A 57,671-nucleotide genomic window follows, 5' to 3' on the forward strand; every position below is an offset into this window, starting at 1 on the left:
TTGAACTCCCAGCCTTCAGCAGAGGGAGCTGTCGGAGCGGTCGCCAGCTTGCCCTTGTCAACACTTTGGTCAGCAATCTGGTCACCATGACCGCCCATATCAAAACTCACGGTATTACTCTTTTTCTCCCACTTCGCGTACACGATCACATCAGCATTGATAGGTGCCGTGAAATCAAACGGGGTAGCGAAGGTATCATCCGTAAACCAACCTTTGAACTCCCAGCCTTCAGCAGAGGGAGCTGTCGGAGCGGTCGCCAGCTTGCCCTTGTCAACACTTTGGTCAGCAATATAGTCACCATGACCGCCCATATCAAAACTCACGGTATAACGCTCGTTAATTTTCAGGGTAACTAACATCTGGGTGAACTCAGTGGGTAACTTATCTGGGTCATTCGCGTGAACCCCAGCGAAGCTACTCTGGTAAGAATAGGTCACTGTATCGACGCCCTCATTAACCTTCAACCGGCCATTAACGATAGCAGCGCCTTTTAGGTCGATCACCTTACCCGCATCAAAACCAGCCGACAACTGATTCACAGGCACCAGTCGAGACCCCCCAGGAAGAATCACCGTCCGTTTCTGCCCACCATACGTTTTATCGCCTAAACTGGGCATATCAAGCAAGGTGTTGGCTGACAAGTCAATAGCCGTCAACTGATTATTGTATAAATCAAGATCCTGCAGTTCGGTGTTGGCTGACAAGTCAATAGCCGTCAACTGATTATCGTCTAAATTAAGAGTCCGCAGGGCGGGGTTGCCCGACAAATCGATAGACGTCAACTGATTTTTTTCTAACTGAAGAATCCGCAGCGCAGTGCTCGCGGGCAAATCAAGAGACGACAACCCACTATCTGTTAACCAAAGCTCTTCCAGTGCAGTGTTCGCGGACAAATCAAGAGACGACAACTGATTAAAAGCTAAATCAAGATACCGTAGTTTGAGATTCTTCGACAAATCTACATGCGACAACCGACCTCTCCCTACAGAAAGAGATTTCAGGTTGGCGAAGTACTCCACGCCTTGCAAGCTCTTGACTTCGGGTAAAGAAAACGATGAACTCCACGGCTGCACTGCGATTTCTTCGACGGCATCTAGCTCATCCTGTTGTAAGGCGCCATCTTCATTAGTGTCAAACTCGTAAGCTACGTAAGAACGAAAAGTAGCGTCTGGGAAGTTAGTAGCGTCGATATCCACATCAGCGGCATAGGCGGAGGTAGGGAACTGGAACGCCAGCGCCAGCCCAGCTAAAACAGCCACTATCCCCCCAAAAAATCGGCGTCCCACGGTAGACATCACCATCATCCTCTCATCACAGTTAAGCTAAAAACGTCCCCAGCGAACTCAAAACGCCAGAAACAGGACAATCACATTGTTTCATGTCCGGGGGAGGGCATCCAGGGGTATATTAAAACTAAGACTAAACAACTAAAATCGCAGTTAAAACCAGAAAATAGCTTTTAAATGCCTAGAGCCGGTTCCACGCGCTCCCTCCTGCGCTTATGTGGAACCGACTCCAGGTTTATCGTTTAGGGGTTATCTTGACACACGTTCCCCTAAAGTAGCCGGAGCGACCGGCCTCCCTAAGTATAACAAAAAGATGGAAGAAACCTAATCTTTTTTATGTGTCACAGATCATATTTTCCTACAGACTGCAGCTTTAGCCGTCTGGTAGGTTACGAAATTTTAAGAACTCTAGGCGCGTGACAAGCTAGAATAGCTTTCGAGATTACTTTACTTTCAGGAAGTCGCGATGGAAATTTTTTCTCCTTTTTATTATTTGCCGATAGCTGACTCCTCGGCAGATGTCTCTACATTGCTTTCTGCGCTAGCTAAACAAATGGGAGATTTACAAGATTTACCACCAAATCTTCGTCGTTCCCCTCTGAACAAACGACAGGTGCTTTTTCCCTTTCCTAAGAGTGCTGGCCACCCCACTGGTCTCGATGACTACGAAACCCGACGCCGGAAGCTCCCGGAATCAGCTGTCCTGGCCTTGTCAGCTCCGGGGGGCGGCGCAGTTATTTGTTACTCGCTGCTCAGCATCAAAACTATGGCAGAAGCAGTCAATTCGGCGGTGGGACGGCCGGGACGCTGGATCCTTACTGCTCCTGTCACCGGGATTGATGGGATTATGACTCTGGCCCGGGCAATCGCGGTCAATATTCCTCCGATAATTGCCGCCAAAACTCGGCCCGCCAACGCTGTCGATATCGTGCGGGCCGTGGAACGCGCGAAAGACCGCAGCGAAAAAGATCAGGCCCCTATCTATATGCAGATTTCTAAGGAGCAGCTTGCGCAGTTACTAGAGATTCCTCCTTCGCAGCGGACTGCTTTGCAGGCGGTTTCGGTACTGATAGTAACCGGGCTAACCGCTCACGATCATCTGGGACGGGCAGCTAAAGAAGCAGGAATGGAGATCATTCAAGGCTACGGGATTCCCGAATCGTGCGGACTGTGCGTTTTGGATGGGAAACCGGTTGCCGGCGTTCATGTAGCCACTATCGGGGATCGGATTTGGCTCTCTGGAATCTGTATGATGGTCGGTTATCTGGGCAAACCCGGAACGGTAGAGTTTATCTCTCGCGGACGCAGGCGCTGGATGCGAGCTAAAGATGCTGGTCATATGCGCGGGCCGCGTCTGATAGTAGATGGGAAAGCCCGGGACGTGATAGCTACCGCGGGAGTCCATATCCAAGCCTCCCTGGTAGAGCGAGTTATCCGGGATTTGCCGCAGGTGGAACAAGTAGTAGTGGTGGGAGTACCCGATCCCAAGTGGGGATCCCTGGTGACCGCGGTAATTAAACCGGCCTCCGATGTTGCCGAGGAACTGCTCAATCCCCAGCATAATTTGGAAGTAAAACCCGAAGTTCAATCCGCGGTTTCGCAGCTTCCCGCCCTGAAAGTTGATTCTCAGAAAGTACGCAAAATGGCCGGGCTTCCTCCCACGGAGGAAGAGGATACCTCTGCCCAGCTAACTCCTTTGGAGGCCGCGATGGCCGCGATGGCCGCCAAAATTCGGGGAGCTGATGTAGATGTGGTTGCGGCCGCAGAAACCGGGGAACTGCCGGCGGGAATTTATGAGGTGGCGCGGGGAACCGCTAACCCCAACGCGGAGGGGGAAATCGTCTTCCCCGCCCCGGATACTCCGCCTTTACCTGCGGTGGGATTGCCAGAAGACCTGGACGGAGATCTAGAAGAGATGGAAATCGCGGCTACGGAGATTCCGGTGCGGCGCAACCGTTTGGACGGTGGCGACCAGTACCACAAATCTACTGTTCCCACCGAGGATGAATCTGAGCCATCGACGGATTTGGCGATGTTGGTACGTTCCCTGGTGACCGGGCAACTGGATCGGGCGCACGCCCCCCGCGCCCTCGTCCTGGTAGATAAAATCCCAACTGACCTGCAAGGTAACTTTGATAGAGCGGCCTGCCGAGAGTTGGCTGCGCGCCGGATAGCAGCCGGAGAAGCCTGGATTCGTTAAGTTATCGCCAAAATAGGCGCCGCCGAGCAGTTAGTAAACGCATTAATAAGAAGCAAAGCAACACTTAGCAAAAAGGGGGCTGGTGTCGTAATGGCAACTGGTTCGCAGTGGATCGAAGCTGCCCGCCCTAAAACTTTACCCGCGTCCCTGGCGCCGGTGATTATGGGGATTGGCGGGGCGATTGGACTGGGACAAGCATCAGCAGGAAAGTCAGCATTGGCACTGTTGGTCGCCTTATTCTTCCAGGTAGGAGTGAATTTTTCTAATGATTATTCCGACGGGATTCGGGGCACCGATGCCCAAGGAAAACGGGTAGGTCCCCAGCGCCTGACCGGCGCAGGTTTGGCGGCTCCCCGCACAGTGCTAGTGGCCGCGCTCAGCTGTTATGCGTTTGCGGGAATCTGCGGAATCGCCCTATGCATCTGGGCAGGTAGCTACGGTCTGATCGGCTTGGGAGTACTGGCCGCCTTGGCAGCCTGGTTTTATACCGGAGGCAAGCATCCTTACGGCTATCTGCCGGGAGTATCCGAAGTGATGGTGTTTGCCTTCTTCGGCCTGTTGGCAGTACAGGGAACGATTTGGGTACAGGCCCATATGTTGCCTTGGCGCACCTGGACCGCCGCCAGCGGTATCGGATTGCTGTCGTGTGCCTTGCTGCTGATCAACAATTTGCGCGATATTCCCGGCGATGAGCAGAGTGGCAAAAATACGCTAGCGGTGAAGTTAGGGGATAAGGGCTCGCGTTACCTGTTTGCCTGCTATCTATATGCCGCCTTAGTACTGGGGGTACTTTCCTTTAGTGTTCGTTGGGAAGCTCTGGTGTTTGGGCTGGCTGTGGCATTTTGGGCGAGCTTTCCGATGATGAAAGTATTGCAGGGAGCGCGCGGAAAAGAGCTAATAAAAACCTTGAAGCAGGTGGGGCAAATCACCTTGGGATACGGCCTCGCCATCGCCGTAGAGTGGGCTTTGCAGGGTTTATAGACAGGCCGAAAAGTCGATAGTTGCTAGGCTGGAAACATGGTCGCGGTAGGTATTGCTCTGATACAGATTCTGTTAGCGGTATATGCGCTAGTAGATTGCTTGCGCACGGATAAATCGGATTTACCCGGGCGTCTGCCCCGTGCCTTTTGGCTCTTGATCATTATCGTGTTGCCGGTTTTTGGCCCCTTAGCCTGGATCGTGATTTCCTGGGCGAGCAAAGCCGAAAGTCCTGATGGTCGGGTAGAGATTCCTCGCAATCCGCTAGAGATTTTACGAGGAAGCAGCCCCAGTCCCCAGCGGAAGGAAGCGGAGATACCGCAGGCTCCCGACGATAATCCCGATTTCTTGTTCTCGTTAGAGGCAAAGATGCGACGGGAGCGGCTGGCGCGGGAGGCAGAGGAAGAAGCCAAGCGGCGCGCCGCTAAGAACCAGGAAAATGCTAGCGGGGAAGATGCCGCGAGAGAAGACCAAAACAACTCCGGAGGGGACGCCGGCGAGGGCGAAGCAAATCCGGACGCGAACCCTCCGGAAAACCCTGCTTCTCAAAGCTAAAGCGCTTTAGCTTGTGTGAGTCAAGCTAAGCGCCCTGATGGGAGCGTTCTCAGGTAAAAATCTTTAGCGTTTCAGCTAGCAGGGCTATTAGTGCCCTTGATTTAAGGCGGCGGCGGAAGTGCCCGGCACCATATCGGAAGCCTGCGCTAGGAGCGGGGCGGCCGGTTCGCAATAATCCAAACTAATCAGGGTGTTACCCAAGAAAGTTAGGGAAGTCAGCGAAGCTAGGGCGCACTGCCGCCGAGTAGGAATATGCGCCAGCGGGCGACCTTCCACAAATAGCCGGAAAGACCAGATCGGCAACTGGTGGGAAACTAACAAAATTTCGCGAATCGACGAGCCGTCAGTGGAGCGTCCCAGGCGGGAAGGATCTTGAATCGGCAGATGCAAAGCCGAACGCACCGCCTCGGTAACTCGGCTGGCTTGCACCGCATAGGGCTCGCACCAGGAAGGACGAAAAACGTTGCGGTAACGCGGCCAGTTGCGCGGGTGGAAAAGGGCGGCGCGGTTACCGTTGACCACTTCGCCCTCGAACATATTCATCGACTCTAAGAGGCGTTTGTCGGTGTGAATGGGCAAATCGAATAGCTCGGAGGCAGGAGTTGCCGACTCTACTGCGCGCTCTAGGGGAGAGGAAACTATAGCCTCTAAATGGGCGCCCTTTTCCAGTAGGTAGTCCGCACTCATCTGCGCCATTTGCTTACCCAGCTCGGTTAGGTGATAGCCGGGGAGGCGACCGTAGAGAACCCCGTCGGGATTATCTACTTCTCCGTGGCGCATCAAATGAATAGTGGTCAGTTTCTGCATATTCTCCACATTAACAAACCCGGTTTTGTCTCGGCCAGGTGCAAGCCCGGGCCTTAGCTAGGTAGGGTAGAGGCGTGAGCGGAAAACCGAAGGTAGCGGCCTTCTTTGATCTTGACGAAACCGTTATTCGGGGAGCTAGTTCCTGGATCTTGACCCGGGAACTTTTTCGGCACCGATTTTTTGGGATTCGCGACCTGTTCTTTGCCGCCCGCCAAGCATTCTTATATGTGGTGCTAGGAGAAGACCAAAAACGGGTTGAGCAGGTAAAAAACCGGGCCTTGCAGGTGATGGCGGGGCATTCTCGTCAGGAAATCATGGCAATTTCCCAACAGGTGTGTGACCTCCTAGAGAAGAAACTGTTTCCCCAGGCGCAGGGTCTAATCAAACGACATCAGGCAGCCGGTCACGATATTTGGTTGATTTCCGCCGCGCCCTCGGAACTTCCCCAGATGTTGGCCAAGCGCTTAGGACTAACCGGGGGTATTGGCACGGAAATCGCGGTGAAGGATGGAGTTTACGAGGCTCGATTAGCCTCTGAACTTATGCACGCTCAAGGTAAACGGAACCGCGTGGTGGCGCTGGCGGGAGAGCGTGGCTATGACCTCGCTTCCTGCTTCGCCTATTCGGATTCTGATAACGATATGCCCCTACTTACCCTGGTGGGCAAGCCTTCGGCAATCAATCCCGATATTTGGTTGCGGGTACGCGCCTTCCAGCGCGGATGGCCGGTGATCGATTTTCGGCGGCGCTCCCGGATCAGTAGGGCCCTGCAAAGGGCCAAGGCGAGGCGGCGCGGGTTTAACCTGGTTGGATTGGGGCGGAGTTTCTGAGTAACCTGACAGGTGCCCTAGTTTGAAGGAGCTATTTTGAGCGAAAATAATCCGCCGGCAGCTGCTGGTTTAGATAAGCAACCAGAAGAAGTTTCTGGGATGTTTGACCAGGTGGCAGCCCGTTATGACCTGACTAATGACGTAATGACTTTCGGACAGCACCGGATTTGGAGGCGTTGCCTGCAGCAGGTGGTCTCTCCCCGTCCCGGGCAAAAAATCCTGGATATTGCCGCTGGCACCGGTACTTCCTCGCTCGGTTTTTACCGGGCAGGAGCCGAGGTTACTTGCTGTGATTTCTCGGCAGGCATGGTTGCGGAAGGGCAGAAGCGTCACCGGGAATTGAACTTCGTTGTCGGTGACGCCCACGATTTACCCTTTGCTGATGAGGCTTTCGATACTGTCACCTGTTCGTTTGGGTTTAGAAACATGCACGATCCCGCTAAGGCACTGCGGGAACTCGCGCGGGTAACCAAGCCGGGGGGCAAGTTGGCGATTATGGAGTTCTCTACCCCGCCCTCCCCGCAGATCGCCCGGCTTTATGAACTTTATATGCGCAATGTTTTGCCCACCGCCGGTCGCCTGGTCTCTTCAGATTCGGATGCTTACACCTACCTGTTTGATTCCATTTTGGATTGGCCCGACCAAGAGACTTTGGGTCACCTAATCCAAGAAAATGGTTGGGGCGAGGTTTCCTATCGCAATCTCACCTTGGGAACAGTGGCGATTCACCGGGCCTTTAAAGAGGATGTTTAGGCGCTTCCGGTGACCAGAGTAGGTAGCTGGGGCCGGAAAGTTTCAGTGATTTTCTTAAAGCCATTTGGAATTAAGTAAGAAAAACCTTTCTTAATCGCTAAGCGATTTAGGTGGACTAAAGTCCCGAGATTCTGTGCCTGCCAGCATAAACCGCTGTGACTTTAGACAAGTATAAAAGCAAGTTAGCCTGAAACAGGCGCGAGGAAGGTGCCTAAAAAACCTCGTTTTACTTGCCGAGGTAGCGACTGTGGCAAGAACTAACGACCAGTAAGGGAGGGGCGTCCAGGCATGGCGGATCAGCTTGCAGACAATCACTGCCAAGTGCTGGTTGTGGGTGCCGGCCCTGCGGGCGCTGCTGCCGCCTATCACCTCGCTAAATCTGGCATAGACGTCCTGGTAATCGAAAAAGCAACTTTCCCCCGCGACAAAATCTGTGGAGACGGGTTAACCCCGGGGGCAGTTAAAGAAATCCTGGCGATGGGAATCAACCCCTTGGCAGAAGGTTGGCAAATAAACCACGGCTTGAGCGTTATCGGCGGGGGACACCGGATCACGCTGCCGTGGCCAAATCAAGGTGCTCTTCCTTCCTATGGACTTACCTGCCAACGTAAAAAACTAGACCAGCGTTTAATTCAGCAGGCAGTGGCGGCGGGTGCCCGGCTACAGGAAAACACCGTGGTACAGGACTTGCTCACCGATGGCGACGGCTATGCCCGGGGGGTTAGCGCCATCCAGCGCGACCGGGAAACCCGCCAAAAATCGCAGATTAGTTTTTACGCCCAGTACGTAGTGGACTGCACCGGGGCGAACGGGCGCTTAGCTTCTCGGCAAGGGCGTACCCCCCTCAAGAATCGCCCGCTGGCAGTGGCGGCGCGTGCCTATTTCCATTCTCCCCGTGGCAACGAAACCATGATGGAATCGCATCTAGAGCTGTGGGATGGCAAGCCCGGAAAATCAAATCTGCTTCCTGGTTACGGCTGGTTGTTCCCGATGGGCGAGGGAATTGTAAACGTGGGACTGGGATCAGTATCTTCGGGAGCCCAATCCACCAAGCTTCCCTATAAAGAAATATTCCACCGCTGGGTAGCGAATCTGCCGGAAGAATGGGGATTGTGCGAAGAAAATATGCTTGGCTCCCTGCGTTCTGCCCCCTTGCCGATGGCATTTAATCGCAAACCGGCTTACGAAAATGGGCTACTTTTGGTCGGAGACGCCGCCGGAATGGTATCTCCTTTTAATGGCGAAGGAATTGCCCCGGCAATGTTTGCGGGCAGGCGCGCCGCGGCTGCTTTGGTGCAGGCTCTGGGGCGTACCTCCAGCGCCCAAGCTGAACTCGCTTTGCGCGAATATCCCCGCGACCTGCAAGATCAATACGGTGGCTATTACAGTCTGGGGCGCGTTTTCGTGCGACTGATTGAAAATCCCAAAATTATGCATGCCTGCACCAAATACGGGTTGGATAAACCGGCGCTGATGCGATTTGTCCATAAAATGCTTTCTGATGGTTATGAACGCCGCGGCGGAGTAGCCTCCGATAAGGTGCTACAAATTCTGACTAAGGTGGTAGTACCGTCATGAAGTACATCGGTCAGAAAGAACAACCAAACCGGAAACAAACCGGAAACTACAGCAGTTGCTGCGCCATCGCTGGCGGAGCGGACAAAAAGGATGTGGAGGCCAAATGAGTCCATCGGCATCACTGTTAATTATGGGCGCGGTAGCGATTGTGCTGGCCGTAGGCGGTCTGGCGATGTCCGCAGCTCTCAGCCCGAATCGCAAGGGCCGCACCAAGCTGGCTACTTACGAATGCGGGGTGGCCCCCAATGTTCACGAGGACGCGCGCGGACGTTTCCCGATTAAGTACTACCTAATCGCGATGACGTTCATTGTGTTTGACGTAGAAATGGTGTTCCTTTATCCCTTCGCGGTCTCGATCGGTCACTTCGGTCGCGTGATGGCTATTCCGGTGTTGATCGACATCCTGCTGTTTATCGTGTTAGTGCTGGTGCCCTATATCTATGAGTGGCGCCGCGGCGGACTGGACTATTAAGAGAGAGGTAAAGCATGTCTTTTGATAATGAGCTGCCGGCAGGAGTAGCGCTCACCAGCCTAGACAAGTTTATGGGGCTAAACCGTAAAGCTAGTGTTTGGCCGGTAACTATGGGTCTGGCCTGCTGTGCTATCGAGATGATGGCTACCGGCACTCCGCGTTTTGATATTTCCCGTTTCGGTATGGAAGTATTCCGTGCCTCTCCCCGTCACGCCGATCTGATGATCGTGTCCGGGCGCGTTTCCTGGAAGATGGCGCCGATTATTCGTAACGCCTACGACGCTATGCCTGAACCCAAGTGGGTTATTTCTATGGGGGCTTGCGCGTCCTCGGGCGGGGTATTCAACAACTATGCGGTGGTGCAAGGCTGCGACCACGTGGTTCCGGTAGATGTCTATCTGCCTGGATGCCCCCCGCGGCCAGAAGCCCTGATACACGCGATTATGGTGCTGTGGGATCAGATTCATTACCGCACCCCCATCACTCAAAAACAACGGTTAGAGATCGCCCGTAAAGCCGAGAAAGCTGCTTTGGAAGCGACTCCTACCTCCCAGATGAAAGGACTGTTGGCGTGAGCGAAGACGACAAGACGGTAGTCCTCCATTCCGATGTTGAGGACGGGCCAGTAGCAGTAGAAGTAACCGCTCCTCGCGGTTTTACTGCCGGCTCTGATTTTGGTACCCGCCACGGTCTGTTCGGGGTACATGATGATGGCGACACCACCGGCTTTACGGAAATCCAGATTGAGCGGCAGATGCCCGGTGAAAGCGCCCGTCCTTACGGCTCCTGGTTTGACGAAGTCGTGGACATCCTGGAAGAACTGATTCAAAACGTCGACCTGGAAGTGGCACAGGTGATTGACCGGGTGGTGGTCGACAACGATGAACTAACCATTTTCATTGCCCGCGAGCATCTACCCCAGGTTGCTCGCTGGCTGCGTGACGACCAAGACCTGCGCTTTGAACTATGTATCGGGGTAAACGGGGTGCACTATCCGCATGATAAAGGTCGCGAACTGCACGCCGTGTATATGCTTTATTCGGCAACCCATAACCGGCAGCTGCGCCTAGAAGTCACCTGCCCGGAAGAAGATCCGCGTATTCCTTCGATAGTTTCCACTTATCCGGGAAATGACTGGTGGGAGCGGGAAACCTGGGATTTGATGGGGATTATCTTTACCGGTCACCCCGGACTGACTAGAACTGCTCTACCCGATGACTGGGTAGGACACCCTCAGCGGAAAGACTATCCGCTAGGCGGTATTCCGGTGCAATTTAAGGGCGCGACAGTCCCGCCCGCCGATTCGCGGAGGTCATACAGCTAAATGAAATACACTGACGAAAAAAACAGCCCGCTGGTTAGAGCCGCCGGTCCCGCCCTCGACAATCTAATTACCGAGGACACCCCGCAATATGATTTGCACGGCGGGGACTGGGAAGAAATGGCTTCCGAGGTCGAAAAGCTGGCGAACGAACGCATCGTGATGAATATCGGGCCCGTTCACCCTTCCACTCACGGGGTGTTGCGCCTGATCGCCGAACTCGACGGAGAATATATTCGCGATGTGCGGGTCGGTACCGGCTATCTGCATACCGGCATCGAAAAGAACATGGAGTATCGCACCTGGACACAGGGCGTTACCTACTGCACCCGCATGGACTACGTGGCTCCTTTCTTCCAAGAAGTCGCCTACTGCCTGGCAGTAGAAAAAGTCCTGAAGAAAACCGCTGAAATTCCGGAGCGGGCAAACCTGATTCGCATCCTAATGATGGAGCTAAACCGGATTACCTCGCATGTGGTGGCGATTGCTACCGGCGGTAACGAAATGGGCGCTACCACCATGATGACCATCGGGTTTAGAGGGCGCGAAGAAATCCTGCGGGTATTTGAACAAATAACCGGCTTGCGCATGAACCACGCCTATATCCGCCCCGGCGGGGTGGTACAAGATCTGCCGCCCGGGTGCACCGAATATATTCGCGACCAGTTACCCAAGATTCGCCGCGATATTAACGAGCTGCAAGACCTCACCTTGCAGAACCCGATCTTTAAGGCTCGTTTTTGTGACGTGGCGGTTTTGCCGCTATCTGGCCATATGGCGATGTCTATGACCGGCCCGTCAGTTAGAGCCGCGGGCTATCCCCTAGATATGCGGAAGATGCAGCCCTACTGCGGCTACGAAAACTTTGATTTCGATGTTCCCGTCACCGATCAATCCGACGCCTATAACCGTACGGTGGTTCGCTTCGATGAATGTTACGAGTCCATGAAGATCATCTACCAGGTGCTAGATCGTCTCGATGAGACCGAGGGCGAGCCGGTAATGATCTTAGACCCGCAGATTAAATGGCCGGCGCAGCTAAGCGTAGGTACCGATGGTCAGGGGAACTCCCCTGAACACATCAAAGAAATCATGGGGGACTCCATGGAATCCCTAATCCAGCACTTTAAGCTGGTAACCGAAGGTTTTAGGGCTCCGGTCGGCCAAGCAACGCAACTGGTCGAACATGCCAAAGGCATTATGGGAGTTCACGTAGTCTCCGATGGCGGTACTCGCCCCTATCGGGCGCACTTCCGTGACCCCAGCTTTGCTAACCTGCAATCCTTATCCCTGCTGGCGCAAGGCGGCACAATCTCTGACCTGATTGTGGCGCTGGCCAGCGTGGATCCCGTCCTGGGAGGTGTTGATCGCTAATGAGTTTCTACGATCCCGAGGTCGAGCAAAAATTCCGGGAAGAAGCAGCGGAAATCATTGCCCGCTACCCCGAGGGGCATGAACGCAGCGCCATGATTCCGCTGCTGCACCTGGCACAAAGCATCGACGGATATGTCACCGCTAATGGCATCGGACTAATCGCCGACATTCTTAACTGTCAGCGCGCCGAAGTTAGCGCGGTCGCCACCTTCTACACTCAGTTCAAACGCCACCCCAACGGTGAATATACCGTGGGAGTTTGTACTAACGCCCTGTGCGCGGTCCTCGGTGGAGATACCATCATGGAAACCCTAGAAAAAGAACTAGAGGTCGGAAATGATGAAACCACCCCCGATGGCAAGATCACGCTGGAAGCGCTGGAATGTAACGCTGGCTGCGATTATGCGCCGGTAGTCATGGTCAACTGGGAGTTCTTCGACAACCAGACTCCCGAATCTGCCGTGCAGTTAGTACGCGATATCAAAGCCGGAAAACCGGTACATCCCACGCGAGGATCCGATGCGGCACCTACCTTTAAGGAGGCCAGCCGGATTTTGGCCGGATTCCCCGATCCCGAGACTGCCAACCAGGGCGTGGCGGCTGGTCCCGCCAGTTTGTGGGGGCTAAAAGTCGCCGCAGAAAAAGGGATGGAAGCCCCCGATCCGAAGCAGTTTGAAAAATCTGAAGCTGCCCAGGCCAGTGAAGGGGAGTCGGGCGCGGATGCCAATCAGGCTGGAAAAGAGCCGGTAGGCAAGGAACACTCCTCTGCTGAGCACAAGGAGACGGACAAGTGAGCGAAAACAACAAGTCTGAAATCCGCCGGGTTCCGCTGACCCCGATTGTTACTAAACAGTATCGGGAACCGGAAAGTTGGACCCTAAAGGCCTACCAGAAGACTGGTGGCTACGCGGGGCTCGAAAAAGCCAAGCAAATGGAACCCGCGCAGATTCTCGATGCAGTCAAGCAAGCGGGAGTGCGCGGACGCGGCGGTGCCGGTTTCGGTACCGCTCTGAAATGGTCGTTCCTGCCCCCCGATGATGGCGGTCCGCGTTACCTGACCGTGAACTGCGATGAGTCTGAGCCGGGTACCTGTAAAGATATCCCGATGATTTTGGCCAATCCCCACGCGGTTATCGAAGGGGTGGCGATCACCTGCTTAGCTATCGGTTGCGATCATGCTTTTATCTATATTCGCGGCGAAGTTGTTCACGCCTATAACCGGCTATTAGTGGCGATTAAAGAGGCGGAGGACGCCGGGTTGCTGGGCGATCTGAAACTGATTGCCCACGCCGGAGCCGGTGCTTATATCTGCGGGGAAGAAACTGCGCTTTTGGATTCTTTGGAAGGCAAGCGGGGACACCCCCGTCTGAAACCGCCTTTCCCGGCGGTCAAGGGGCTCTATGCGCGTCCCACCGTAATCAATAACGCTGAAACCATTGCCCAAGTATCCACGGTGTTCCGCAATTCCGCGGAATGGTATGCCTCGATGGGTAAAGAAAAATCCCTAGGATACGGGATGTTTAATCTGTCTGGTCACGTTAAACACCCCGGTCTTTATGAAGCACCGTTTGGGATTACTATGCGGGAACTGCTGGAGTATTCCGGCGGGATTCGAGGCGGTCACGCCCTGAAGTTCTATACCCCCGGCGGGTCCTCTACTCCGCTATTCACCGAAGCCGACCTGGATGTTCCCTTCACCTACGAGGACGTAGCATCGGCCGGTTCCATGTTGGCTACTCGCGCCCTACAGGTATTCGATGAAACCACTTCCGTGGTGCGGGTGATTAGTCGTTGGAATGACTTTTACCAGCATGAATCTTGTGGTAAATGCACCCCCTGTCGTGAAGGCACCTATTGGATGAAGCAGATACTGCACCGCCTAGAGGCCGGCAAAGGTCAAGAGGGCGATGTGGATTTGCTTTGCGATATTGCCGGAAACATCGCCGGACGTAGCTTCTGCGCCCTCGGTGACGCGGCGGCCACCCCGGTGCGCAGCGGAATCGAAAAGTTCCGCGAAGAGTTCGAGGCCGGATATACGACTCCCTGGTGGGAGGCCTTCCCGCCCGCTGCCTCGGAGGTTTTTAATGAAGGAGGCGCCCTGTGAGTGAGCAAGTCCAAATCAATATTGACGGCCAGGATATCGAGGTTGCCAAGGGCACGCTGTTAATCCGCGCAGCCGAGAAACTGGGGATTCATATTCCGCGGTTCTGTGACCATCCGCTGCTAGATCCGGCAGGTGCTTGTCGCCAATGCCTGGTGGAGGTAGCGATGCCGGGGCGCGATGGCGTGGTGCGTCCGATGCCCAAACCCCAACCGGCCTGCACTATGACCGCGATGGCGGGGATGGAGATCAAAACTGCCGCGACTTCGGAGGTGGCAGAGAAAGCCCAACATGGAATCACCGAGTTCCTGCTGATTAACCACCCCTTGGATTGTCCGATTTGTGACAAAGGCGGGGAATGCCCGCTGCAAAACCAAGCCATGAGCCACGGCACCGTTCAGACTCGCTTTAACGATGAAAAGCGGCTGTGGCCCAAGCCGGTAGAGCTAACTAGCCAGATTCTGATTGACCGGGAACGCTGCGTGCTTTGTCAGCGTTGCGTACGGTTCGCTAACCAGATCGCCGGTGACTGTTTTATCGCCTTACAAGGGCGTGGCGGCGGTTCTTCTCCGCGCGACGACCACCATTTCATGGGTGAAAACGTAGGTGCATTTGATCAGGAAATCATGGGGATTTCCGATTCTGATGGTTCCCAGCCGACTCTTCGCCTCGGTCCCGATGCCCAGGCGCTTTCCGATTCCCACGGCAAACCTGCCCCGCTTTCTTCTCCGGCTGCCGTAGGCGCCGGTGCAGATGAGAAAGACCAGGCAGGCAGGCTGTTTAGCTCTTACTTCTCCGGGAACATTATTCAGATTTGCCCGGTGGGGGCGCTAACTTCTAAACGCTATCGCTTCCGGGCTCGTCCTTTCGATTTGGTTTCTAACCGGGGGGTCACCGAGCAGGATGCTTCCGGTTCGGCTCTGCGCACCGATATTCGCCGCGGGGTAGTTACCCGGCGTCTCGCGCAAAAAGATTTAGAAGTCAACGAAGAGTGGATCACCGATAAAGATCGTTTCGCTTATCAGTGGCAGTTCCAGCCCACGCGGATTAAAACTCCGTTGGTGCGTGAGGACGGCAAACTGGTTCCTACCTCCTGGTCGGATGCGTTTGACCGCGCTGCTAAAGGATTGGCGGCTGCCGGGAAAGGCAAAGTTGGCTTCTTGCCCGGAGGCAGGCTAACTTTTGAGGACGCCTACACCTGGTCCAAGTTCGCCCGAGTGGTTTGCGGAACTAACGATATCGACCAGCGCACGCGCGTGGCCGGTCGGGAAGAAGAAACATTCTTAGGTGCCTATTTTGCCGGTGCCGGAATGCCGGTCACCTACTCTGACCTTGAAAAAGCTGGTCAAATACTTTTGGTGGGCCTTGAGCCCGAGGACGAATGTGGCGCGGTGTTCCTGCGGCTACGTAAAGGGGTGCGCGGCGGAAACGTAAAGGTGGCCACCGTGGCTCCCTTCGCCTCGCCCTCCTCCCTGAAGACTGCAGCGACCGTGCTGGCAGCGGCGCCGGGTACCGAACCGGAAGTAGTAGCCAATGTTAAAGCGGATGCCGATGGAGATTTCGGAGCCGTTTTTGAGGGTCTACAGGGCGAGGGCGCAGTAATCGTAGTCGGTGAACGCGCCGGAACCGTGCCCGGACTGCTCAGCGTAGTTAATGATTTAGCGGCTCGCACCGGAGCGCGCTTGGCCTGGATTCCCCGCCGTAGCGGGGAACGTGGGGGAGTAGAAGCCGGTTTGTTGCCGGGACTGCTGCCCTTCGGACGGGACGCGCGCGACGCGGAAGCCCGCAGCGATCTAGCGGCTGCTTGGGGGGCGAAACTCCCGAATACGCCGGGGCGCGATGCCCACCAGATTTTGGAGGGAGCCTGCTCCGGGGAACTTTCTGCCCTGGTGCTTGGCGGCCTAGACCTGCGTGACCTGCCAGACCAGGAGCTAGCGCGCAAAGCCCTAGATGCGGCCTCCTTCGTAATCTCGCTCGAGGTCAACCTGACACCCGCTGCCCAGGCAGCCGACGTAGTCTTCCCGGTAGCCCCGGTTTCTGAAAAGCCGGGCACCTTTATTAACTGGGAAGGCCGCCTGCGCCCCTTTGGGCAAGCCTTGGTTTCTCAAGATATGCCCGATTGGGAAGTGCTGAACAAACTAGCTCAGGGAATGGGCTGCGAACTCGGGATTGATTCTCTAAAGGCGCTTTATGCGCAAGCTAATGAGCTACTTGATTGGGACGGTAAGCGGATAGCTTTTGAACCGGTTAACCCGGCAGAACTGCTTACTCCGGGAAGCGGCCAAGTGGTGCTTAGCTGCCATAAGACTCTGATTGATGAGGGACTCTTGCAAGTGGGTGCGCCCGATATGCAAGCATCCGGGCGTGCCTCTTTCGCCCGCATCAGCCCGGAAACGGCGAAAGAGTTTGGTATCAGTGCCGGTGGCGCGGTAAACCTGAAAACAGATCAGGGAAGCATCCAGCTCCCCGTGGTGCTGACCGATATGCCACAGCGCGTGGTTTGGGTTCCTGAATGTTCAACCCACTCTCACGTGCATGAATCTTTGGGCGTCACCAGTGGCGCCTTAGTCCAGTTGGAGCCCAATGCGGAGGTGCAGCAGTGAATACAGCAATCCTGCTAAGCGCAAATAGTACTGGCGCCGCTGATTTCAGCAATGACACCTGGTGGATAACCCTGATTAAGGCGGTATTCATCGTGGCGTGGCTGATTGTCAGCGTGATCATGGCCCTATGGGTTGAACGGCGCGGCCTGGGGCGGATTCAGACCCGACCGGGACCGAATGTTCACGGTCCGCTAGGCCTTTTCCAGGCGTTAGCTGATGCCGTTAAGCTCCTGACCAAAGAGGATATTTTCAAACGGCACGTAGATAAGGTGCTTTACCTGATGGCACCGATTATCACCGCCGCTTGTGCCTTCTGCATTTACGCGGTGATTCCTTTCGGTCCCGACTTGCATATCGGCAGCTTCTCCACCCCCTTGCAGCTGACCGACTCTAATGTGGCGGTGCTTTATATGCTGGCAGTTGCCGGTATGGGGGTCTACGGCATTATCTTGGGTGGCTGGGCCTCGAACGGGCACCTGCCGCTTTATGGTGCGACCCGATCCGCCGCCCAAGTGATCAGCTACGAACTGGCAATGGGGATGTCCCTCGTCTCCGTGTTCGTAGTTTCCGGTTCCATGAAAACCTCCGAGATTGTGGCTGCCCAAAGTCCCATGTGGTGGTGCGTCGCCCTCTTCCCGGCGTTCGTAATCTACGTAATCTCGATGATGGGCGAAGTTAACCGCTTGCCGTTCGACCTGCCCGAATGTGAAGGCGAGATCGTTGCGGGCCATATGACCGAGTACTCTTCGATGAAGTTCGCCTGGTTCTACCTCGCGGAATACATCAATATGTTTAACGTATCCGGTATCTGCGTAACCCTGTTCCTGGGAGGCTGGCGCTTCCCCGGTGGGGACGCAATCCTGGGAGGCGCGCTCAACAGTGGGCTGTGGCCGTTCCTATGGTTCGGAATCAAAGTCTGGGCAGTCATGTGGTTCATGATTTGGGTACGCGGTACTTTGCTGCGGGTGCGCTATGACCAGTTGATGATGCTGGGCTGGAAAGTGTTGTTGCCGGTATCAATCGCCTGGATGGTGATCGTGGTAGTCATGCGGGTAGTCAGTGTCTATGGAATCGGCAGTATTTCGCAAAGAATGATTGCGATTGCTGCAGTCTTTGTGGTCGCCCTGATTATTATTTGGATAACTGGCGGTAAGGCGGATCGAAAGGCCTTGGAGAAACAAGCACGAAAAGAAGCGGAAGCCAGTGAGCCTTTTGATGCGTTCAAAGGGGGATACCCGGTGCCGCCGCTGCCGGGACAAGTCTTGCCTCCCAGTCCACGCGCCCTAGTGCGTACGAGTGCCAGGGAAGATCACCTGGTAGTCAAAGAAGGGGAATCTAATGAGTAAACGCAATCCCACCCGGGAAGATATGAGCTTTGAGCCGGATGAAAAGGGTGCGCTGGGCGAGTTTTTTGCTCCCGTAGCCGGATTCGGGGTTACTTTTCGTTCTTTCTTCCGTCCCACGGTAACCGAGCAATACCCCTATGAGGCGCCGCATGTGCAGCCGCGTTTTCACGGACGCCACCAGCTGAACCACTATCCCGATGGTTTAGAAAAATGCATTGGATGCGAGCTGTGTGCTTGGGCATGTCCCGCGGACGCTATCTATGTAGAGGCCGCCGCCAATACTCCCGAGGCGCAGTATTCTCCGGGTGAACGTTATGGCAAGACCTATCAAATCAACTATTTGCGCTGCATCTTCTGTGGAATGTGCATTGAGGCTTGTCCTACCCGGGCGCTGACTATGAGTAACGATTTCGAGATGGCGGATTACCATCGCGAAACCATGATTTACGAAAAAGATCAGATCCTGGCTCCTCTCGAGGACGGGATGCTGGCAGCCCCGCATCCTATGGTGGAAGGAACCACCGATGGTGACTATTACCGAGGAAAGGTGACCGGAGTGACCCCAGCGCAACGCGATTGGGTCTCCGAACACCGTCCAGACGACCCGACCCTTAAGCAGTCGGGGGTTAAGGAGGTTCAGCAATGATATTGCTAGCCCAAGCCGCAGCGGCAGCCACAGATTTTAGTACGGGGCAAACCGTATTTTTCTGGGTCACCGCAGTAATTATGGTGGCGCTGGCGTTGGGCATACTATTTTGCCGGACTGCAGTACACTCTGCGGTCTGCATGGTGGGGGTAATGCTCTGCCTAGCAATGATGTATGCCTCGCAAGGAGCCTACTTTATCGGAGTCGTGCAGGTAGTGGTATATACCGGCGCCGTCATGACCTTGATATTGTTCATCATCATGATGGTGGGGGTTGCTGCCTCGGATAACTATTTGCGTACCCGGCGTTTCTTGCGTTGGAGCGCAATCTGCGCCGGCGCTTTTGGAGCTGCCTTAGTGGCTATAGCGCTGGTTAAATCCTATCTGCCCAAGTTTGGGCTGGTGCCGGAGATGCCTACCGCTGCTCCTCAAGGTTCTACCGACTCGAATCCGGTTAAGATTGCGATGAGCCTATTCACCGAGCATATTTACACTATGGAAGTTATTGGCTGCCTGCTGATTATCGCGGTAGTCGCGGCGGTTTCGCTCACACACGGCGACCGGCTTCACAAGCTGTTTAAGCAGCCGGAAACGGCGCAGGCGCGGATGGAAGATTATGCCAAGCGGGGAGTTCACCCCGGGCAACAACCAATCGCCGGTGTCTATCAGACCACCAACGCGGCTGATGCACCCAATATCTCCGGTGAGGATCAGCGTGCGATTACCGCCTCGGTTTCCCCGGCGCTGCGCGCCCGCAACGCTGATCGCTCCCTGGGCGAAGCCGCTCCGCACCTGGTGGAAAAGATTCGTGCTGATCTGGGTGGTAATCCCACGCAGGGCGTACATTCGACAGCGGCCTCGCAAGCGGTCGGTAAATCGGGAGCCTGGGGAATGGACGGCCAGGATGCTCCTAGCGGCTTGAACGCCCCCAAGACCCGGGTGATTACGCCCCAAATTGAGGGAGCTCCCCCTAACGAATCCTCGCTAGAGGCCAACCCGGATACCCCAGAAACGGAGGTCAGTGAATAATGTCTTTGACTTCATATCTTGTATTGGCAGTAATCCTCTTCTTTATTGGGGCAGTAATCGTATTGACCCGCCATTCAGCGGTAATCGCCCTGATGGGAGTGGAGCTGATGCTAAACTCCTGCAACTTGCTGCTGGTGACTTTCTCAAATATGCATCAAAACATTGAAGGGCAAGTGATGGCCTTCTTCGTTATGGTGGTAGCCGCTGCAGAAGTGGTGGTGGGCCTGGCGATCATCGTCTCGATATTTAGGACGCGGCGCTCGACCTCGGTCGATGAAGTGCGTTTGATGGGACGCTAGGGGGTATAAATAATGAACTCGTTCTTGTTAAGCGCCGAGACAGAGCAAATGGCTAATGTGGCGGCTACCGGACTGGCCTCCTACGCCTGGCTGATGGTAGCGATACCGCTGGCGGTGTCGGGGCTGCTGTTGGTATGTGGCCGCGTAACCGATAAATGGGGACACTGGTTGGCAGTTGCTGCCTCCTGGAGTTCTTTCCTGATCGGCTTTATTATTTTCTGCCAAATGATCGGGCAGGCACCAGCAGAAAGATCTATTCTAGCTCCGGTGTTTACCTGGTTTAAGGCCGGTAGCGAAAATGACGTGGTGGAGCTTTCCTGGAATCTTCTGCTAGATCCGCTTTCGATGACTTTCGTGCTGCTGGTGACCTTCGTCGGATCCCTAATCCACGTTTACTCGGTGGCCTACATGGAACACGATCCGGACCGGCGACGTTTCTTCGCCTACCTGAACTTCTTCGTGGCTTCGATGCTCACCTTGGTGCTCTCGGATTCCTATGTGGCTTTGTTCTTCGGTTGGGAAGGCGTCGGCCTGGCATCCTACCTCTTGATTGGTTTCTGGAACCACGAACTGCCCAATGCGGTAGCCGCCAAGAAAGCCTTCGTGATGAACCGGGTTGGCGACCTGGGACTGCTGCTCGCGATGATGGCCATGTACGCCCAGTTCTCGTCCATGAAGTTTGTGGAAGTGCTGGGAGCTTCACATTCCGGCGGAAAAATGAGCGCTGGATGGGCCACCGCTATCGGCCTATTCTTGCTGCTGGCGGCCTGTGGTAAATCCGCTCAGTTCCCGCTGCAAGCCTGGCTGGGAGACGCCATGGCCGGTCCTACTCCGGTGTCGGCGCTAATCCACGCGGCTACCATGGTTACCGCCGGTGTCTACTTGATTGTGCGTTCCGGTGATATCTTCGTGGCCTCCCCGACCGCACAACTATGCGTAGCCATCGTCGGGGCGATCACCTTACTGTTCGGAGCGATTGTCGGTTGCGCCAAGGACGATATGAAGAAGGTGCTGGCCGCCTCCACTATGTCCCAGATTGGGTACATGATGCTGGGCGCGGGTCTGGGTCCCATCGGTTGGACACTAGCCATTTTCCACCTGTTCGTACACGGCTTTTTTAAAGCCCAGTTGTTCCTGGGTGCCGGTTCGGTAATGCACGCCATGAACGAGCAGGTCGATATCCGCCGCTTCGGTGCCTTGCGAGGGGTAATGAAGATTTCCTGGATCTGCTTCGGGATTGCCTGGCTGGCTATCTTGGGGATTCCCCCGTTCTCGGGCTTCTTCTCCAAGGAACCTATTATCGCCGCTGCCTTTAACGAGATAGCCTTCGGGACCACGGGGGCTTGGATCTTTGGATTGGTCGCCATGATTGGCGCCGGAATCACCTCGTTCTATATGTCGCGACTGTTTTTCATGATTTTCCATGGACAAAAACGGTGGACCAGCGAACTTGATGGTGGCAGTGAGGTACATCCGCATGAAGCTTCTTGGCTGATGAACGGGCCGATCGTAGTGCTGTCAGTATTTTCGGTGGCTATGGGGATGGTGCTGGGATTCACCGATAAATTCAACGATTGGTTAGAACCGGTTACTGGTACTCAGGGGGCGATGATGGCATCCCATCACCCGATTATCTCGCACAATCTGATTTCAATAATCACCTTGGTCTTGGTACTTTGCGGTTTGGCCTTGGCATTCATCATGTACGTTCGCAGGCCGGTGCCGAAAGTTGCTCCCGCTTCTAACGCCCTGGTGGAAGCAGCTCGAGTTGATCTTTATCAGGACACCATTAATGAGTCGGTCGCCATGCTACCGGCGCAGTTGCTCACTGTCGGAGTGGGGGGCGCTGACCGAGGGGTTATTGACGGCATCGTTCGCGGTATCGCCTGGTGCGCTCAGGCCTTTGGCCGCGCGGTCAGTCATGTGCAAAACGGGTATATCCGGGCATACGCCAGCTACATTTTGGGCGGAGTGCTTTTAGCCCTGGTTCTAGTTGTCGGAAGCCAATTGGTTTAGGGGCAGGAGGAATAAATAAATGGGAATCACAATCCTGAACTCAACTTTCCCGGTGCTAACGCTGCTGGTAGTACTGCCGGCACTGGCAGCACTGGCTCTGTGGCTGATTAAGCCTACGCGGATTGCCGCGCGACAGATCGGACTAGCAGTATCGGCTTTGGTTCTGTTAGGCACCATCTATCTGGCGCTTAACTTTGACTACAGTCAAGCCGCCGCCTACCAGTTCGCGGAAACCCACAGCTGGATTCGCGCCTTGGGAGTTTCCTGGGCGCTGGGGGTCAACGGCCTGGGACTCGCGATGCTAGTGCTGTCCGCACTGCTCACTTTGATCGTGTTGATTGCTTCTGCACGTGACCTAGAGGGCGAGGAAAAGCCGTATGATGATGCCGGGTATGTGGGTCTGACCTTAGCCACCCTGGCATTTATGATGCTGATTTTTGCCGCTCGTGACGTCTTTGTCTTCTACCTGGCGTTTGAAGCCATGCTGGTGCCAATGTTCTTCCTGATTGGGCGCTACGGCAACGGCGCGAAACGTAAAGCCGCTGCTATGAAGTTCCTACTATATTCCTTGGTAGGCGGACTCGTAATGCTAATCGGAATCGTGGGAATCTACGTTTATTCTCCTTTCGCCGCGGCAGCTCACGAGCAGCACGCCAGCCTCTTCCTCCTAGAAAACTTGGCAGGAAAACTGCAAGCTAGTCCCGGGGTAGAGATGGCGCTAATGATTAGTTTCTTCATCGCCTTTGCGGTCAAAGCACCGATGGTGCCGGTGCATACATGGTTGGCAGATACCGCCGAAAATGCGCGTCCGGGCACCTCCGCCCTCCTGGTGGGAATCCTGGACAAGATCGGTACCTTCGGCATGATCACTTTGTGCCTAACTATCTTCCCGAATGCTTCCCGTCGTGCCGCTTTAACATTCATTATTCTGGCGGTGATCTCGGTAATCTGGGGTTCGCTGGCAGCTTTGGCGCAAAAGGACCTAATGCGTCTAATCTCCTTCACTTCGGTAGCCCACTTTGGGCTGATGGTGCTAGGTATCTATGTTGGTAACACGGTGGCTTTGGCTGGTGCCATGGTCTATATGGTGGCGCACGGGCTATCTATCGCCGGTATGTTCCTGATTGGCGGATTCCTCACCGAGAGGGGACACAGCCAAGAAATCGACGCCTACGGTGGTATGCAGCGGGTTACCCCGTTGATTGCCGGCACTTTCCTGATCTCTGGTTTGGCAGCCATCGCCCTGCCCGGTCTATCCGGTTTCGTACCGGAACTGATGGTACTGATCGGTACCTTCCGGGTCTATCAATGGGCGGCGGCGCTTTGCCTAGTGGGCGTAGTTGCGGGCGCGGTTTACGTACTCTTGCCCTACCAAAAGATTTTCACTGGCAAGGCTCCCGAACATCGTAAATCCATTAGCGATCTGGATAACCGGGAACGCTGGGGAGTTGTCGCTCCTTTGATTGTGCTGATGCTGGTGATTGGTTTGCATCCGCAACCGTTGGTTGATCCGATGTCACAGGTTGCCCAAGCGGTGAATGTCACCCAGGATGTGGCCTTACAAGTAGAAGGGACCGGAAAGTGAGCTTATTGAACGCTACCGTGATTAATGACTTCAGCGAGCTGGGTTTTAACTGGGCGCTGCTGGCTCCGGTACTGGTGGTGCTATTTGGGGCAGTCATCGGGATTCTGCTAGAGGCATTCGTGCCCGCAAAACAACGTTGGAGTGTGCAATGTGGCTGGTCAATCGCAGTAGTTGCGGTTGCCCTCTTGGCGTTCGCGCCCTCTTTCGGGGCCTTCGATCTGCAAAGCGGTCAGCGCTTAGTGCGCGGAGAACTAATCGTGGATGGATTCTCGATGTTCTCGCAGCTACTGATGCTGATTGTGGGACTGCTGGCGCTGCTGCCGATGGTTGATCGCACTGGCAGTCGCATTTCGGCATTCGCCGGACAACCCTCAGATATTCCCGGGTCTTTTCAAGAAGAACAGACAGAGAGGCACGGCTATCAGCGTAGTGAAGTGCTGCCACTGAGCTTATTCTCCCTGGGGGGAATGATGATCTTCCCCATGGCGAACTCGATGCTCACCTTGTTTGTGGCACTAGAGATCATTTCTCTGCCCCTGTATGCGATGAGTGCCATGGCCCGTTACCGCCGCCTGCTCAGCCAAGAGGCCGCCCTTAAGTATTTTGTGCTCGGGGCGTTTGCTTCCGGATTCATGCTGATGGGTATGTCCTTCCTTTACGGATACTCGGGGTCGCTACTGCTGGATCAACTGGCCTTGGCGATTCCTTACCGGGTTGCGTCCCCGGTATTCCTGATGGCTGGTGCTGCCTTGATGATGGTGGGGCTGCTCTTCAAGATCGGTGCGGCTCCCTTCCACGCTTGGACCCCGGATGTGTATCAAGGGGCGCCCACCCCGGTTACTGGCTTTATGGCTGCGGGAGTAAAAGCAGCGGCTTTCCTAGCGATGCTGCGTTTCTTCTCTACCGTGGTCGTGCAATTCGAAGCGAACTTTAAGCCCTTCTTGTGGACAGTAGCCATTTTGACGATGGCGGTCGGCACCTTCTTCGGTCTGGTGCAAGATAACATCAAACGGATGCTGGCCTACTCTTCGATAGCGCATGCCGGTTTCATTTTGATCGCCTTCACCAAAGGTGCGCTCAACGCTAATGGGGCAGTCCTGTTCTACCTGCTGACCTATGGGGTGGCCACCATTGGAGCGTTCGCGATTATCTACCTGGTGCGGGTAAGTGATGAGGACGGGATCGCTACGGCGGAGCAGCATTCGATGCCTGCCTGGGCTGGTTTCGGGAAAACTCATCCGGTACTGGCCGGCTGCATGATGCTGTTCTTGCTATCTTTCGCCGGGATCCCGCTAACTGCCGGGTTCGTGGGTAAATTCCTAGCCTTTAGCGCTGGTCTACAAGGGGGAGCAACCGCCCTGGTTATTTGTGCGGTGATTGCCTCGGCGATTACTGCCTTCTACTATTTCCGCTTGGGTAAGATTATGTTCCTGGATCCGGTGGCGGAAAATACTACGGTAGCTCCGCACGCCGAGATCACCTATGTAACGATCGGGATTTGCGCCCTCTTAACTGTGCTGCTGGGGCTTTTCCCGGGATCAGTGCTAACTATTTTGCAAAATACCGCTATTGTTATCCCGTGAGTAACTTGTCCCAGCAGCCCCTCGAACAGCTTGAAGATCGGATATCTGATGGCCTGATTCAGGTGGAAGACCGCCTGCGTCAGGTGTTATCAGATGACCGTGGCGTTCTTGACGATATTGTCGGACACTTGGCGAAAGCCGGTGGAAAAAGGATGCGTCCCGGTTTGGTGCTGCTTTGCTCGCACCTGGGTCAGCACCCCCTTACCGAGGAAGTGCTGCGCGCCTGTCTAGTGGTGGAGCTTACCCATCTGGCTACTTTGTACCATGATGACGTGATGGACTCGGCTCCCACTAGGCGCGGAGTGAACGCAGTCCAGCGCGTGTGGGGCAATAACCGGGCCGTATTGGCCGGGGATTTAGTTTTCGCGCGCGCTTCGCAAGTGGTTGCCTCTTTGGGGCCCCAGGCAGTTTTACAGCACGCGGTGACTTTTGATCGTCTGTGCCGGGGGCAGCTGAACGAAACCTTCGGGCCAGAAACGGGACAAGATCCGGTGGAGTTCTATATCCAGGTGCTGGCGGATAAGACCGGTTCGTTGGTGGCCCAGTCGGCACGCTTCGGGGCGGAACTGTCCGGGGCACCTGAGGAAGTTACCCAGGCAGTCGTGCAGTTCGGCGAAAAGATCGGAGTAGCCTTCCAGCTGGCTGACGATGTAATCGATTTGTCTTCAGACAGTGCAGATTCAGGGAAAACTCCGGGAACTGATTTGCGCGAGGGCGTAGACACCATGCCGATTCTGCTGCTGCGCCAGGATGCGGCCCAGGGCGTTCTCGATGAAGATGGCCAAAAGATTTTAGCCGAGCTCAGCCGGGGAACTTTGGTTAGCGAGGACGCGGCTCTCGAGCGGGTAGTAAAGATGTTACGGGCACACTCGGCGCTGGAACGTACCCGGAAACTGGCATTTTCCTGGTGCGAGGATGCGAAAGCGGCGATTTCCGTGTTGGAGGATAACGAAGTGAAGACCGCCCTAGAAAAGTTCGCCGATGCTTTGGTTGATCGCATCGCCTAGAGACGGTCAATAAATTCCGTAGCGACTTCTTCCGGTACGCCCTCTTCCCGCATTACGTCCCTAATTGCGTCCCAGCGCTCTAGACGTCCGGAGTCCCGCATCTGACGTAACTTATCCCGGTCGGCCTGCGAGGACGCCAATAAATTCTCAACACTGCCGATTTCTTGTTCAAAGTGGGTTTTGCGAGCCCGGTCGCGGGCATTCAAAGCTCCAACATTCCGGGCAACTAAGAACACCAGCCCGGCTCCGCAGAGGACAAAACCGATGGTTATTAAAATGCTCATGTGTTGATTCTCTCTGAGTCTCCTGAAGTAGTTCTGAATGCGACCTCAAAATTAGCTGTCGACAGAGGATTTAGGGATTAGCCCAACCATTGGGAATGCACCCCAGGTTTTCCCCGCCATCTGCGCTTTGCTGCTGCATGACAGGAGCGAGTCCCCCGGGCTGCGGACAAAATAGGTGTCCGTGTCCTAGCCAGTGCCCGGTTTCGTGGGAGACTTCGTAAATGCGGTAATCAGTCATGGTTTTACCTTTTTGGAACCACATCTTGGCGCCTCCTATCCAACGATGAGCGTTAAGCACCACATTGTCGCCGTTACGGCAGTTAGAAACGCTGTTGGTGGTTAAGGGGGCGCAAAGCCTATCGGTGAGGGAGGGACTGGCAATAACTATCCGAAAATCAGCTTGGCCATCGGTGCGGGTAAAAGAAATTGCCCCCTGTTTTCCGCCCCACCCGCGCGGATCATTCAAAATGGCGTGGATGCTTTTCGCGGCGGTTACGCCGTTAACTGGTAGCCCGTTTTCGACCTCTACCCGATAAAAATAGACTTTACCGGTGCCCCGTCCTTGCCAGGTGCCGGGTACTACCGAGGTGGTGCCGGAAGCTGATTGCGGGACATTAGTGGAAGTTTCTCCTCCCGCTAAATCTCCCTTAACCTCCAAAGGAATTGGCGGTTCTTTAACTTCCTGTTTGGGGTTAGTAACCGGAACCGCCGTCCAGCGAAGGGTGGGTGCTGTCTGCTCCGCCTGCGCGGACTGGGGGGCTCGCGGCATCGCAGAAATGATTAAAATGAAAGTAATAGTCAGTGCAATCGCGAGGGAGGAGGCGCGAATAAGCAAATTCCAGTCCGAGCGCCGGCGCGAGCGGCTGGCTCGGGATGGTAGGCGACGCCTCCTAGGGGGATACTCTGACACAGTCAATAGTCTAAGCGATTGTCAGGGACATCTGGACTGCCCCGCTGTTGAAAGCGCGATTGGTGAGGCATGAGAATCGGCCAGCCTGCGGTAACAGTAAAAATGTGTCGGCGGTCTCTACGGAAAATCTCAATTTGTCGTGGCGATTCCAAATCAGGGACTCAAGACCTAGGCTCTTATTCATACCTGTTAAGATTAGGAACGGAAGAATCGCTCTTGAGCGTAGTTGAAAATATAAATGGAGGCCATTAGCTTATGGCAAAGTATGTCTACACGTTTGCCGAAGGTAACAAGGATATGAAAGACCTGCTGGGCGGCAAGGGTGCCAACTTAGCGGAAATGACCAATCTGGGTTTGCCCGTTCCCCCCGGCTTTACGATCACCACCGACGCCTGCCGGGCATACCTCAAACGTAACGAGGTACCCGAAATCCTGGTTCCGGAAATAACCAAGGCGTTGCGCGGGGTAGAAGACCAGATAGGACGCACCCTGGGGGATGAAGAGGAACCACTGCTGGTATCCGTGCGCTCGGGTGCGAAATTCTCGATGCCGGGGATGATGGAAACCGTCCTTAACGTGGGGCTTAATGACCGTTCAGTTGTGGGCCTGGCAAAAATGTCGGGATCAGAGCGTTTCGCTTGGGACTCCTACCGGCGCTTGGTACAAATGTTTGGCAAGACCGTTTTGGATATTGACGGTGACCTATTTGCTGATGCCCTGGATGCCATGAAAGACCGGGTTGGCGCCAAGTCCGACATGGATTTGACTGCCGAAAATCTGCAGGAACTGACCGACCAGTTCAAGCAGATTGTTAAAGAACAAACCGGCAGTGATTTCCCGCAGGATCCGCGTACTCAGATGGATATGGCGATCGAGGCGGTATTCCGTTCTTGGAATACTGAGCGGGCAGCTATCTATCGCCGCCGGGAACGGATTCCGAACTCCCTGGGGACTGCGGTAAATATTTGCACCATGGTGTTTGGAAATATGGGTGATGATTCCGGTACTGGTGTGGCCTTCACCCGGGATCCTTCTACTGGTAAATCCGGCGTATACGGTGACTTTTTGATGAACGCTCAGGGTGAGGACGTGGTGGCGGGGATCCGCAACACCGAACCTTTATCTCACCTGAAGACGGTTAATGAGCCCGTATATAAAGAGCTCGTCAAGATTATGCGCCGCCTGGAAACTCACTACCAGGATATGTGCGATATCGAATACACCATCGAAAAAGGTAAGCTGTGGATGCTGCAGACCCGGGTGGGCAAGCGGACCGCGGCTGCGGCTTTCCGGATTGCCGCGCAGCTTAACGAGGAACGGCTGATCACCAAGGATCAGATGTTGGAGCGGGTCACGGGCGAACAGCTTACCCAGTTGATGTTCCCGCAGTTCGACGTGGATTCGGATCGGGTACGGTTGACTACCGGTATGGCCGCTTCTCCGGGGGCTGCCGTTGGGGGAATTGCTTTCAACAATGAGCAGGCGGAGGCGGCTAAGGCTGCTGGTAAAACCTGTATTTTGGTCCGTCGGGAAACCAACCCGGATGACCTGGCAGGAATGGTTGCTGCCGAGGGCGTGCTAACCGCGCGGGGCGGCAAGACTTCCCACGCGGCAGTGGTTGCTCGCGGCATGGGCAAGACCTGTGTTTGCGGAGCGGAAGCCCTAGAGATTGATGCGGAAGCCGGGACTTTGACTGTAGATGGCAAGGTTTTCCATGAAGGTGACGTAATTGCTATCGATGGTGCGACTGGCGAAGTTTTCGAGGGCGATGTTCCGGTTCAGGATTCTCCGGTAACCACTTATCTCGAAGCTGGTTTAGAGGCCGGGCTGGAAGCCTGTGACGATGATGAAGACCTGAAAGATTTGGTGCGCTGCGTTGATCGCATGATGGAACTGGCGGATGAGCGGGCAAGACTGCAGGTTCGCGCCAATGCGGATAATCCACAGGACGCCAAGTTGGCAGTGGAGTTTGGAGCTACCGGTATTGGCTTGTGCCGCACCGAGCATATGTTCTTGGGTGATCGCCGCCCGCTGGTCGAACACGCGATTTTGTCTGGTGAAGGTTCTAAGGATCGCCAGAATGCGCTCGATAGGCTGGGCGAGTTGCAGGAGCGGGATTTCTCGGAAATGTTGCGGGTTATGGACGGCAGGCCCATGACCGTGCGTTTGATTGACCCGCCGCTGCACGAGTTCCTCCCGGATCTGACCGGACTGGAAGTTAAGGTCGCTTTGCAAAAAGCGCAAGGTGAGGTTAACCCGGAAGATCAGCGGATGCTGACGGCAGTGCGCAGGATGCATGAGGCTAACCCGATGCTGGGTCTCCGCGGGGTACGCCTGGGCATTTGGATGCCCGGCTTATTCGAGATGCAGATTCGTGCCTTGGTAAGCGCAGCGGCTGAGCTCAAAAAGGAAGGATTAGATCCCCGTCCCGAGATCATGGTTCCGCTGGTTGGTTCGATTACCGAGTTGGGCCTGATTCGTGGCCGCGCTGAGAAAGTTATCGGCGAGGTTTGCGGGAGTGCTCGCGTTAACTTGGATATTCCGATTGGCTGCATGATCGAGTTGCCGCGCGCGGCGATCACTGCCGAGTCTTTGGCGAAAGAAGCTGACTTCTTCAGCTTTGGTACCAACGATCTAACTCAAACTACCTGGGGTTTCTCCCGCGATGACTGCGAGGGCGTGTTCTTCCCCGAGTACATTGAAGAGGGCGTTTTCGGTACTTCCCCGTTTGAAACCATCGACACTCACGGCGTTGGTCGCCTGGTGAACGAGGGGGTCACCCGTGGTCGCTCCACTAATCCGGGAATTAAGCTGGGTATTTGTGGTGAGCACGGTGGCGATCCGGAATCTATCCACTTCTTCCATAAGACCGGTTTAGACTACGTGTCTTGCTCGCCCTTCCGGGTGGCAGTGGCTCGTTTGGAGGCTGGCCGCGTGGTAGCTTTGGAAAACATTGATGGATCCGGAGAAGACGCTACTGCCTAGCGAGGTTTAGGGCGATGCCGGGACTCTCGGCAGCCGCGCCCTAGAATATTTTCATAAAACCCCTGGGGGCCGGCGGGTCAATCCCGCCGGCCCCCTTTGTATCTTTTTAGGTAGCCACAGGTATGGGAGCTTGCCAGGTTCCCCTAATCGATTTTCAGGTCAGGGGCGGGAAAGATGGGTGAGAGGAATACTCGGTACCAGTTTTTCTCTAGACTCGTTTTAGGAGGTGGCACGGTGAATTGGATTAGCAGCTTCGAAATTATCTGTTACCTGATTACGGCGGTGTTGGTTAGCGACATCGTCAGAAAGAAAAACTTCGATGAGCTGAGCCTGTTTTTCTCGGCGGCACTGGCTGGTTTCGCCCTCGAATTGCTGGCGGTTAGGCTTACTGGAATCTATCACTACAGTTCACAGTATTTTATTAGCATTGGTTGGGCTCCCAACCAGTTCCCTTTCTTTGGCGGGTTAATGTGGGGCGGGGTTGCAGTTGCGGCGCTAAGACTTGCGAAAAAAATCGGGTTATCGCGGGTGTTGACGGGACTGCTAGCCGGCTGGTTAGTGGTTTCGATGGATCTTCTCCTGGACGTGGCGGCGATCAGGCTAAACGGTGGGTTTTGGATTTGGGAAGGACGTCCAATTACTCTGGCTATCAACCACCATATGTTCATGAGTGTAATCTGGGTGAACTTCTTGGGATACCTATTTGAAACTCCGATGATTGTCTATTTAAACCAGCGTTTTTGGCAGCGCCAGCCCCGACCAAAGTCAAAACCCTTAATCTCGGTGGTTACCTTGGCTATCGGCCTGGCAGGCGTGGGTTTCGTAGGAATTGCCTCCGCCGCGTCTTTAAAACTCAATCAACTAACCGATGAGTGGTTCGCCCCCCTAGCCTTCCTGCTGCTCTGGGGCTTTATTTTCTTAATTTCGCTGTGGCAGGTGGTAGCTAGGAAAACGCGTCTTACTTTTAAGGAACCCAAAGACTGGACGATATTTATTTTCTGGGCAGCGATCTATAGCTACTGCCTGGTAGCGCTAGAGTTCCTGGGTATTTTTAATGCATTGCCCGCCTATAGAATTTTCGCATATTTTCTGTGTCTGCTCACTTTGGCTTTATCTCTGGCCAGTGAGCGACCTGCGCTGACAGTTGAACGGTGACACCTACCTGGGCAAATGTGGTAAGTGTCAGTGCTGACTGCTTAAAGTGTCAGAAATAAATAATTCTGACACTTTATTTGCTAAGGTGGAGAAATGAAAACTCCGGCGATGCCTCCTGACTATTTTGAGGAGTTTGTTAACGCCTCAAAAGTCCTCGGGGGCAATCTGGCTTCAGTCTTAAGACAAAGTACTCTTGAGTCCTATGATCCTTGGGATAAATTTCGGCACCAAACCCCTCCGGCAGGTTTAACTATTTCGCAATGGTGGGGGATTATCCGGTTGCAAAGGATAAACAATGCCATTCCGGTCGCCCTGAAGCAGCAGTCGGGAGAGCCTTTCTGGTATTGCCTGCCACCTTTTATTTCTAGGGAATGCTACTTTTTGAGCCAGAAGTTATCTAGTTTGGATACGACCGTATCTGCGTACCAACGCCACAAGTTTATTTACAACGGATTAACGGACGAAGCCATTTACTCTGCCCAGTTAGAGGGAGCGTCTACCTCGCGGCGGGTTGCCAGGCAGTTACTGGAGCAAAACCGGGAGCCGCGAGATTTAAGTGAACGAATGATAGTTAACAACTATTTGGCAATGGAGAACCTGCAGGACTTGCTGGGAGTTAAAGCTACCCCGGATTTTATTAAAAAACTGCATCGCACGGTAACGGAGGGGACCTTAGACATAGAAAGCGATGTGGGAAAGATACAGTCTGACCAAAGTGATCGGGTAAAGGTATTTGGGGACTCGGAACAGATCATTTACGTTCCGCCGCCGGCAAGGGAGTTGCCTGCCCGTATGGAAGCACTTTGTGATTTCATAAATGAACCTGAGCCGTGGATGCACCCTCTATTGAAGGCGATGGTTGTACATTTCATGGTTGGGTACGATCATTATTTCGCTGATGGCAATGGTCGAACAGCACGTTCTATGTTTTATTGGATGCTGCTGAAAGCGGGTTTTCCGGCAGCTAGGTTCTTAGTGGTATCGGCGTTGCTAAAGGAGGCGCCCGCTCAGTATGCGCGCGCATTTTTGAATGTGGAATATGACGGTGGAGATCTGACCTATTTTCTTATTTATCAGCTGAAAATCCTTCGAAGAACAGTGGAGCATCTGGAGAAATATCTAGCGGATGACCGTCGACAGGCGGCAGAGATTAAAGAAGGGTTGAAAGATCGCGCCGACTTAAATAATCGTCAAATCGATATTTTGTTGGAGTCTCGGGGAGAGCCAGAAACGCTGTGGACGGCGCAAATGGTAGCTGATAGATTCCGGGTGTCACGTCCTAGCGGGCATGGCGACTTGAGCGCTCTGGAAGAGATGGGGTTTTTACGCAGAGGACGCAAAGGTCGCCGGGTTGTTTGGTGGGTAGTGCCAGGGTGGGAAAAATGGCTCAGTTCGGGCTCCGGAGATGACCTTGACAGTTAGGAGAGCGTTATTACCAGGGAAGATACTCTAAGTGTTAGCCTTGGCGTACTGAAGTGTCAGAAATAATTATTTCTGACACTTCAGGTGTATGGAAGCTATTTGAACGTTCTTCAAGAGATCTGCTGGCTGTAATAACACTGCTCCAGGAATATGGGAATGGAACACGCTTTAGGAGCTACGCGGGAAACAGATAGGATGAGGCGCAGAAGTAAAGAAAGGCGAATCATGGGTATCCAGGCAGGTGACTACCGCACCTTTCGCTCTCTCTTGCGCGAAAATTTCCGGGGGGAAGTGCTAGATTCTCGCGCCGACCGCGCAGTCTACGCCACTGATTCTTCCAACTATCGGATTCCTCCTAAAGTCATCGCCTGCCCGAAGGATCAAGATGACCTGCGAGTATTATTGCAGGCTGCTCGGGAATGTCGGGTACCGGTGACTGCGCGGGGAGCGGGTACTTCCTGCGCGGGAAATGCCATCGGTCCGGGCGTGGTAATCGATTATTCTCGCCACTTGAATCGAATTATAAAAATTGATCCCGAACAGCGTTATGCAATCGTAGAGCCCGGAGTGGTGCAAGCCCAGCTACAGCAGGCGGCGGCACCTCACGGGCTGCGATTTGGGCCGGATCCTTCCACCTCCTCTCGTTGCACGATTGGGGGGATGATTGGAAATAATGCCTGCGGGCCCCACGCTACTGCCTATGGGCGCACCTCAGACAACGTTTTAGAGTTGCGTCTAATCGATGGCTTAGGACGCGAGATTATCGCCGGGCAGACCTCGCAAGACGCGCCAGAAAACCCGCAAGACACCCCCGTGTCGCAAGCACAAATCCAACAAATACCCGGCCTAAAATCCCTGGTAGCAGCGAATCTAGCTACTATCCGCACCGAGTTTGGACGCTTTGGACGGCAAGTTTCCGGTTATTCCCTGGAGCACCTGCTGCCCGAAAACGGCCCCGCCCTGGCACCTTTCTTTACTGGAACCGAGGGCACTTTGGGGGTTATTACCCAAGCGACCGTGCGCCTCGTCCCCCTTCCAAAGGCTCCCGTGCTGGTAGCACTCGGTTTTGCCGATATGATTGCCGCCGCCGCAGCCGTGCCGCGGATTCTCCCCTTAAAGCCCCTGGCAGTGGAAGGTATGGATGCCCGGCTGGTGGAAGTGGTACGCCAGCATAAAGGCCCGGGGGCGGTGCCGGATCTCCCTAAAGGTAGCGGCTGGCTACTGTGCGAGGTGGGCGGGGAAGGCCTAGATGAGGACGCGACCTTGCAGCGGGCGCGGGAGCTGGCGGACGCCTCTGGAGCTAGCGGGGATGCAGTCATGATTTACCCTCCGGGAGATGATGCCGCTGCTATTTGGAGGATCCGCGCAGATGGGGCCGGACTCGGGGGACGTACTCCCCAGGGGGATCAGGCCTGGCCTGGTTGGGAGGATGCGGCGGTACCGCCCGAAAATTTGGCCGCCTACCTGCAAGATTTTCAAAAACTCCTGGATCGCTTCGGGTTAGACGGACTGCTTTACGGACATTTCGGAGATGGATGCGTGCATGTGCGGCTAAATATGCCGCTCGGGAGCGCCGCCGGGCTAGGGAAATCGCGGGACTTTTTATTTGCCGCCGCGCAACTGGTTGGAAAATATGGAGGTTCCATTTCCGGGGAGCACGGGGATGGCCGGGCGCGATCTGAGCTACTGCCCAAAATGTATTCCCAGGAAGCTGTAGATTTATTTGCACAGGTAAAAGCGTTATTTGATCCGGATAATCTGATGAATCCCGGGGTCTTGACGGGTCCGGCAGGTCCAGACGGAGTTGAGGAAAACGTGCGGCGCGCCCAGGCGCGTGCCCTCGAATCCCGCCGGGAGGGTTTTGCTTTTTCCGAGGACGCCGGCAGCCTCACCGACGCTTTTCATCGTTGTACTGGGGTAGGAAAATGCCGCGCCGATAACAGCGCCGCGGGCGGGTTTATGTGTCCGTCTTTCCAGGCGAGTGGGCGCGAACAGGACGCTACTCGCGGTAGGGCGCGCATCCTGCAAGAAGCTACCAATGGGGGACTGATCCACGGATTATCCGACCCCGAGATTTGGGAAGTTCTCGATTTATGTCTGGCCTGCAAGGCTTGTTCCGCGGACTGCCCCGCCGGGGTAGATATGGCCAAGTGGCGCAGTGAAACCCTCTTCCGGCGTTATCGGGGTCGGCTCCGTCCACTCTCGCATTACGCTCTGGGCTGGCTGCCGCGCTGGCTGCGACTAATGGCGAAGCTGCCGGGAGCCGCGTGCTTAGCGAATCTGGCTACCAAGATTCGCCCGCTTACCCAGACCGCATTAAAACTGCTCCACTTAGATACGTCGCGCGCGCTTCCTCGTTTTGCCACCCGCTCCCTCGAAAAGCAGTATCCGAACCGCCAGCTCTGGCCGAAAAAATCAGAGATTTCCCCCTGGGGACAGGACTATTCCAGAAAACCGGGAGCGATAGCGGCTAAAGAAATCGCAGCTCACGCGGGAAAGCAAACTCGCCAGGCGGCACTTTCAGCCTCTAAATCCGTGGTTATCTGGGCAGATTCTTTTTCCCGGGGACTAGATCAACGCGGGGTGCGGGCCGCGATTAAGCTTCTAAGTGATGCGGGATGGCAGGTATTCTTAGCGCCGCCTGATACTTGTTGCGGCCTGACCTGGATTACTACCGGGCAGCTTAAAGGGGCACGCCACCACCTAGAAAAATTGTTGGAACGCCTAGCTCCTCCGGCCGCCAATGGAATTCCCATCGTGGGAATCGAGCCGTCTTGTACCGCGGTGCTTCGCGATGACCTGCTGGAACTCTTCCCCGCAGATCCGGGGGCTTTGATGGTCAGCGAATCCACCTTTACCCTCGCGGAATTTCTTAACGCCAACTGCCCCGATCTGCCGTTACCGGACCTGAGCGAGGTGAGCGTGGTGGCCCAACCCCACTGTCACCACTATTCGGTGATGGGGTGGGATGCCGATCGCGCTTTACTGGAAAAAACCGGGGCAAAGCTAGTGGAACTACAGGGGTGCTGCGGGATGGCCGGTAATTTCGGGATGGAAGCTGCCCACCGCCAGATGTCGCTGGCGGTAGCGGACCACGCCCTCCTACCAGCCTTAAAAGCCCATCCGGATGCCATTTTCCTGGCGGACGGTTTCTCTTGTCGTACCCAGGCCGAGACCTTGGCTGGCCGGGGCGGAGTGCATTTAGCGGAATTGCTGGCTACCCCCGATGCCTCCTCGAAAAAATAATCCTTAACAGCGCCATCGGCGCTAAAACCGGCGCCCTGGCGGGTATCCGTGACACAATGGAATAAACATCCGTAAGAAAAGCAGGGAACGGTGAATCGATGGCACTTTTTGAACTGGAATCTGGCCGCCTAATACCGGCACAGTTTGGCACCCCGGTGGGACATGGTTTAGAGAAGGATGTGCTCGAATCCATCCGTTCGCAGGTGCTGGAGGTTATCGACCGTCCCCTCTTTCCCGTCGCGTGGGCGGGGGATGGTGGAGAATCTGGAAGTGGTCCTCATTCTTTAACTGCGTTAGATGCTTCCGGACAGGTAGTTTCGGTCGAGGTGCTTTCCCGGCTGGATCCGGTGAGCCTGGTGGCGGCGATTTCTCGGCTCGGGCAAGTTTCTGGGCAGGGATGGATGGATTTGGCCAGTCAATATCCGGGGGGAGTGCAAGCTTTCCAAACCGGTTGGGCTGAGTTTCGGGAGGCGATGCCGCCCACCACTCAGCCGGGTCCGCGATTAATCCTGGTAGTAGGAGAGATCGACGAGGGATGTTACTCGGCTCTGGGAGTGCTGTTTGCTTCGGGAATAGAGATTCACCAAATTTCTTCCCGGCAGATGTCTAATGGCCGCCGTTTCTTGGAAGTTGCGCAGCTTACCGCCAGTTCTATTAGTTATTCCCGCCCGCAAATCGGAGGGCATCGGGCTCCGGCTCCCCAGATTTCGTGGCATGTAGATGAAGAATCTTCTCCCGCGCAAGCGTCTCCAGTCCCCCCTGCGCCGCCCGCTCCTCCCGCTCCTGCAGGTAGTTCCGAGGATGAGCCCGCCGCTGACCAGGAGCTAGAGTCGGCTGAAGGGGAAGCTTCGCCAGTTGCCGCAGCAGACAGCGCGGAACCTCAGCAGGAAGTTTCGGAAGAAGAACCGGTAGCCGAGACGGAAAGCCCAGCTGCCGAAAACGAGGGTGCGGATCAGGAATCTTCAGAAGAAACCATAAATGAGGGCGAAGCTGCCGCCAGTTCTGATGATCCCCAGCTACTGCAAAAAGATGCCCAGGGTCTGCGTTCCATTTCTTCACTGGTCGCTCAAGATACCGTCCTACTATGGTCAGATGATCGCGGGCGGATTTGTGAAGCTCTCCTAAAACAGGAGGGCGTGATTGACGCTGGTGACGGACAGTTTACCGATCAGGTGCAGGTGGCATTCGAACAGATCGGAGGGGACCCCAGCTTGGACGGGTGGGAGGCGTTCCGAATTGGGAACCTGGAAGGGCCCACTTTGGCGGAAGCCATTGCGGAAGTTAACGCGGAGATTGAACGTAATGCAACTCCGCACGAGGGGAAGCACGGTCACTAGGAGACAAAAATGGGGAAAGGGATTCCATCTGCCGCGTCTTTGCCAACCCAGCCTCCGACGGTACCGGTGCCAGTGGGTCGATGGGTACCAGATATTTTAGGGCCAGGTTTTGAGGCTCGCACGCTGGAGCTGCCCCGTGATGATGAGGGTGAACTGTGCGCCACTTTGGTGCGGCACCTTCCCGGTGAGGACCGGTGGGCGATCTCTAACACCCCCGAAGAACCGACCTTTACCTGCCTGTTCATTCATGGTTGGAATGATTATTTTTTCCAGCGAGAACTGGCGCGCCATATCTCCCTAGCGGGGGGTGCCTTTTATGCGATCGACCTGTGTAAATATGGACGTTCGCTGCGCAAGTGGCAGACTTTCGGTTGGACCGATGATCTTTTGTCCTATGATCTGGATATTTATGCAGCTCTAGAGGTTATCCAGGAGGAGCATCCAGGTTTGCCGCTATTGTTGGCCGGTCACTCTACGGGGGGACTCATCGCCGCGTATTGGGCTAATCGGCACCGGGATCAGGTGGCGGGACTGCTGCTTGATTCTCCCTGGATTGAAATGGCGGGGGGAATGTCCCAGCGTTTCGGAGCGCGCGCCCTCGCGGAAATCTTTTCGCGACGAGCAGCAAAGAAAGAGGTCCCCCTACAGTCGGCTGACTCTGCTTATGTAGATACCTTGCTGGGGTGGGATCGAAAGGTTGATGGTACTCTACCGAAACGTCTGGAACCTTGGCTGCGAGATCCCTCTCTTCAGGGTTGGCCACTGGTTTCAAGCTGGAAGGGCACCCCAGAGGCGGTAGTGCGTTTCGGTTGGGTGCGGGCGATTACTATAACCCAAAAGAAGCTTTTAGCAGGTGAAGCCACCGAGGTGCCGACTTATTTCCTGACTTCTACCGCTTCTTCTAGTGGGAAACGGAAACGGGAAATGATGTTTACCGATTCGGTGCTAAGCGTGCAAACTATGTGCGCGAATGCCTGGCGGCTCTCCCGCCGGGTAACTATGGAACGTTACCCCGGTAAACATGACTTGTTCTTGTCGTTCCCGGATGTGCGCCAAGATATGTGGTTCGGTATTCACCGCTGGTTAGGGCAGGCGCTGCCCGGGCAGGCTCGCCCCGTCACTGAAATCAGCGAAACCGCTGTTCGCTCCATCTGCCCCTAAGGGTTAGTTAGCAAGTGTTACGTTTGCCCATTTATTTGTTTCGGTGAATTATTGAAGCGTACTGGGTTTTGTTCCGCTTTTTATACGAGGGTCGGTTCGTTGACCCGTGTTTGATTATAGCTGGTGATTATCTCGCTGGGGGTTGTGTATCCGAGTGCCTGGTGTAGGCGGTAGTTGTTCCACCAGTGGACCCAGTTCATGGTGACGAACTCGACCTCGGTCAAACAAGCCCATGATTGTGAATAGATGAGCTCGCTCTTATATAGACCGTTGACCGCTTCGGCTAGCGCGTTATCGTAGCTATCTGCCACGGTCCCGGTGGGGGGTTTGAATCCCCAGTGAGCGAGTTTGTGGTTATAGGTAATACTCGTGTATTGAGATCCGTTACTTAAGTGGTGAACCAATCCAGACAGGCGCTCTTTAGCGTTCATGACCCCCTGCTCTAACGCTTCCAGTGGCAATGCCTGTGTTTGCATGGTCGATCTGGTTGACCAGCCCACAATCTTTCACTTCTAGCACTTGCCGGCCTGCTTTTAGCCGCCAGGTAACCACGAGAAGTAATAAACCCTCCTTCCAAGCTAGCCCCCAGTGTCCGGCAAATCGGCTCGACCCCGAAACGATCCTTTTATGCGTCAATATAGGCGATCATCATCGGGCCGGCCGGTGAGCTGCGCCGGGAAAAAAGCCGAAGCAGTTTTCAAAATCTCATTCGCTCTACGCACCTCGCCAACCTCACGCTTAAGCCGTTTGACTTCCTCGTATTCTTCACGCCTCATCCCTTGCCGCTCACCCGTGTTCACAAGATGCTGCTAATAGCAACGGCGCAATGGCTCATTCGCAACCCCCAACTTCAAAGCGATCTCATTAACCGCCCTCCACTGTGAACACGAACGATCAGCAGCCAACCGATCAGAAAGCACTCCCACCGCACGATCCTTAAAATCCTGAAAATACCTCTTAGACATATCCCTAATCCTCTCAAAAACGAGTAGGAACAAAACCCAGTACACTTCAGCGCGCGAGGAATACCAAACAGCCCAGGCCAGCTATCAGCAGACCCTAACCGAGCTAGACCAGGCCAAGACGCAAGCGGGTGACCTTATTGAACTAGCCGGACAGCGCGCAAAAGACACCGACACTAAGGCCCTAGCCACAGTGGTAGAAGAAGCAGATGCACTTTCGAGCGTTGAGGTACAGGATGCTTCCACGCTAGGACGTGAAAAGCTAAGCAAGCCGCAAGCACGGTTAAGGCCGCGCAAGGCCAGGCCCAAAGCGTGCTTGATAAGCTTACCGCTTCATTCCAGGGCGTGCGTGAGGAAGTTGCGGGCAAGGCCGCAACCCGTTTTGACCAGGCAATAAAAAACCTGAACGAAGCCATCGAAACCGCTGGTAAAGCTAACCGTGAAGGCGTAGACAAGAACGCGACCGACAAGCTAGATACCGCACTTAAGGCCGCTAAAGCACTAGAGCAGGCCAAGCCAGGCAAACTAGAAACCGTGACCAATATTAAGGCCGTGTTTACCCGCGCAGACCAGGCGAGTAAAGCAGCCAAAACCTTGAGTGAAGCCGGCAAAGCGGTAAATGACGCGGCACAAGCCAAGACGCAGGCTCAACAAGGCAAAGCTCAGGCGAATACGAACCAGCATATGAAGGCAATGGCTACAGTGGCAATGATTACAGCGGTGCTAGCTACAACGACTCGAACGCAGGCGGCAATGGAGGCTCTGGTAGTGGTGAGGTGTGCGATGGTGGGCAATACTGCTACAACCCAAACTTCCCCGAATATAGCTATGACGACGACGGATGGGCACACCACCAGGTGCAACCCGACAAAGACGGGAAATTGAGCAACTCAGGTTGCCTTATGGGATGCGACTAGCATCTGACCATTTTTAATCCGCTAATAATCAGCAGCGGCCCGCAGTTTTACTGCGGGCCATCTTTGTGCGCGCACGACCCACGCAATAGGTGAAGGGCTTTAGAGCCTTTTAATGATCGATCATTAAACCTATTTGAAAGTGGAGTACTAATGAGTATTCCTATAACCACGCCATGAGCGCCGCGACAACTACCAACTATATTGGTTAAACACTACATTAGACATGCCAAGTCAGTAGACAGGTTTTTGTCCGGTAACCCGGGTTCTCACTTGTGCATCTTGACACGTGTAAGGAAAAGGGCCGGATCTCATCGATCCGGCCCTCCCGGGTTTGTCGAGCTTAATCGAGTGCCAATTTGCCTGGGTTCATAATATCGTTGGGATCCATCGTTCTCTTGATGTCTTTCAAGATGTTCAGGCCGTTCTCTCCGATTCCTTCCTCCATCCAAGGGGCTCTCTCAAGCCCTGCACTATGGTGATGACAAATAGTGCCGCCCGCTCGAATACTGGCTTCGGTGAGATTTCTCCAGTGGCGGGAATAGGCTGCCAACACTTCATCTTGATTGGCTTTCTTGCCGCTTGCGATGACGTAAAGCGACGCGCCGTCCCTGTATACGTGCGAGATGTGCCCCATTACTCTATCCATCTCTAAGAGTGCTGCTTCCCGCATTGATTCCCAAACTGCGGGCAATTTATCCCACGTGGCTGAAACCTCAACAGATTCGGCTATTCCTCCTTCATCATCAATTTCGTCCGTAAACCAAGAAACATCGAACCTCATCTTTTCCCAGTTAACAGCGGGCTTTGGACCTAGGTTTCGACCTCCGTGTTTACTTGCTAGTTCTTCGACCCTAGCTTCCTGTGCAGCCACTACTTCATCTGCTCCTTCAAAGAGCAGAACCATCAGCCACTCACCCTTGCTTTCAGAAGTGAACTGGGCATGCTTAGCCGTCCCTTCCACCGGATCATAAATTCGGGCAACGGCCGGGTATATACCTAACCACAAAGTCTCACGAATAACATTGATAGCTTCATGAATAGAGGGGAACGCATACGAATGGAATGTTCTCTGTTCCGGAACCTTGTAAGTTTTGAGAGTTACCTCGGTTATTATTCCAAGCGTGCCTTCCGAGCCAATAAATAGCTGCCGCAAATCAGGTCCGGTCGCCGATCGCGGAGAATAATGCGACTGGTAGATCTCACCATCTGGCAGGACCACTCTAAGTTCCGCGACAATATCTTCAACGTTGCCATACAGGCTCGAGAATGTGCCGGAGCCGCGTTCGCAGATCGATCCCGCAACACCTGCAATCGAGAAAGATTGCGGGTAGTGTCCAATTGTGAATCCGCGATCGCGTAGGTACTCGTCAAGCTCAGATAGGATAATCGATCCCTGGACCGTCACGTGTCCATTCTCAGGGTTAAAATCAAGGATCTTGTTATGGTCTCTTAGATCCAACAACACCCCACCATTAACCGGAATTCCTGAGCCGGAAACTCCAGACCCTGGCCCCCTCACGGTAATGGGGACCTGGTTTCGGTTGCACCAACGAACTATCTTCTGAATTTCTGCTTCAGTACGAGGTGTCACCAAAACTTCGGCCTGTCCCCACGATTCGCCCTTCCTATTAAGCTTCTGTGCCCGGAAGGAGGAATCTTGCGAAAGTTTGTAAAGATCAGCATGGTCGAAGCTAATGCTTCCCACACCCTCCATATTTTGCAATTCCTGTATTTGTTGTTCTGTGAACATAGTGTTATTTACTCTCCTGAGGTAGCTCGGGACTCCATCCCAACGATCGATCAATTGCGTCTCTCCACGCTTTACGGTGCGCCAGACGTTCGGTTTCGGACATTTGCGGCTCAAAGCGTTGTTCCACGCGTAGCGTTTTGGTGGCGTCTTCGAGCGATTCCCAAACGCCAGCACTAACACCAGCCATCCATGCTGCTCCACGCGCAGTAACATGCGATGGATCACTGGTCCGCTCGACAGTTGCGTTCAGTAAATCCGCAGTAAATTGCTGCAGATAGTTTGATCTTGAAAGACCGCCATCAACTGCCAAAACAGAGACGTCGGTGCCAGTCATAGAACCTATCAATTCCAACAAATCCACGACAGTGTGGGCTACACCCTCGATTGTCGCACGAACGATATCTGCAGAAGATGTGTGCCTTGATAGGCCAAAGACTGTACCACGTGCCTTTCCGTCCCAATATGGCGCAGCGAAACCGGCTAAAGCAGGTACAACGATCGTTTCTAGCCCTTGAGACTCAGCACAAACTTTGTCGATCTCAGCTGCATTGTGAAGCACTTTCATATCATCAATTAGCCACTCTATGGCGGACCCACTAACCCATGTTGAGCCCTCGATGATGTTGGCATTAGAACCTGTTGTTCGCCACGCAAAGCGACTATCAAGGCCCTTTGTTTCTGTTACTACCCTGTCCCCAACATTGAAATCAATGAATGATCCAGTACCATGAGTGCATTTAACAGACCCTGGTTTTAGTCCTCCGTGCCCGAAAAGCGCAGACTGTTGGTCTGCCACTACAGCACGCACGGGGATCTCCGCACCAATCACGTCCGCCCTTGTGTAGCCATAATCGCCATCCTCGGACAAAACAGTGGGCAAATCATGCACCGAAGCACCATTACGTTCAACGAATTCTTGCCACCATTCGCCAGTATGCTGGTCAAGCAAGCCCGTACTTGAGGCGTTCGAGGACGAGGTGAAATTATTTCCGGTTATTGCCTTAATCACCAAAGTATCGGGCGTACCTATCAAAAGTTCACCTGTTCCTGAACGAGCTTTCAAGTTTTTGTTCTTAAACAGATGTAGTATGTGGAGGCCACAATTAGCAGCTGCCGGCATCAATCCTGTGCGCGCGGTATACTCTTTGCCTATATCAGCTAGGAGTTCTCGTGCATCATCTGCGGCCCGCGCATCTTGCCAACTAATTAGCGGAGACAGCGGCTTACCAGTAGCCCGATCCATGACTGTCGTAGCTGTACGTTGATTTGTTACGGCAAGACAAAGGATGTTTCGTTTGTCTGCGCGCGCACGTTCAACCACAGCCTTCACAACACGGATTGATTTTTCAATAATTTCGTTCGGGTCTTGCTCGACAAAGCCGAACTGAGGAGTCATGACAGCAAGCGGCAACTGTTCTTCATCAACGATTTTCGTTTCTTTGTTAAAAAGCACAGCACGCGTAGAAGTTGTTCCTTCATCCAAAACGAGAATATACGGTTCCACGACAATCACCTCCACACTTCTTGATAATGCGTCGTATTAGTCGTTATGCGACCGAGTTGCAAAAGATCGTCAACGACTTTATTAGCGATAGCAGGTGAAGCTGCTACCCCCGGGGATTGAATACCTGACACGTTATAGAATCCCGGTAATCCCGCCGCAGGACCGATAATAAAATCTTCACCGAAACTCGAAGCACGAGGCCTAGCTTCAACTTCGACAACGTGTGAAAGATCAATCTCGGGATAAATAAGCACAGATTGTTCAAGTATCCAATCGATTTCTTCCTGCGTTGGCACACAATGGAATCGATCTGGTTGCTCAACAGCTGAAGGTCCCAGACTAAGTGTTCCGTACGGACGTAATGTGACGCCACCACCCTTCGTATAAGGGGAGGGAACAGGGCCAGCACCGATTCTGTATGGAGTGTCCTTATCATCGCGCACAATCACTAGAGTTCCTCTGCGGGCATGCAACGTGAAATCTCGGACACCTGCTAATGCAGCAACATGGTCAGCAAACAGCCCCGCCACATTGATGACCAACTTGGTCTTTATGAAACCGGCATTGGTGTCCACACCCGTCACACCATTTTCGTCCTTTTCGAAACCGGTGACTGTCACTCCATAAAAAACATTTGAGCCGGCATGTCTAAGAATTTCAACACTCTTTTCAGCTGCTTCAACGGCCTCTATGTATCCTGTCGTCGGTGTCATCAACGCACGTTTGATGTTCTTAGACATACGGGGCTCAATTTTGCGTAGCTCATCACCCGATATGATCTCAACCGGCACGCCTTTTGCTGCGCCGCGGTCATAGTATTCCTCAATACGTTCATCTTGATCGGCGGTTAATGAGACAACCGTGGAACCTGTACGAAGTAGCTTGATACCCAAATCCGAGGCAAGCTTGTCCCATAACCGGTTGCCTTCTACATTCAACCGGCCTTTGAGTGTTCCGGGCTTAGGGTCAAAGCCCGAATGAACCATTCCGTTATTCAACCGAGTAGCGCCGGTACCTGCCCTCAACTGGCTCTCAAGCAAAACGACTCTATTGCCTAATACAGCCAGTTTTTGTGCAACTATCGTGCCGACGATACCAGCGCCGATGACCACAACGTCTGCTTCATCCGGGACCGCACTCACGAAACTAGCAATTGGCGGAGTGGTTGCCGTTTCCGGCGCATCCCGCGATGTCAGATCGACGATAACTTCTTTATCGTCACCTAACTTGTACCAAATATCCGAGAGCCTGTGTCCTACCTTTACCGCAGTATCCCATGTATCCGTTTCCCCTTGGATATGAGGGCGTCCATTGAGCGAACTAAGCTCAAACTGCAAGTTTGGGAACTGTTCGGTAATTCCATTACGCAGGGTCTCAATATCCGATTGATCAATTTCGGGCCTCGGACCGGCCCACCTCCCGCTACTCATCATTTCCTCCAATCAGCTGTGCAAATTCTCTTGCTGCTATTAGTAATTCTTCCAACAACTTAGGATCAGGTCTGAAAGGCTGTTCTACAGGCCACGGTAATGACATCGACAAGGCGCCGATGACTTCTCCTTCTGCTTTTACCGGAACAGAAACGCAACAGATTCCCTGCTGGAACTCGTGTTCATCGGTAGCGAACCCACACCGCTTTATAGTCTCGATCTCTTCGTGAAGAACGTCCGTCGAGGTTATCGTCGCCCCAGTGAGTGCAACCAACGGCCTAATAACGTAGGACTTGATTAGGCGAGGATTAAAGGCTAAGAACACCTTTCCTGAAGCAGTCGCATGGGCTGGTCGTCTTGTGCCCGGTACCGCTAGAGAAAAAACGCCGTCCTTTGAATGCCTCTGAGCAGATGCGACAGTCAATACACTTCCATGATCATAAACAGTGCAGTGAACGGTCATACCCGTAGACTTTGCCAGTCTCGTAACATAGTCATCAGAAAGTGTTACAAACCGACGCTGACGTGATTGGTTTACGACCCACTGCCCTACAGTGTTACCTAACCTATATAAACCGGAACCATTTCCACGCGCCTCGACGAGCCCCAGCTCTTGAGCATTCGCCAAATGCCGATAAACCGTACGCCTGGGTATACCGGTTTCTCGCTCGATAGTGGTCACGTCAGCACCAGCGGGGCCAACACTAGATATGCAGTCTAATATCGCAAAAGTAATGCCGACTGTTTCAATTTGTCCCCAATGACCTTCCATATTGTGGATCAAACCATTTCAATTTGCGTTTCGTCAATAGATGTGCCAAGCAGTGGCAGTAGACCACACACGATCGATAACTGACTCAAGGCGGTGGATACACAATGAACTGTCCTGGGTTTTGTTCCTACTCGTTTTTGAGAGGGTTAGGGATATGTCTAAGAGGTATTCTCGGGATTTTAAGGATCGTGCGGTGGGAGTGCTTTCTGATCGGTTGGCTGCTGATTGTTCGTGTTCTCAGTGGCAGGCAGTCCGTGAGATCGCGCCGAAGCTGGGGATCGCAAACGAGTCACTGCGCCGCTGGTATGAGCAGCATCTTGTGAACACGGGTGAGCGGCAGGGGTTCACCCGTGAAGAGCATGAGGAAGTCAAACGGCTCAAACGCGAGAATGCGGAGCTGCGCCGTGCGAATGAGATTTTGAAAACTGCTTCGGCTTTTTTCCCGGCGCAGCTCACCGACCGGCCCGATGATGATCGCCTATATTGACGCTTATAAGAATCGTTTCGGGGTCAAGCCGATTTGCCGGACACTGGGGGCTAGCTTGGAAGGAGGGTTTATTACCTCTCGCGGCTACCGGCTAGCCAAGAGCAGACCAGCAAGCGCCAGAAGCATTCGTGATCGAATACCAACGGCTGGAAACAAGCTATCAACCAACTAGCTGTGGCATACCCAGACCGATTCGCGGAGTACTTATAAATCAAGCCCTCCGCACACAAACAATCGGACACTCTCTGACCAGGTTGCTCGACTCATGAAAATCGCTGGGATTGCTGGTGTTCGCCGGGGACGCACAGCAATAACAACCAGACCCGTTCAAGTACCAGATTCTCGCCCGGATTTGGTGAATCGGCAGTTCACGGCCAGTAGACCCAACGAACTGTGGGTTGGTGATATCACGTATGTTCGAACCCTATCCGGGTTCGTGTATACAGCGTTCGTAACCGATGTTTATAGCCGAAAGATTGTAGGCTGGGCGAGGCGATCCTCAATGAAAACCGAGGCTCTACCGCTGGAGGCGCTCGAGCAAGCCATCCAGGCAGCGAAAGAAACTCTCGTGAATCTTACGCATCACTGCGATCATGGCTCGCAGTACACCAGTATTGCCTATAACGAGAAACTGGCTAATTACGGGATCAAGCCCTCCACGGGGAGGGTGGGAGATTCCTACGATAACGCGCTAGCCGAGGCTATCAACGGACTATACAAGGCTGAGTTAATCTACTCCCACCCCTGGGCGTCACTGACAGAGGTTGAGTTCGCCACGCTGAACTGGGTGCACTGGTGGAACAATGAGCGCCTACACGAAGCGCTCGGATACCGCACTCCAGCCGACATCATCGATATGTATAATCAAACTCGGGTCAGCGAGCTGACCCCCGTATAAGAAGCGGAACAAAACCCAGGACGCTTCATATCGGTATACGTCCGGGGAAAAGGTTAGTTAGGGGGCTGTAGTGAGCAGGTCAGTGCTTGCAAAGCTGAAACAGGACTACCAGGAACAATCAACTGTAAAACGCGCTTTGGGGAGCGGAATCTTTAACACTCTGAGCACGTTTTCCTGGTATGCGTTGCCGGATTACCTACGTTCCCGCAAATCTCGCAGTGGCATAAAAATATTGCTGCTAGCCGGAGAAATAGCTTGGGGATGGTTTACGAACGTGATTCCCTCATTGCGAATCGGTTTTCGAGGTGCAGATAATGAGGGTTACGCGGGGCACAAGGATGCTTGCGAATGTCACCGGGATGCCGAAGCGGGCAAAACTAAAAATAGTCAGCAGGGGGAATCGGCGGAAGAAGATAATTCGTGTGGATGTTCTGACCCAGCAGCCGTTGCTGAAAGCGAAGAGGAAGATACGGTCAACACCATCCCGGCACCAGTCGCCTTTACTTTTGCTGCCTTCCTGCTTTCGATAATCTTCCTCGGGGAAAAACTTATTTTTTCGAGGGGAGAAAAAAGACGCCAGGCAGGTCAGCGTTATGCTCATACCAAGCAAGCAATGTGGTTAGCAATCATTGTGGGAATATTGAGCGCTATTGCTGAAGCAATCCCAGATTCAGAAGATGAGCTGGCCAATAAAGCTTAGTTGAACTCTCAACTAGCTCTCATATGGAGCTCTCAACAGTTGAGTGTTGAGTTGAGAGTTGAGTTGAGAGTTGAGTTGAGTGTTCGGCGGGTTTCTGGTTTGCCCGCTAAGTTTTCGTCTGCCTTTAGGTGAAGAAGTGCGGCTAGATTCTTGCTGGCTGGCATCCTTCTTTTACTGCGCGTCCTCCACGTTTTTGTTTAGGCGGTAGCGTTGCTTGGGGCTGGTGGCCGGTTCGGTGCGAGTGATTATTTTCGATTTGACCAGGGAATTTAGAATAGCTCGGGTGCCGCCTACCCCGATTCCAGCTGCCCCTGCTAACTCTCTACTGCTGGCAGTCTTGTGGGTCTGTAGATAATCCAAGATGCGTGCTCTTGAGGACGTGCCCGCAGCGGCGCCCCGTTCGGCGGGGGTCATCTGGCGGCGTTCAAAAGTCAGACTGAAACTGTCTAACCTATCTACCGGGCGTGGTGGTGGCAGCATGTCCTGCTCTAGTTGGGAGAGAATCTCCTGGTAACCGCTACCGCGATTTTCAGCAACGAAACCCCCATCCTCATAAGGGGTAACCTCTAAAAGCTTTGATAAAAACTGGTTCCGGGCGGAAGATAAACCCGGTTTTCCCAAAGAATCCACAGTAACCGTGCCGAATAGACCTCCGGGGTTCAATATTTCGAGGCGATCGGCGTAAAGGTTTAACTGTACTTGTGTTCCCCGCGCCGCCGGTGAGTAATCTCGGTGCATCAGTGCGTTAGTTAGAGCCTCGCGAACCGCGACTAAAGGATAATCAACCAGGTCTCGCCGAAATGCTCCTTTAATAACCCCGCCGATGCGCATATTCTTCGCTACTACCTCCACCCCATCGGCAACCAGTGCGGGGATAGGACCCACGAGAGTTCCCGAATCTAGGTGTCGTTGCCCAGAGGGAGCTGCGGCCTTGGTTGACCCCGGGTAAACCGCGTAAGTCACGGTCAAACGGGGAAAATATTGCTGTGGGTAGATCCCCAAAGCCAGCAAACCAGCCAAAGTGGGGTGTAAATTTTTATCTTTTCCCACCCCGATAATCCTGAGTTGCTTCAGAGCCTCTTCATCGGGGATTTTACCGAATATACGCGGATGAGCTTCCCTTTCTCGGCGTAACACGGCTGCGATGCTCGGGGAGTCCAAATCTTCCAGGCTACATTCGGATATGACTTCACTGTCCCAGCGGGGTTGAGTCTTATTTTCCAAGAGCCGGTCAATTTCGTATGCGGATAAACGGCGATCACCATCGCCGGTGCGGATGTAGGATCCACCATAGATGTTCTTGCTAGTGACGTAGCAAGGCTTGTCGCGTGGCTGTAGGGCGGGAATGCTCGCTACCAGCACCTGTTTACCTGAGTAAGGTAATAAGTTGATATCCGCTCTGACCGGGGGAGTTAGTTTTTCGTTACAGGCACCTGCCAGGGCATCGTAGACAGCTCTCGCTTTGAACTGGGGGCTATAAGCGAAGTTATTGTGTTCTTGTAATCCCAAAATAATAATGCCGCCCGCGCCATTACTAAAAGCAGAAAGAGTTTCAACTATCGATTTTGGTAGTCCGCCGGCAGCGTCCTTCACTTCCACTTGTTGAGTATCTTTTCCGGCGAAGCGGAGTTCTTCAACCAGTTTCTCCAGTTCATCCTGATTTGTTGGTGCCTGCACAAAGAATATTTTACTAGCTCTCAACTGAACTCTCAACTTAACTCTCAACTGTTGAGAGTTAAGTTGAGAGTTCAGTTGAGAGCTCGATGAAATAATTGGTTCACGCTTGATCAGCCGCGCTTAGGTGCTGTTCCGTGTCCGCGACACCAGGCTGTTCCCTCGTTGTTTTTCCCCGCCCTTAACGGTGATGCCAAGACAGCGTCCGAAGCTGCGACGAAGTTAAATAACCCACAAAAGGGGCATATCCTGCCTTTCCGCTTTGACCCGCAGATGAAGGGGCTGTTAAATTGGCTATTGCCCAAGATCGCCGGTGCCCACACCAGTGGGTTTAAGTTCCAGATCGGAAGCCTGTGTAGGTTGAACGATGCGTAACGTATCGAAAATGGTTGCGCGTCCTCGTAAAAGAGGACGTCCTTCCCTTTGGGAGGGCAGCAGCTAGGATCGATAGGTTTATTTTCGCCCCGTGCAATCTGCACGGGGCTTTCTTGTTCTGGCCCCCGGCACGGATAAACGGAAGGAGGGCCTAATGGCGAAAGCTGACAAGCAAGCCATGATCGCTCAGCTGGAAGAAAAAATCAGCTCGGCATCGGCCCTGCTGCTCACCGAATACCGCGGGTTGACCGTGGCTCAGATGACTGAGCTGCGCAAGAACCTGGCGGGAACGGCTACTTATTCCGTCACGAAGAACACGCTGGCTAGGATTGCCGCCAAGAACCAGGGGATTGACTTCCTGGACGAGGAGCTAACCGGTCCGACCGCAATCGCGTTCGTAACCGGAGAGGCCGTGGATGCGGCCAAGACGCTGCGCGACTTCGCCAAGGAAAACGAGCAGTTGGTTATTACAGGCGGTGTCCTCGACGGGAAGTTCTTGTCTGAAGAAGAAGTCAAGAAACTCGCTGAACTGGATAATCGCGAAACTACGCTGGCCAAACTGGCCGGTGCAATGCAAGGCAAACTGGTACAGGCTGCCTTTATGTTCAAGGCGCCCGCCTCCAAGGCGGTTCGCACCGTGGACGCCCTGCGCGAAAAGCAGGAAAAAGCGGCTTAGTAAAGCCGTATAGATCGACAAGAAAAAATCTGCCTCGCGTGGGCAAAAATAGGAAGGAATGCCAATATGGCTAAGCTCAGCAAAGAAGAGCTAATTGATGCTTTCAAAGAAATGACTCTGTTGGAACTGTCCGAGTTCGTTAAGGAATTCGAGGACGTCTTCGACGTAGAGGCCGCGGCCCCCGCCGCCGTAGCCGTTGCTGCCCCCGGTGCTGCCGGTGGCGAAGAAGCAGCCGAAGAAAAGACCGAGTTCGACGTAGTGCTCGAAGCCGCTGGCGACAAGAAGATCGCTGTAATCAAGGCTCTGCGTGCACTGCAGCCCGGACTGGCTCTGAAAGAGGCCAAGGAAAAGGTTGACTCCGCTCCCACCGCCATCCTGGAGGGCGCTTCCAAGGAAGATGCCGAGAAGGCCAAGGAAGAGCTGGAAGGCGCGGGTGCCACTGTCACCCTGAAGTAAGGCTAGCTAGTCTTTTACTTTCAAAAAGCGGTGCGGGGAAAATATTCCCCGCACCGCTTTTGCATACGCCAAGCTACCTGGAAAGCTCGGGCAAAGTAAGGGCTAATACCCATTTTGTGTGTCTTTATTTTATCGTTCTTGCTGGTAGTGCCCGGAAATTTGGTACTTGTTTAGCTCCGTGCTGATCTGCTTATTCGCGGAGGGCGCAAAACCAGGTAATTCGGCCAATAAGCATTCGGCGGCGCGCTAGGATGCAAACAGTTGCGCGCGACTAGACACTAGAAAGCAGGGGTGATTTTGTGACCGTACTGCGGCACCTAGGCAGAAAAGAATGGCTGCTCAGCGCGCTGGCAATCATCACTATCGTCTGCCAGGTTTTCTTGGATTTGCGCCTAATCGACTTCATGCAAACCATCACCGAAATGATTGTGGGGCCGCACGCTACTGTCAGCGGGGTACTGACCGAAGGTGCGAAAATGTTGGGATGTGCCGCCGGTTCTATGGTGGCCGCTATCATCACCGGTTATTGCATGGCGATGATCGGCGCCACCGTCGCCCGAAATCTGCGTCAAGCGGTGTTTACCAAAGCGATTTCGCTTCCGGAAGCAGACTTTGAACACTTCGGCGCATCCTCACTGATTACTCGCTCCACTAACGATGTCACTCAGCTGCAAATGTTTGTGGTTATGGGGTGTCAGATGATGGTGAAAGCCCCTATTCTCACCATCTGGGCAATCATAAAAATCGCGGGGAAGAATCTGACTTGGACCGTCGCTACTGGGGTCGCGGCGTTGATCCTCTTGGTCATGATTTTCGGCATCTGGCGGATAGTAATGCCCCGGATGATGCGGATGCAGCGGATAACTGATGACCTTAACCGGGTGACCCGCGAACACATGGAGGGGGTGCGGGTTATCCGCGCCTACGGCTCCCAGGAGTTTCACCAAAAGCGTTTTGAAACCACCAACACGGAACTAACGAATACGCACCTGATGGTCTCCGGCACTTTTTCCTTCATGATGCCGATAATGAACACCGTGATTTCCGGGCTTAACCTGGCGATCTATGTTCTGGGCGCTTTCATGATTTCTGCAGCAGCCGGGCCCGCCAAAGTAACCCTCTTTTCGCAGATGATCGTATTTTCTGGGTACGCTACCCAGGCAATTGGCGGGTTCTTGATGATGGCGATGGTGTTCGTTTTCGCTCCCCGCGCGATTGTGGCTAACCGCCGCATTCGGGAAGTGTTAGATCGCAGGCCCTCCCTAGTTGATCCGGTCCATCCTTCCGACAAACCCGCCCTCGCCCTCGGAAAAGAAAAAACCTACGACCCCGAGCTACCGGCAATCGAGTTTAGAGAGGTTTCATTCCGCTATCCGGGAGCCGAAAATGACGCCCTTCATCAGATAAATCTGAAAATTCCGCGCGGGCAGACCGTCGCCTTGATTGGAGCCACCGGCAGCGGAAAAACTTCCCTGGTGAACCTGATTCCCCGGGTTTATGATCCTCGAGAAGGCCAGGTTTTGGTAAACGGCCAGGACGTGCGGGAATGGCGCTTACACGACTTGCGCAACCAAATCGCTTATTCACCCCAAAAGATCACCCTGTTCACCGGGACTATTGCCTCCAATATCGCCTTTGGGGAAGGGCTAAAAAATATTACTCCCGCCGATATCGTTGCGGCTGGTGATACCGCTGCCTGCGATTTCATTGACGATAAAGAGGGCGAGTTCGCGGCAGAAGTAGCTCAAGGGGGCAGTAACTTTTCCGGCGGGCAAAAACAGCGGATTTCGATCGCGCGGACAGTGGCTAGAGACGCGCAAATCCTGATTTTCGATGACACTTTTAGCGCCCTCGACTATGCGACTGACCGCGATATTCGCGGGGAACTGGCAGAAAAAGCAAGCGGGAAAACCCAGATTATTGTGGCGCAGCGGATTGCGACTGTGCGGGAGGCCGACCAAATTTTAGTAATCGATCACGGCAAGATTGCGGCGCGGGGAACGCATGAATCCCTGATGGCGTCCTCGAAAATATATCGAGAAATCGCGCTGTCCCAACTCTCCGAAGCGGAGTTGGCATGACAGACGTAGAAATGAGCAGGTGGGAGCAGCGAGTCGAGTCGGCGCGGCGCGGTCTCGAACCAGTCGCCGAAAAAATGTCGCCAGTGCGCCAGGGAGGACCGCGCGGGGGAAACGTCTACGAGAAAGCCAAAAAAGGACAATTTTCGCAATCGGTGCGCGGACTTGCCAAGTTTTTAGGGCGTTACCGGATAGCTATCCTGGTTGCGGTAGTTTTGGCGATTGTAGGATCGCTCCTGACTGCGATTATGCCGATGTTCTTAGGTTTGATAACCGATGTGATTGCCTCGGGGCTGCGCAGCAGTATCGACATGGAGAGGATCTTTCATTTGTTGCGGATGGCAACCCTCGTCCTGGTCCTGGGATTCTGCTTTAACCTGGGACAATCGCTGATAATGGTGGTGGTTACCCAACGCACCGGGCAGCGGATGCGCTCCGCTATTGACCGAAAAATCGACCGTCTCCCGCTGTCCTTTTTTGACAAAACCAGCCACGGCGACACCATGAGCCGGGTAACCAACGATATTGACACCCTGGTACAAACCTTGCATTCCGCAATCACCACCATCATTACCGGAGTGGTCACCCTGATAGGTGCCGCTTTTATGATGCTCTACACCGAGTGGCGGATGGCGCTGGCCGGTATGGGGGTGACGGTGCTGGGATTCCTCCTCAACGCCGTAATCATGGTGTTCTCGCAACGGTTTTTTATTCGCCGGCAATCCTATCTGGGCAGCCTAAACGGGCATATCGAAGAATCGCTATCCGGGCAAGGGATCATCAATATCTACAATGCTGCTGCCGCCACCACCTCCGAGTTTAACCGCCGTAACCAGCGGCTTTTCAACGCCACTTGGCGCGCCGATTTCCTCTCCCAACTGATGATGCCGGTAATGGGGTTCGTAGGAAACCTGGGTTACGTGGTGGTGTGTGTGCTAGGAGCAGTCCTGGTGGTGAAAGGCTACGTAACCATCGGAGTAATCGCCGCATTTATGCTCTACATTCGGGTTTTTACTCAGCCCTTATCGAATCTGGCCTCTGCGGCGGCCTCCTTCCAATCAGCGGCAGCTGCTGGAGGGCGCGTTTTTGAAATCCTAGAAGAGGACGAGCTGCCTGAGGAATCAGAAAAACCGGCGCTGAGCGGCAAGGACACTAGAGGCGAAGTCGAATTCCGGGATATTCGCTTCTCGTATGAAGCGGGCAAAGAAATCATTCACGGCTTTTCTGCCCTAGTACACCCGGGGCAAAACGTCGCGATTGTAGGGCCGACCGGAGCCGGCAAAACCACTCTGGTAAACCTGCTAATGCGCTTTTACGAACTCGACTCTGGAGAAATCCTCCTGGACGGCACCCCGTTGTCCGCGATGCGGCGCGAGGACGTGGATTCACAGTTCGCAATGGTGCTCCAGGACAGCTGGATGTTCCAAGGAACCCTACGGGAAAACATTGTTTATTCCCACCAGGACGTATCCGAGGAGCGCCTAGCGCAAGTGATTAAAGCGATAGGACTTAGTGATCTAGTCGCGCAACTGCCCCACGGCCTCGATACCGAGATCCGTGAAGATTCCGCCCTCTCAGCCGGGCAACGGCAGTTGGTGACTATAGCTCGGGCTATGATCGCCGATAAGCCGCTTTTGATCCTTGACGAGGCTACTTCCTCGGTCGATACCCGGACGGAGCAGCTGATTCAGCGCGCAGTGGCCAAAGCTACTGCGGGGCGCACCTCTTTTGTGATCGCCCATCGCCTGTCTACTATTCGTGACAGTGACGTGATATTCGTGATGGAGCATGGCGATATTGTCGAGTTCGGCACGCATGAAGAGTTGTTGGCCGCCCAAGGCGCGTACGCCCGCCTCTACAACGCGCAGTTCACCAAAGGTGACATAGATGCGTGATTTAATTGCGCTGAAACTAGGTTCCCCTCCTGCCCAAAAACTCGAAAAATGCTCATGCATTTTCCGAGTTTTACGCCCGCCTAGCCGACTCGGGAAAACCTAGTTTCAGCGCTTTCTTCCCCATTGATGTCTGTGTTTTGGTGTTGCTGCGCGTTGAAAATTGCGGGTTTGAATAGATAAAAACACCTGCTGATTCGGTTCCTGGCAGATGCTAAGAATGGAGTTTGTTGTGGTGGCTAAAGGGGTGTGTTTCCGATGGGGGATGTATTGGCTAGGACCGTATCTTTTGCCGGCCGCGCCCCTTTTACGCCCGCCTAGCCTGATCGGATAAAACCTAACCCCCGCGCCCCTTCTGTTCCGACTTTGGGAAATCTAGTCCCTGCCCCTACTCGGAAAAAATCTCCGCTCCGCGTTGTACCGTAATTCAGACAGGGAATGCTCGGTTTGGTGTTGTTTGGGGCGTTAGCATGGGGGCAGGTTTTGCTGTTTCCTACTGCGTGTTTTAGGAGAGTGTTGGTTATGACGAGTGGTTTTGATAATCGTCCAGGTTCTATGGAGAATCCAGCCGTTGCTGGTGGCTCCAAAGGGCGTCGGGGTTTGGTTGTTTTGTGTTGCATTTTGGTGTTGGTTTTGGTTTGTGCGCTGGGTGCTGGTTTTTGGTTTTATCGTAAGCAGCAGGCGGAGAATGCTGCTTGGCAGGCGGCTCATCAGTATCAGTCGGTGTTGGTTGAGGTTAACGGGGAAAGTTACGATGCGGGGAAGTCTTCTTTTGTGCCGCTTAGGGTTACCGGTGAGGATTTAGATAAGAAGAAGGTGGATAAGCGGGTTAAGTTTTTTCCTGGTAAAACTAATCTGAAGTTATTGGCTGGTAGTTATCGGTTGTTGCTGGAGGCGTCTCCGATTTTGGATGATGGCCGGATTTTTACGGTGCCGAAGGATCCGGTTACCTTGCAGGTTGCGGTTCCGGGTAAGAAGGCTGCTGGTGGTAAGCAGGCGGGTGAAGGTGCGAAGTCTGGTAAATCGGCTAAGAGTGGTGAAGCTGTTGGTAGTGGCGCTACCAGTTCTGCTTCAAAAACGGTTTTTAAGCTGGACCCGATCAGTCCGGAAAATGTTGGTGATGAGCAGATTGCCCAGTTAAGAAAGATTTATAAAGAGTATGGTATGGACGATGCTCAGATTGAGCAGTGTATTAAGAAAGTAACCGACGCGCGCGAGGCGAAGAAGGCTGAAATCGCTAAAGCCAAAGCCGAAGCTGAGGCCAAAAAAGCCGAAGAAGCCAAAAAACAGGCAGAACAGGCTAGAAAAGCTGGTCCCTTCACTGAGCAACAAATTTTAGACGCAGCTTTTAGGCATTACAAAGCTCACCCGGAGGCCACTACGTCAAGCTCTCCTCCACCATTAGGAGCGCACATAGCGGGGTGTATTCCAGAAATTAAGGGCGATGTTTGTGTGCGGATTTATTGGGACTATCCTGACGGTCACAATTCAATTGCCCGTTACTACGGTATCGACTCAAAAACCGGAAAAGGTACTTATGACTATGGCATGGCTGGGTTGGGACCGTTTAGGCCAGTAGACATTACTCCCTATATTCACTAACGCTTCTCCGCTGGTTTATAAGTATCTATGGAAGGGGTTAGCTACAGGTAGAGTAGATTTCCCTGGAAGCAACTACGATTCTGTGCGGGCTCCGCGCTTGCTGGGGTAAAACCTAACTCCTGCGTTGTACCGTAATTCAGACAGGGAATGTGGGGTTTGGTGTTGTTTGGGGCGTTAGCATGGGGGCAGGTTTTGCTGTTTCCTACTGCGTGTTTTAGGAGAGTGTTGGTTATGGCGAGTGGTTTTGGTGATCGTCCCGGTGCTATGGGGGATGCTTACGTTTCTGGTGATGGGGATGCGACTGGGGTGATGCCTCCGGTGATGGGGCAACAGCCTGGATTGGGTGGCGCTGATCCTAAGAACGCTGGTGGCTCCAAAGGGCGTCGGGGTTTGGTTATTTTGTGTTGCATTTTGGTGTTGGTTTTGGTTTGTGCGCTTGGTGTTGGTTTTTGGTTTTATCGTAAGCAGCAGGTGGAGAATGCTGCTTGGCAGGCGGCTCATCAGTATCAGTCGGTGTTGGTTGAGGTTAATGGGCAGGGCTATGATGCGGGGAAGTCTTCTTTTGTGCCGCTTCGGGTTACCGGTGAGGATTTAGATAATAAGAAGGTGGATAAGCGGGTTAAGTTTTTC

Annotated in this window: 46 protein-coding genes and 1 pseudogene (1 of these 47 running past the window's edge); 37 read left to right on the forward strand and 10 right to left on the reverse strand. The window is 54.0% G+C overall.

Going from position 1 to position 57,671, the window contains the following annotated elements; genetic code table 11:
• The coding region (locus tag AC1EKS_RS06420) for an InlB B-repeat-containing protein (RefSeq protein WP_481010328.1) at window positions 1–1,259 on the reverse strand (1,259 nt) is incomplete at its 3' end.
• Window positions 1,260–1,752: 493 nt separating this feature from the next.
• On the opposite strand from AC1EKS_RS06420, the gene AC1EKS_RS06425 reads away from it, so the two are divergent.
• From AC1EKS_RS06425 to AC1EKS_RS06435, 3 genes are all read left to right on the forward strand, one after another.
• Entirely contained in the window at window positions 1,753–3,486 is a 1,734-nt protein-coding gene (locus AC1EKS_RS06425) for an AMP-binding enzyme (protein WP_481008698.1), read from the forward strand.
• A 90-nt stretch (window positions 3,487–3,576) separates the two neighbouring features.
• Window positions 3,577–4,467, forward strand: a complete 891-nt coding sequence (locus tag AC1EKS_RS06430) for a 1,4-dihydroxy-2-naphthoate polyprenyltransferase (protein ID WP_481008697.1) — start codon at window positions 3,577–3,579, stop codon at window positions 4,465–4,467.
• A 36-nt stretch (window positions 4,468–4,503) separates the two neighbouring features.
• On the forward strand, window positions 4,504–5,019 hold the full coding sequence (locus tag AC1EKS_RS06435) for a PLD nuclease N-terminal domain-containing protein (protein ID WP_481008696.1): 516 nt from the start codon (window positions 4,504–4,506) through the stop codon (window positions 5,017–5,019).
• Window positions 5,020–5,106: 87 nt separating this feature from the next.
• On the opposite strand, the gene AC1EKS_RS06440 is transcribed toward AC1EKS_RS06435, so the two are convergent.
• The gene (locus AC1EKS_RS06440) at window positions 5,107–5,826 is read right to left on the reverse strand and encodes a histidine phosphatase family protein (protein ID WP_481008695.1); all 720 of its coding nucleotides are present in this window, start codon (window positions 5,824–5,826) and stop codon (window positions 5,107–5,109) included.
• 74 nt (window positions 5,827–5,900) lie between these two features.
• Between AC1EKS_RS06440 and AC1EKS_RS06445 the strand changes: the two genes are divergently transcribed.
• The 18 genes from AC1EKS_RS06445 to AC1EKS_RS06530 all read left to right on the forward strand — a co-directional run bounded on the left by AC1EKS_RS06445 (window position 5,901) and on the right by AC1EKS_RS06530 (window position 26,368).
• Complete coding sequence (locus tag AC1EKS_RS06445) at window positions 5,901–6,656, forward strand: HAD family hydrolase (protein WP_481008694.1); 756 nt, start codon at window positions 5,901–5,903, stop codon at window positions 6,654–6,656.
• 36 nt (window positions 6,657–6,692) lie between these two features.
• Window positions 6,693–7,409 carry a class I SAM-dependent methyltransferase gene (locus AC1EKS_RS06450; protein WP_481008693.1) on the forward strand — a complete coding sequence of 239 codons (717 nt, stop codon included), beginning with the start codon at window positions 6,693–6,695 and terminating at the stop codon, window positions 7,407–7,409.
• Between the two features lie 288 nt (window positions 7,410–7,697).
• Complete coding sequence (locus tag AC1EKS_RS06455) at window positions 7,698–8,987, forward strand: geranylgeranyl reductase family protein (protein ID WP_481008692.1); 1,290 nt, start codon at window positions 7,698–7,700, stop codon at window positions 8,985–8,987.
• Between the two features lie 103 nt (window positions 8,988–9,090).
• Window positions 9,091–9,459 carry an NADH-quinone oxidoreductase subunit A gene (gene ndhC / locus AC1EKS_RS06460; RefSeq protein ID WP_481008691.1) on the forward strand — a complete coding sequence of 123 codons (369 nt, stop codon included), beginning with the start codon at window positions 9,091–9,093 and terminating at the stop codon, window positions 9,457–9,459.
• Window positions 9,460–9,473: 14 nt separating this feature from the next.
• Complete coding sequence (locus AC1EKS_RS06465; RefSeq protein WP_481008690.1) at window positions 9,474–10,034, forward strand: NADH-quinone oxidoreductase subunit B; 561 nt, start codon at window positions 9,474–9,476, stop codon at window positions 10,032–10,034.
• Window positions 10,031–10,783 carry an NADH-quinone oxidoreductase subunit C gene (locus tag AC1EKS_RS06470; protein ID WP_481008689.1) on the forward strand — a complete coding sequence of 251 codons (753 nt, stop codon included), beginning with the start codon at window positions 10,031–10,033 and terminating at the stop codon, window positions 10,781–10,783. Before AC1EKS_RS06465 ends, AC1EKS_RS06470 begins: the two co-directional genes overlap by 4 nt.
• Window positions 10,784–12,154, forward strand: coding sequence for an NADH-quinone oxidoreductase subunit D (locus AC1EKS_RS06475; RefSeq protein ID WP_481008688.1), 1,371 nt, complete (start codon window positions 10,784–10,786; stop codon window positions 12,152–12,154).
• Window positions 12,154–12,948, forward strand: coding sequence for an NADH-quinone oxidoreductase subunit NuoE (gene nuoE / locus AC1EKS_RS06480; protein ID WP_481008687.1), 795 nt, complete (start codon window positions 12,154–12,156; stop codon window positions 12,946–12,948). Before AC1EKS_RS06475 ends, nuoE begins: the two co-directional genes overlap by 1 nt.
• A complete protein-coding gene (gene nuoF / locus AC1EKS_RS06485) occupies window positions 12,945–14,258 on the forward strand; it encodes an NADH-quinone oxidoreductase subunit NuoF (RefSeq protein WP_481008686.1) in 1,314 nt (437 codons plus the stop codon). Before nuoE ends, nuoF begins: the two co-directional genes overlap by 4 nt.
• The gene (locus AC1EKS_RS06490) at window positions 14,255–16,858 is read left to right on the forward strand and encodes an NADH-quinone oxidoreductase subunit G (RefSeq protein ID WP_481008685.1); all 2,604 of its coding nucleotides are present in this window, start codon (window positions 14,255–14,257) and stop codon (window positions 16,856–16,858) included. Before nuoF ends, AC1EKS_RS06490 begins: the two co-directional genes overlap by 4 nt.
• Window positions 16,855–18,204 (forward strand): NADH-quinone oxidoreductase subunit NuoH, encoded by a 1,350-nt coding sequence (gene nuoH, locus AC1EKS_RS06495; RefSeq protein ID WP_481008684.1) that lies wholly within the window; start codon window positions 16,855–16,857, stop codon window positions 18,202–18,204. Before AC1EKS_RS06490 ends, nuoH begins: the two co-directional genes overlap by 4 nt.
• Window positions 18,197–18,850 carry an NADH-quinone oxidoreductase subunit NuoI gene (gene nuoI / locus AC1EKS_RS06500; protein ID WP_481008683.1) on the forward strand — a complete coding sequence of 218 codons (654 nt, stop codon included), beginning with the start codon at window positions 18,197–18,199 and terminating at the stop codon, window positions 18,848–18,850. Before nuoH ends, nuoI begins: the two co-directional genes overlap by 8 nt.
• Window positions 18,847–19,878, forward strand: coding sequence for an NADH-quinone oxidoreductase subunit J (locus AC1EKS_RS06505; RefSeq protein ID WP_481008682.1), 1,032 nt, complete (start codon window positions 18,847–18,849; stop codon window positions 19,876–19,878). Before nuoI ends, AC1EKS_RS06505 begins: the two co-directional genes overlap by 4 nt.
• Complete coding sequence (gene nuoK / locus AC1EKS_RS06510; protein ID WP_481008681.1) at window positions 19,878–20,177, forward strand: NADH-quinone oxidoreductase subunit NuoK; 300 nt, start codon at window positions 19,878–19,880, stop codon at window positions 20,175–20,177. The genes AC1EKS_RS06505 and nuoK overlap by 1 nt, the downstream gene beginning before the upstream one ends.
• Window positions 20,178–20,189: 12 nt before the next feature.
• Window positions 20,190–22,193, forward strand: coding sequence for an NADH-quinone oxidoreductase subunit L (gene nuoL, locus AC1EKS_RS06515; RefSeq protein WP_481008680.1), 2,004 nt, complete (start codon window positions 20,190–20,192; stop codon window positions 22,191–22,193).
• 19 nt (window positions 22,194–22,212) lie between these two features.
• Window positions 22,213–23,778 carry an NADH-quinone oxidoreductase subunit M gene (locus tag AC1EKS_RS06520; RefSeq protein WP_481008679.1) on the forward strand — a complete coding sequence of 522 codons (1,566 nt, stop codon included), beginning with the start codon at window positions 22,213–22,215 and terminating at the stop codon, window positions 23,776–23,778.
• A 5-nt stretch (window positions 23,779–23,783) separates the two neighbouring features.
• The gene (gene nuoN / locus AC1EKS_RS06525; RefSeq protein ID WP_481008703.1) at window positions 23,784–25,361 is read left to right on the forward strand and encodes an NADH-quinone oxidoreductase subunit NuoN; all 1,578 of its coding nucleotides are present in this window, start codon (window positions 23,784–23,786) and stop codon (window positions 25,359–25,361) included.
• On the forward strand, window positions 25,358–26,368 hold the full coding sequence (locus tag AC1EKS_RS06530; protein WP_481008678.1) for a polyprenyl synthetase family protein: 1,011 nt from the start codon (window positions 25,358–25,360) through the stop codon (window positions 26,366–26,368). Before nuoN ends, AC1EKS_RS06530 begins: the two co-directional genes overlap by 4 nt.
• Here AC1EKS_RS06530 and AC1EKS_RS06535 read toward each other — a convergent pair.
• Both AC1EKS_RS06535 and AC1EKS_RS06540 read right to left on the reverse strand, forming a co-directional pair.
• Window positions 26,365–26,652 (reverse strand): hypothetical protein, encoded by a 288-nt coding sequence (locus AC1EKS_RS06535; RefSeq protein ID WP_481008677.1) that lies wholly within the window; start codon window positions 26,650–26,652, stop codon window positions 26,365–26,367. The genes AC1EKS_RS06530 and AC1EKS_RS06535 overlap by 4 nt on opposite strands.
• Window positions 26,653–26,722: 70 nt before the next feature.
• Window positions 26,723–27,487, reverse strand: a complete 765-nt coding sequence (locus AC1EKS_RS06540) for a DUF3152 domain-containing protein (RefSeq protein ID WP_481010330.1) — start codon at window positions 27,485–27,487, stop codon at window positions 26,723–26,725.
• 330 nt (window positions 27,488–27,817) lie between these two features.
• Between AC1EKS_RS06540 and ppdK the strand changes: the two genes are divergently transcribed.
• The 6 genes from ppdK (at window position 27,818) to AC1EKS_RS06570 (ending at window position 38,868) form a co-directional block, all read left to right on the forward strand.
• The gene (gene ppdK / locus AC1EKS_RS06545) at window positions 27,818–30,547 is read left to right on the forward strand and encodes a pyruvate, phosphate dikinase (protein WP_481008675.1); all 2,730 of its coding nucleotides are present in this window, start codon (window positions 27,818–27,820) and stop codon (window positions 30,545–30,547) included.
• Window positions 30,548–30,781: 234 nt separating this feature from the next.
• A complete protein-coding gene (locus tag AC1EKS_RS06550) occupies window positions 30,782–31,702 on the forward strand; it encodes a hypothetical protein (RefSeq protein WP_481008674.1) in 921 nt (306 codons plus the stop codon).
• A 93-nt stretch (window positions 31,703–31,795) separates the two neighbouring features.
• Window positions 31,796–33,124, forward strand: coding sequence for a Fic family protein (locus AC1EKS_RS06555; protein ID WP_481008673.1), 1,329 nt, complete (start codon window positions 31,796–31,798; stop codon window positions 33,122–33,124).
• A gap of 225 nt (window positions 33,125–33,349) precedes the next feature.
• The gene (locus AC1EKS_RS06560) at window positions 33,350–36,370 is read left to right on the forward strand and encodes an FAD-binding and (Fe-S)-binding domain-containing protein (RefSeq protein ID WP_481010331.1); all 3,021 of its coding nucleotides are present in this window, start codon (window positions 33,350–33,352) and stop codon (window positions 36,368–36,370) included.
• 98 nt (window positions 36,371–36,468) lie between these two features.
• On the forward strand, window positions 36,469–37,707 hold the full coding sequence (locus AC1EKS_RS06565) for a hypothetical protein (RefSeq protein WP_481008671.1): 1,239 nt from the start codon (window positions 36,469–36,471) through the stop codon (window positions 37,705–37,707).
• A gap of 9 nt (window positions 37,708–37,716) precedes the next feature.
• A complete protein-coding gene (locus AC1EKS_RS06570; protein ID WP_481008670.1) occupies window positions 37,717–38,868 on the forward strand; it encodes an alpha/beta hydrolase in 1,152 nt (383 codons plus the stop codon).
• Window positions 38,869–38,948: 80 nt separating this feature from the next.
• On the opposite strand, the pseudogene AC1EKS_RS06575 reads toward AC1EKS_RS06570, so the two are convergent.
• Window positions 38,949–39,833 (reverse strand): annotated as a pseudogene (locus AC1EKS_RS06575) (integrase core domain-containing protein).
• A 309-nt stretch (window positions 39,834–40,142) separates the two neighbouring features.
• Here AC1EKS_RS06575 and AC1EKS_RS06580 point away from each other — a divergent pair.
• Entirely contained in the window at window positions 40,143–40,715 is a 573-nt protein-coding gene (locus AC1EKS_RS06580) for a hypothetical protein (protein WP_481008669.1), read from the forward strand.
• Window positions 40,716–41,087: 372 nt separating this feature from the next.
• On the opposite strand, the gene AC1EKS_RS06585 is transcribed toward AC1EKS_RS06580, so the two are convergent.
• Genes AC1EKS_RS06585 through AC1EKS_RS06600 form a run of 4 tightly spaced genes read right to left on the reverse strand, consistent with a single transcriptional unit; the run spans window position 41,088 to window position 46,203 of the window.
• Window positions 41,088–42,497, reverse strand: coding sequence for an FAD-binding oxidoreductase (locus AC1EKS_RS06585; RefSeq protein WP_481008668.1), 1,410 nt, complete (start codon window positions 42,495–42,497; stop codon window positions 41,088–41,090).
• 4 nt (window positions 42,498–42,501) lie between these two features.
• The gene (locus AC1EKS_RS06590; RefSeq protein ID WP_481008667.1) at window positions 42,502–44,001 is read right to left on the reverse strand and encodes an FGGY family carbohydrate kinase; all 1,500 of its coding nucleotides are present in this window, start codon (window positions 43,999–44,001) and stop codon (window positions 42,502–42,504) included.
• Between the two features lie 5 nt (window positions 44,002–44,006).
• On the reverse strand, window positions 44,007–45,434 hold the full coding sequence (locus AC1EKS_RS06595) for an NAD(P)/FAD-dependent oxidoreductase (RefSeq protein ID WP_481008666.1): 1,428 nt from the start codon (window positions 45,432–45,434) through the stop codon (window positions 44,007–44,009).
• Window positions 45,424–46,203, reverse strand: coding sequence for an IclR family transcriptional regulator (locus tag AC1EKS_RS06600; RefSeq protein ID WP_481008665.1), 780 nt, complete (start codon window positions 46,201–46,203; stop codon window positions 45,424–45,426). Before AC1EKS_RS06600 ends, AC1EKS_RS06595 begins: the two co-directional genes overlap by 11 nt.
• A 154-nt stretch (window positions 46,204–46,357) precedes the next feature.
• Here AC1EKS_RS06600 and AC1EKS_RS06605 point away from each other — a divergent pair, with 154 nt between their 5' ends.
• The 3 genes from AC1EKS_RS06605 to AC1EKS_RS06615 all read left to right on the forward strand — a co-directional run bounded on the left by AC1EKS_RS06605 (window position 46,358) and on the right by AC1EKS_RS06615 (window position 48,288).
• On the forward strand, window positions 46,358–46,690 hold the full coding sequence (locus AC1EKS_RS06605) for a transposase (protein WP_481008664.1): 333 nt from the start codon (window positions 46,358–46,360) through the stop codon (window positions 46,688–46,690).
• A gap of 265 nt (window positions 46,691–46,955) precedes the next feature.
• Window positions 46,956–47,588, forward strand: coding sequence for an IS3 family transposase (locus tag AC1EKS_RS06610; protein ID WP_481008663.1), 633 nt, complete (start codon window positions 46,956–46,958; stop codon window positions 47,586–47,588).
• A gap of 70 nt (window positions 47,589–47,658) precedes the next feature.
• Window positions 47,659–48,288 (forward strand): hypothetical protein, encoded by a 630-nt coding sequence (locus AC1EKS_RS06615; RefSeq protein WP_481008662.1) that lies wholly within the window; start codon window positions 47,659–47,661, stop codon window positions 48,286–48,288.
• 171 nt (window positions 48,289–48,459) lie between these two features.
• On the opposite strand, the gene AC1EKS_RS06620 is transcribed toward AC1EKS_RS06615, so the two are convergent.
• A complete protein-coding gene (locus AC1EKS_RS06620; protein WP_481008661.1) occupies window positions 48,460–49,965 on the reverse strand; it encodes an ATP-binding protein in 1,506 nt (501 codons plus the stop codon).
• A 526-nt stretch (window positions 49,966–50,491) separates the two neighbouring features.
• Here AC1EKS_RS06620 and rplJ point away from each other — a divergent pair.
• From rplJ to AC1EKS_RS06650, 6 genes are all read left to right on the forward strand, one after another.
• Window positions 50,492–51,013 (forward strand): 50S ribosomal protein L10, encoded by a 522-nt coding sequence (gene rplJ / locus AC1EKS_RS06625; RefSeq protein WP_481008660.1) that lies wholly within the window; start codon window positions 50,492–50,494, stop codon window positions 51,011–51,013.
• Between the two features lie 66 nt (window positions 51,014–51,079).
• Window positions 51,080–51,469 carry a 50S ribosomal protein L7/L12 gene (rplL, locus tag AC1EKS_RS06630; RefSeq protein WP_481008659.1) on the forward strand — a complete coding sequence of 130 codons (390 nt, stop codon included), beginning with the start codon at window positions 51,080–51,082 and terminating at the stop codon, window positions 51,467–51,469.
• 299 nt (window positions 51,470–51,768) lie between these two features.
• Complete coding sequence (locus tag AC1EKS_RS06635; protein ID WP_481008658.1) at window positions 51,769–53,550, forward strand: ABC transporter ATP-binding protein; 1,782 nt, start codon at window positions 51,769–51,771, stop codon at window positions 53,548–53,550.
• Complete coding sequence (locus AC1EKS_RS06640) at window positions 53,547–55,442, forward strand: ABC transporter ATP-binding protein (protein ID WP_481008657.1); 1,896 nt, start codon at window positions 53,547–53,549, stop codon at window positions 55,440–55,442. Before AC1EKS_RS06635 ends, AC1EKS_RS06640 begins: the two co-directional genes overlap by 4 nt.
• A 444-nt stretch (window positions 55,443–55,886) precedes the next feature.
• Window positions 55,887–57,041, forward strand: coding sequence for a hypothetical protein (locus tag AC1EKS_RS06645; protein WP_481008656.1), 1,155 nt, complete (start codon window positions 55,887–55,889; stop codon window positions 57,039–57,041).
• A gap of 231 nt (window positions 57,042–57,272) precedes the next feature.
• On the forward strand, window positions 57,273–57,671 hold the 5' portion of the coding sequence (locus AC1EKS_RS06650) for a hypothetical protein (protein ID WP_481008655.1). 753 nt of this gene lie beyond the right edge of the window; only the first 399 of its 1,152 coding nucleotides appear in the window; its start codon is at window positions 57,273–57,275; the stop codon falls past the right edge of the window.

This window comes from Varibaculum sp. C0165D1 (assembly GCF_056590355.1).

Excerpts from the sequence above, each read along its gene's own strand:
- AC1EKS_RS06425 (WP_481008698.1), top strand. The coding sequence starts at position 1,753 with ATGGAAATTTTTTCTCCTTTTTATTATTTGCCGATAGCTGACTCCTCG.
- AC1EKS_RS06430 (WP_481008697.1), top strand. The coding sequence starts at position 3,577 with ATGGCAACTGGTTCGCAGTGGATCGAAGCTGCCCGCCCTAAAACTTTA.
- AC1EKS_RS06435 (WP_481008696.1), top strand. The coding sequence starts at position 4,504 with ATGGTCGCGGTAGGTATTGCTCTGATACAGATTCTGTTAGCGGTATAT.
- AC1EKS_RS06440 (WP_481008695.1), bottom strand. The coding sequence starts at position 5,826 with ATGCAGAAACTGACCACTATTCATTTGATGCGCCACGGAGAAGTAGAT.
- AC1EKS_RS06455 (WP_481008692.1), top strand. The coding sequence starts at position 7,698 with ATGGCGGATCAGCTTGCAGACAATCACTGCCAAGTGCTGGTTGTGGGT.
- ndhC (WP_481008691.1), top strand. The coding sequence starts at position 9,091 with ATGAGTCCATCGGCATCACTGTTAATTATGGGCGCGGTAGCGATTGTG.
- AC1EKS_RS06465 (WP_481008690.1), top strand. The coding sequence starts at position 9,474 with ATGTCTTTTGATAATGAGCTGCCGGCAGGAGTAGCGCTCACCAGCCTA.
- AC1EKS_RS06475 (WP_481008688.1), top strand. The coding sequence starts at position 10,784 with ATGAAATACACTGACGAAAAAAACAGCCCGCTGGTTAGAGCCGCCGGT.
- nuoE (WP_481008687.1), top strand. The coding sequence starts at position 12,154 with ATGAGTTTCTACGATCCCGAGGTCGAGCAAAAATTCCGGGAAGAAGCA.
- nuoI (WP_481008683.1), top strand. The coding sequence starts at position 18,197 with ATGAGTAAACGCAATCCCACCCGGGAAGATATGAGCTTTGAGCCGGAT.
- AC1EKS_RS06505 (WP_481008682.1), top strand. The coding sequence starts at position 18,847 with ATGATATTGCTAGCCCAAGCCGCAGCGGCAGCCACAGATTTTAGTACG.
- nuoK (WP_481008681.1), top strand. The coding sequence starts at position 19,878 with ATGTCTTTGACTTCATATCTTGTATTGGCAGTAATCCTCTTCTTTATT.
- nuoL (WP_481008680.1), top strand. The coding sequence starts at position 20,190 with ATGAACTCGTTCTTGTTAAGCGCCGAGACAGAGCAAATGGCTAATGTG.
- AC1EKS_RS06520 (WP_481008679.1), top strand. The coding sequence starts at position 22,213 with ATGGGAATCACAATCCTGAACTCAACTTTCCCGGTGCTAACGCTGCTG.
- AC1EKS_RS06535 (WP_481008677.1), bottom strand. The coding sequence starts at position 26,652 with ATGAGCATTTTAATAACCATCGGTTTTGTCCTCTGCGGAGCCGGGCTG.
- ppdK (WP_481008675.1), top strand. The coding sequence starts at position 27,818 with ATGGCAAAGTATGTCTACACGTTTGCCGAAGGTAACAAGGATATGAAA.
- AC1EKS_RS06555 (WP_481008673.1), top strand. The coding sequence starts at position 31,796 with ATGAAAACTCCGGCGATGCCTCCTGACTATTTTGAGGAGTTTGTTAAC.
- AC1EKS_RS06560 (WP_481010331.1), top strand. The coding sequence starts at position 33,350 with ATGGGTATCCAGGCAGGTGACTACCGCACCTTTCGCTCTCTCTTGCGC.
- AC1EKS_RS06565 (WP_481008671.1), top strand. The coding sequence starts at position 36,469 with ATGGCACTTTTTGAACTGGAATCTGGCCGCCTAATACCGGCACAGTTT.
- AC1EKS_RS06570 (WP_481008670.1), top strand. The coding sequence starts at position 37,717 with ATGGGGAAAGGGATTCCATCTGCCGCGTCTTTGCCAACCCAGCCTCCG.
- AC1EKS_RS06585 (WP_481008668.1), bottom strand. The coding sequence starts at position 42,497 with ATGTTCACAGAACAACAAATACAGGAATTGCAAAATATGGAGGGTGTG.
- AC1EKS_RS06595 (WP_481008666.1), bottom strand. The coding sequence starts at position 45,434 with ATGATGAGTAGCGGGAGGTGGGCCGGTCCGAGGCCCGAAATTGATCAA.
- AC1EKS_RS06600 (WP_481008665.1), bottom strand. The coding sequence starts at position 46,203 with ATGGAAGGTCATTGGGGACAAATTGAAACAGTCGGCATTACTTTTGCG.
- AC1EKS_RS06605 (WP_481008664.1), top strand. The coding sequence starts at position 46,358 with ATGTCTAAGAGGTATTCTCGGGATTTTAAGGATCGTGCGGTGGGAGTG.
- AC1EKS_RS06610 (WP_481008663.1), top strand. The coding sequence starts at position 46,956 with ATGAAAATCGCTGGGATTGCTGGTGTTCGCCGGGGACGCACAGCAATA.
- rplJ (WP_481008660.1), top strand. The coding sequence starts at position 50,492 with ATGGCGAAAGCTGACAAGCAAGCCATGATCGCTCAGCTGGAAGAAAAA.
- rplL (WP_481008659.1), top strand. The coding sequence starts at position 51,080 with ATGGCTAAGCTCAGCAAAGAAGAGCTAATTGATGCTTTCAAAGAAATG.
- AC1EKS_RS06640 (WP_481008657.1), top strand. The coding sequence starts at position 53,547 with ATGACAGACGTAGAAATGAGCAGGTGGGAGCAGCGAGTCGAGTCGGCG.